Here is a 57671-nt window from a genome sequence, read left to right on the forward strand (position 1 = left end):
GTAGAGTTTCTCAATCTTTATTCTAGTCTCAAATCAATCTCATTCTTGATCCCGATCTTGGTCTAAAACTTGATCTCGATGCTGGACTACGTAATCGTCATTTGGTCAATATGATTGTCGCCCAACAGGCGGAATTTCAGGTAAGTGAATCTCTGGGTGTTTCGGAGACTCACATTCATCTGAAAAAAGATTCTGCATCGGTGGATCGGCAAGCGAAGGAACTTCTCGCGTTTGCGAAATCATCATTGCAGTAAATGCCCCTGCTTCAATGATTTCATTGCCTCGCTTGATCTCATAGTTTAATGCGTTCAATCCTGGAATCATTGCAAAATAGCGGGAACTATGAACAGTGCCCTGTTTGACGATCAAGGATTCTGAGCGATCGCTTTGACGATATTCTCGATCAGTATATGGACTAGGATTTTGGTCGATTCCTGGAGTCACATTGCGAATGATCACGCGCAGACCCGCAGCAGGAGGAACCGTTTTCGAGAGGAATCGCGCTCTAGATCCTTCCGGGGTCTTTTCGACAGTGGTGGTCGTAGCGTAAGTTGGGGGAATGTAGAGCGTCCCGACACACCGCCCAAGTTGAGTCATTGTCCGAATAGTCTTGGTCTGCTCTTGCGTTACTAGACTTCCTTCGTTGAAATTGTGTGAATCTTCAAATTGAAATCCCGCTCGACTACCATTTAGTGCCGATTGTAAGCGGATCAAACTAGGGGCAATTACTGAATCTCCTGTGAATTTTTGAAATTGTTTTTGCGATCGCATCAACGCTTCGACTTCTCTCAGTCTGTCTCGAACAATAGTATCTCTTGGATCAAGCGATTGAGCTTTCCGATAGGCTTGAACTGCTTGCTCTAACTTTCCTTGCTGCTGTAGGGCTTGCCCCAGTCCTCGATACGCATATGAAAACTGTGGATTGATCGAAATCGATTGACGATAGGTTTGGATCGCCTCGTCTAGTTTTCCCTGGAGTCGGAGTGCATCAGCAATGTAGGCATAAGCGAGAATGTCTTTACTGTTGAGCGCGATTGCTTTGCGATAGGTGGCGATTGCAAGATCATATTGACCTCGATCGCTTAAGAAACTGCCTCCCATGCGGTAAGAATAGCTACTGCCACGAGAGCTATAGCTATCTGCACGAATGACTTCAGCAGCTTTTCGATAAGAGTTCACCGCTTGGTCTGATTTTCCTTGCTTTCGCAAAACATCACCCAGGGCAAAGTAAGCATTTGGATCTGCTGGAAGAAGTTGCACGAGCTTCTGGTAGGTCTCTGTTGCTTCATCAAGGCGGTTAAGTTGCTCGAACGTGCCTGCTAATTTGTGGTGGTAAATCCTCACGTTTGGACCTTTGGGATTTCGTTGAATTGCTTGCTGGTAGAGCGGAATCATTTCTGTCAAACGATTTTGCTCCGCAAGCAACCCACTGTAGAGGTCGTAGGCATACCAATCATCGAGGTTCATTGCACTCTGATAAGCAGCCATTGCATTCGTAAATTCACCTTGGGATCGAAGCACGATTCCCAATCCAACATAAGCTTTACTCAGCTTCGGATCAATTTCGATCGCTTTTCGGAAAATGGCGATCGCTTCATCTCTTTTGCTTGAACTGGTTGACCTAACGATATAGTAAACCTGGTCAATCGGTGCAGCGACTTGAACTGGAGCGAGAGTAGCACCGAGCATATAGTAAACTTGGGCGTTCGGTGCAGCAACTTGAATGGCTCGACGGTAAAGCGCAATCGCGGCTTCAGGATTATTTTGATTGTTTCTAAACAATTCAGCGAGTCCCAAGTAAGCTTCAACCTGCTCTGGAGCAAGGGAAATCGCTTTTCGGTAAGCCTCGATCGCTTGCTGATTCCTGGTACGAAGACGCAGGAGATCACCTAGATTAACGTATGCCATAACATTTTTGGGATCTCTCCTCAGTACCGTCTTCCAAATCGCTTCTGCTTGTTCAAGCTGATTCCTGTTTAGAGCAGCATCGGCTTGTTGCGCTAATTGCTCGATCGATTGAGCAGCGACAATTTCTGGGACGGTTGGAATCGATACCATCAAAACAAGAGCGCAGAAATAAGCAAGTTTCATATTAAGCACCAAAAAGCTGTTTGAATTCAATTGAGCGTTATCGTACAACAAGTAAGAATCGTCCTTGCTGCTTGCCTTGGGCAGAGGTGACGATCGCAGTGTACTTGCCAGATCGAGGCAACCGAACTGATGAGACAGCCATATCTGCGGAGTTTTGCTGAGCTTTTATCGGAACGGGAATGTTCTTCGGATCGAGTAAGTACAAGCGCGGCTCAAAATCCTGGCTCGATGCGACGATCGTGATTTGTTGATTAGGCTGTCCTTGAAATTCGTAGGCTTGAAACCGATTATTGTTAGCAAATGTGGGATCTCCAGGTTGTAGATTACCCTCACGAAACAGGAGTAGAGGCATGACAGTCAGCACATAGGCTCCTTGCTGCCCGCGTTGTTGTGCATTCGCAACTACGCGGTAAGTTCCACGCTTGGGCAATCGCAGGATTAGAACTGAACGAGTTTCATTTTGGGGATTGTTATTCTCTGCAATCAATTTTCCATCTGAATCGAGCAGAGCTACGACTGGAGGAAAGCTCTGACTCTGCATCCGCACCAAAACAGCCTGCCCAGCCTCTGCTTGAAAGTCATAAGCATCATAGTAACTTCCGTTCCGACAGTAGGCAGAACTCTGCACAGTTAACCGTCCTGAGACTAACGTTTCAGGATATCTGATCGCGATCGGGGTCGCATCGGGTTGGTCAGCCCCAACTGCCGTCATCTGCAATTTTCCTGAGCGGTAATCTTGAAGAAAGGCACGAACTTGAGAAACCGCGATCGCAAAAGAAATCCCACGAGCATCGGAGCGAATGCTAGTATTCACTCCCACGATCGCCCCATCTGCATTCAACAAAGGTCCACCTGAGTTGCCAGGATTTAATGGGACACTGGTTTGGATCTTGTCCTCGGCAATCCGACTAACGACCCCTTCACTAAAAGAGCCACTATAACCGAAGGGATTCCCGATCGCATAAACGGGCTGCCCTAGATGCAGAGATTGATTTTCTGCTAGAGCTAGAGAGGGCAAATTCGGCGCGTTTCTAATTTGGATCAGTGCTAGATCAACACAGTTCTGCCCCAAAGCCACAACATCCGCGACGAACTGCGTTCCATTCTGTAGGACGATCGTGACCGTACGATCGCGCCCAACTACATGAGCATTAGTTAACACAAGTCCATTAGATTGCAGGATGATTCCACTGCCTTCACTGCTCTGCGTCCGAATGGAAACCGTTGCTGAACTTGCCTTTTCAGCGACTCGTTCACTGGCTGATTTTGAAGCAGCGACAGCGATTAATCGTGAATGCGTTGGGATGAATTCGGAACCTGCTAGCATTGCAAAAGTCGTTGCGATCGGAATGAGAACTGAAGCAATGTGTTTTCTTGATTGCATGAGTGCCCTCCTTAGAGCAGAAATAAAATTAGGAACACCGAAGTACCTGTGAGTGTGAATAGTTCTTTTGCAAGTTCGTTTGTCGTTCGAGGCTGAAGCTGCCGTAAGTTTGCAGCATTTGTAAATCTTCAGGGCGCAGCACGGTTTGCACTTCTTCTGATACATCGTTAAACAAGATCACGTTCTCGATGCGACGTGATTTGTGCTGATGCTGTTGGTAGAGTTCAGCATAGCGTTGGATGACTTGTTGCCACTGAGACGCAGGGCAATAACTCCGATCGATCAAGATCGTAATAGCTGGCGCTCCAGCGTAGCGACTAATCAGCCAGCCTGCAACGACAAATGTAAGTGTACTAAGCCCCAAGGTACGAAAAAGAGGGATGTTGAGCATGGTCATAGATTAGTTTGCAGTAAGTCTTTGAGTAAGCTTTGTACTGTTTCAGGTGTGCCGCTAAAGACTTTGCCTTCTCGAATCGCGGCGATTTCCTGTAATTCCTGCTGATTTACCTCACCATAGGCGAGGGGATAAATCTTGACCCCGCTGTGCTGAATCACCGATTTAATCTGATCCAGTTGCAATCCATCTGTCCGTTCTCCATCCGTTAGCAGCAGCAGATAAAAACGTCCATCCGGATCGCTCTTCTGTTTCTCCATCAGATCCAGCAGTCCAACTGCTAAAGCATCATACAAAGCGGTATTGCCATCAGGTCGAAGCTGATCGATCGCAGCAATGAGCCGCTTCTGTTCTAACTCATTGAACGGGGCTAAATTGCTCCATCGAGTCGTTTGATTACTAAAAGTCAGGAGTCCAACCTGATTGCCTCGATTAATTTCTCGACTTGCTAATCGGAGGGCTTGCTGGACTGATTTTAGGCGACGATCTGTTTCCATCGAGCCACTGGTATCGACAACCAACTGCATATAAACGGTACGTCCTCCATCTTTGCGCTGTTTCCAGACGGATTGAGCAGCTTTGATCACATCTCCGCTCGGTGTGGGTAAAAACTCAAACGACTTGAGCAAATCAGTCGGCATTGTTCCTTGTTGATCGCTCAAAGATTGCTGAGGTGCTGAAGTCGCAAATTCAGCAAATTGAGCTAATGCTTCTCGTTGAGCAGGCGTGTTCCAATCAAAACCTAATAAAGGATTGTTGTGGGGAACACCATAAGGAACAAAGCCAATCTTCTCGTAGCCTTTGACTTGTTTCAGTTGGGTATATCCTCGACACCCAGAAGCAAACACTTGAAGCTGGCTCGAATCTTGCAAGAAAGCATCACTGAGATCTCGCGATGTGACTCCCGTGATCACAACTTGTTTCTGAAACGCATCAAATACGGATGTGACTTGAGGCAGTTGAACATCATTGACGGTAAGAAGTTTGCGATCCTTCGGAGCTTCGCGAAGCGAATCGCGATCGTGTCCAGCCGCGTGCCAGAAAATGCTGTAGAGCAAATTCAACGATGAGGAACTGCTATAGGGATTGGCATATCCCAGCTTTAACTGTCCAGTCAGAATCGCATCAAGTAAACGAGTAAAGCTGACTTTTCCACCCGATGCAAGTTGCTGATAGGCTTGGGGCGCAATTACAAATCCACCACAATCTGGCATCAAATCAGCTTTAATCACGATTGGCGTAATGCCTTCCTGTTTGAGCAATTCTGACCATAGTAGACTAGACGGGCTATATCCCGCAGGCTGTGCAGCTTTTGCTGCGATCAGTTTTGCACCGATTCCAGATGGGATACTACGAATGCCGACTTGAATTAGCTCTCCAGTATTAGTTCGAGCTTGCTGACGATTGAAGGCTTCTGCAACCTCAACTAGCCAGCGTTCATTCTCGCGATCGGCGTTACCTTTTTCAGTAGAACTCAAGATTTCAAGATAGACTGTTTTAGCATTTTTGTCAGGTTTAGCACCATAGAGTGGAAAGCTATCTAGGCTTGGCAAGGCATCGTTTAGGGGTGGAACGCTCATCTGCCGAGCAATGCTATCTGGAATCAGAGCAGAACGAACTTGAATCCCAGAGACTAATGTTTTGAGATGCTGGTAGGCTTCTTCAGGCGAGTTGACAGACGAATTAGGACTGCACGCCCAAAGTAAAGTGAAGCTGAGTGCAAGCGCGAACCAGCGTCTGAAGCGTTGTTTTTTCATAATTCTGTGAGAAAGGTTTGGTTTGTGGCAATCAGGATCTGCAACTGAGCTAGAGCGACAGAGAACTGAGATGCGTCTTTCAGCGCAAGCTGATCGTGAATCTCTTGCAGCGAGAGATAAGATTCTTGCAGCCGAGTCGCGCAATTTTGAATAGTTTGTGTAGTCTGTTGTTGAGCGAGGTTGGTTTTAATCTGTTGCGAAGCTTGCAGGGTTTGAGTCGTTTTTTCGAGTAGGGCAACAATGGTGTGGAGGGTTTCGAGCAGATCTGGAACTAAAGTTATATCATGCTGTGCGATTTGAGTTGTGAGGTGCTGGATCTTAAGCGCTCCTTGACGGAATGGTTTCCATTGCACCTTGGCTGCGGGGGGAATTTGTTGGTCAAATGCATTGACATAATTCAGAAACACAGAGGTTTGGAGCAAATCAGTTGCAGAATTCATCAGCATTTGACGAATCTGCCAGTACCAAGCGAGTAAAGTCATGAGGCAAATTCCTGCACCAACTAGGAATACGATCGGTCGAATGCCGACGTTGAGTACAAAGATCAAATAGGCAGTGCTAATGCCTAGCAGCAGATAACGGGTTTCGGGCAGTCGAATCATTCTTTGATGCAGAGCATTCATGGTTTAGCGCACTCCATTTGGGACAGAGTGCTGGACGACTGAAAGTGCTGGATCAGGGGGAGGTGCGAGATCATCTGATTTTGCGGGAGCAATCAGACCGCCCCAGATAAATCCCAGTGTGAGCAAACTTAAAGCAGGGCTGCTCATTTGAGCGATCGCGAAAATTGTCTTGCGTTGAATTGCGGAGAGAAATAAGGCTTGCATAGCAGGATTCACTGAACTCAACACCTTTGATTAAACGCTGTGGGTATCCGAGTTCAGATCGCAGATCCAATCGAGTTTGAACGAGTTTGAAACGAGTTTGATTAACGGCAGAAGTAACGACGATACAACTCGCAGCGAGGTCGCAGATCATCAATGCCTTTAATCAGTCCGAGGCTATGCAGTTCATACCTCGATCTCAGCGGCACTTGGGACAAGTCTGCATTAGAGGTTGCGATCGTTCGCATTGTCTTATCAAGATCCAAATGGGCAATGGTGCGTTCTAATCGCTCCAGGTATTCTCGATACACTGTGATCGCAGCAAATTCGTTCTGTAATACTTGAGCAAGAGACTGCTTTTGAGTCGCAAGATGATACAGCATCAATCGGACTAAAAACGGCATTCCACCCACGAATTGCCTCAGTTGTTCAACTTCAGTCTTTTGCCAATTCAGATCGTGGCGATGGGCTAACTCTTGAATCTGCTCAGATGTGAACTCGGTAAGTTCTATCGGTAAACCCACATTAAAAGGAGACTGATTCACATCCATCGGCACCATTCCCTCGATCGCATGAATCGCATGAACGAGGACAAGTCGAAAATTTTGCCAGATCCCCCCTAGCTTACTTTTCTCATTCATGACCCGCAGCAGCGCAAAGAAATCTGCACTCACAGATGAAGCTTCTAATATGCGATCGAGTTCATCTAAGCCCAATGTCAACGGCTCCGATAGATTTGGAAAGATGTACTTTTCAAAACACAAAATACAAGCTCGCTTGCTCCCTAGTGATTGAGCAAATTTTTCGTAAGCATTGATGTGTTCAAACAACTCTAGTTCTGAAGCGATCGCGCCATAAAACCAAGCCAGAAAGGTTGCTGAATCAGTCAAATGGGCAGAATCAACCTCTTGAAGACTGAGATAAACCATGCGATGTCCAGCTTGCTTTGCTTGATCGAGAACGCGCACGAGTAAGGAAGTCTTGCCAAACTGACGCGGTGCTTTAATCCGAATCAAAGCACCCACTTGCTCGATCTCGTCGTAGCACTGCTTCTCTTGGGAAGAGCGGGCGATGTAAAACGGAGAATCTAACCTGACTAATCCCGTTGGAAACTCCAGAATGACTTTACCAGGGGATGGGAGATCAGGCTCTAGCGGAGGCTCGGTTTCTTGATCCTCAATTTCGGGTGGAGGATCAGTTGGCGGAGGCTCGGCAATTTCATTCACATCTAGATCCAGTCGATGGCACAACTCAATCAATGTTCTGATATCCACTGGTTTCCCATTCAGGAAGTTACAAACCGTTGCCTGGGCAAATCCTGCATCCTCTGCCAACATCCTCTGATTCCAATATCCATGTTGGGGCAGCGATCGCTTCACTTGAGGAAGATATTCTGATTTGACCTGTAACGCCCTGCCCATCGCCAGTTCTCATAATCACTGCTCTTAGTTTAGAGGATAAGTCGATGAGAAGTCGATTCAAACTCGATTCAAACTCCACCCATAAGGCGAGAAAATAGGGATCAGACGTTTCTGGCTCACTCCATGACTCGATACAAAGTTGGCGGCAGCTTACCGCAAGATGCAGATAGCTATGTTCTCCGTCAAGCGGATGCAGATTTATCCGCAGCCTTAAAAGCGGGTGAGTTTTGCTATGTCTTCAATGCTCGGCAAATGGGGAAGTCTAGCCTGCGCTTACAGGTGATGCAACAGTTGTATGAGGTCGGGATTGCCTCCGCCACGATCGATATGACTGAAATCGGCTCCCAAGAGGTGACTGTCGAGCAGTGGTACGCCGGAATCGCCATGACCTTAGTGACTGAGTTTGATTTAGCTGATCCGATCGAGTTCCTTGACCAATGGTGGCAACCGCGATCGCATCTGTCACCGATTAAGCGAGTTGCACAGTTTCTAGAGACGGTTTTGCTCCAGCGTTTTCATCAGCCAGTCGTAATCTTTATTGACGAAATCGACAGTTTGCTGAGTTTGAGCTTCCCGACAGACGATTTCTTCGCACTGTTACGAAGTTGCTATGAGAAGCGATCGCAACAGTCCGACTATCAGCGATTATCATTTGTACTACTTGGCGTTGCAACCCCCTCAGATCTAATTCAAGATCGGCGACGGACTCCCCTCAATATTGGTCACGTCATTCAGCTTACTGGCTTTCAACTTAGCGAGGTTGAGCCTTTAATTGTAGGATTAGTCCCGGTTGCCCCTGATCCCAACACCTTAATGAAAACGATTTTGGATTGGACGGGCGGACAACCCTTTCTTACCCAGAAGGTCTGCCAGCTTGTGGTTCAGTCTGAAAATCGTAGCTCTGTTGAGGATCTGATCCGCGATCGCATTGTGCAGAATTGGGAATCACAAGATGAACCTCGGCATTTGAGAACAATTCGCGATCGTATTTTGATCAACGAGCAAACGGCAACTCGATTGCTCGAACTATACCAACAGATTCTCCAATCTCCACAAGGCATCCCTGGCAATCAAAGTTGGGAACATCAGCAATTGCGACTCTCAGGCTTAGCCGTTGAGCAGCAGGGGCAGCTACGAGTCTACAATCGCATCTATGCCACCGTCTTTGATCTCGACTGGATCGAGCGCGAACAGGCGAACTTGTGCCCCTATCAGCTTGAACTCAAAGCCTGGTTAGAGACAAGCGACAGTTCGCGTCTTCTGCGCGGTAAGACGTTGCAGGATGCACTGCAATGGTCACAGGATCGAAGGCTAAGTATTCAAGAAACTCAGTTTCTCCAGGCAAGTCAGCAGGAAGAATCTGCCGCCCTTAGTCGAGCAAACGACATTTTAAGAAAAGCAAGAAAAAAGGCACAGCGATCGATTCAAATGGGAATTGCTTTCTTAATTGCAACGATTGTGATTGCGATCGCACTCTTCTATAGCTGGCAACTCACTCATCAGGTCGCTCAGTTCGAGACGGTTAGCGTTCATGCCCTCAGACAATCTGAATTTGCTCCTCTAAGTACCCTAAAGCTAGCAATTGACAATGCTAGAAAGTTTCAGACCTTTCTCCATGCACCCTGGTCGCCCTATCAATGGACAACACAATTCAGCGACTACCCAACGACTAGCCCCGTACTAGCACTCCAAACGAGCATTGATAGCATCCAAGAACTAAATGAAATTGTGACCGATCAGCAAAGTATTAATACCGTTGTGTTTCTGGAGCGACGAAACCTCATCGCAACGGCTGGAGCGAATGGAACAGTAAAGCTATGGGATCGAAATCTCAGTGGGAATTTAGTAAAAGAATATGACATTCCAACCCAAGGCAACCAGAGCCGGAGCGTCAACAGTCTGCGCTTTAGCTCCGATGAGAATCAGTTTTTAACAGGCAGTGGAGACGGCTATGTGCGGTTATTTCAGTTAGAACACTCGTCAGGATCATCCCACCTGCTTTTCGAGACCCTTGCTCATGCAGGGGGAGTGTATAACGTTCGCTTTAGTCCAGATCAGACATTCGTTGCAACAACAGGCGAAAAAGATGGCAAGTTAAAACTTTGGACGTTGCGGAATAACCAACTTAGTTTAGCTTGGGAAGCGATCGCTCATGAAGGCGGAGTGATGAGTCTCCGTTTTAGTCCCCGTGGCGATCGCATGGGTACGGCAGGAAAAGATGGAACTGCGAAACTTTGGACTTTAGCAGGTGATTCGATCACACTTGCCTACCCTGACCAAAAAGGGGCAATGAACACTATTGCCTTCTGCGATGATCAGCACGGGGGCAAGTGTGATAGCTCGATCGCGACCGCAGGCGATGATGGAATTGTGCGGCTTTGGGATCAAAATGGTCAACCGCTCAAACGGCTTGCAGCACATGTCGGCTCAGTGCGAACCATTCAATTTAGTCCAGATGGTCGGCTTTTAGCAACTGCCGCTAGCCAAGACCCAACCTCTGCAACTGGAAGTTCAGTCAGAATTTGGCGGCTTCATGACGATCGCATGATTGCTGAATTCAAAGGACATCAAGGCGCGGTCGAAAGTATGCGCTTCGGGAAAGGCAAGCAACCTGAACAGCTACAGCTTACTACTTCTGGACGGGACGATAGTACATTGAGGCTGTGGCAAATCCCTGATTCCTTGATCGTTCAACGCCATCAGGGAACCATGAATAGTGTTCGCTTTAGTTCAGATGGTCAATCGCTGATTACGGCTGGAGACGACGGAACAGTGCGATTATGGGAGCGCAGCGGTACTCGCGTTGATCCGTTGCAAATCTTTGATGTCTACAAAAACAAAGTAAAGTTCATCACGAACCGCTTGTATCCTGACCCAACCCGTAATCTGATTGCGGTTGCAGGTGACGATGGATGGATTCGTTTTTTAGAACAGTCAGCAGATGCTAGCTTAAAGGAAGTTTCACAATTCAATGCAGGACAAGGGCGAATTGAAAGCATAGATTTTAACTACCGGAGTGAAATGAATGCGCCAAATCAATCCCTACTAGCAACCGTGGGCAATGATAAAACGATTAAGCTATGGCAAATTGATGTTCAGCAGAAACGAATGCTGCGGCTCGTTAAATCGTACAGTCGCCCTGTTCAAAGTTGGTCAGTGCGCTTCAGTGGGGATGGGAAAAAGTTAGCTGTGGGGGGCGATCGCGGTCAAGTGGCGCTAATTGATCTCGATACCAAAGAATTAAAGTTGATAACAGTAGATGAACAGACCTTGAGGCGAGTTCTAGTTGCGTTTAGCCCCGATCATCAAACACTAGCTACAGTCAGTTCGGATGGCATCATTCGCCGATGGTCGCGATCTGGAGATCCAATTGGCGAACTATTAAGAACAGATCAAGCGGGAACCAATAATATTAGCTTTACGAGAGATGGAGCCTCGATCGTCACGGTTGGTGCAGGAGGAGCAGTCCGTCTGTGGGATCTTAAAGGTCGCCAACTTGCAGATCTGCGGGTTCCCTGGGGACTCGTGAGAAGCGTGAACTTTAGCCAAGATGGACAATGGCTCGCAAGTTCAAGCGATGATGGCATTCCAAGGATTTGGTCGCTGTCCCAAAGGCTGGATCAACTGCTCGATCGTGGTTGTGATTGGTTAAAGCGAGAATATCTAAAGTCTCATACCTCGGATACGGAAGCACTCTGTCGCTAAAGTGCCAAACCCACTTCTTCTAGATAGTCCTAAATGAAGTTCTTCAAGCTAAATTGATCGCATTGGGGAGAAAAGCAAAAATAGAAAAAACCGATTAATGAATATAAAGAAAGCAACAGTCTAGCGACAAAGAGCGAGATTTCATAGTAGGAGTTTCCTCAATGTCGTATTATTGCAATCCTAAAGATCTAGCTCGAAAGCTTGCACTTGATCCAACTTACGGCGCTTCGGTCAGAGCAGTGAGTCAAGTCAATGCGCTTTATGATGAGTATCGATCGCTGTGCTACGGATTCCGCACCCTGATCTGGCGCTACACTCGCCGCCGTGTATTCTGGCAGCTTCTTCGGAATGGTGATCTTGCCGATTATGAAATTCCAGGAACACGGGGACGAAAAGATCCGTATACTGGAAAGTTCCTTTACCCCGACTATGATCAGCAACGTTTGTGGGAAGAAATCTTTGCACCTGCTTGGGAAGGGTTTGCAGAGGTGTTCGAGGAACAGTATCTCACCCAACTCGAAACCCGCGAAAGCCTCTTAGAGGAACAAGCGAGTAATGCTCCGAAGACTTTGAGAAAGCGAATTCAGAAGCTTCTTAAAGACGCGATCGCACGTCACGACAAAGAAGTATCGCTCGGTGCTGCTTGTGTAATCGATCGCGCCAAAACGAGCTATCGAGTTGGCTCAGGACAGCCCCCGACTACGCACAAGCTCACCGACACTGAACGATGCAATCTAATGCGAACCTACCTGTTGGCGATCAATCAAGAGCAACTTGAGCAGTACCAAGAACGCGCTGCCAATCAAGTGCCTCTCGATCACGCAGACACGCTGAATGGACGTGGACAGCTTTCAAACGTACCCGACTACCGACCGAAAGTAAAGTCCACGTTTGATCCAGAAGTAGTGCGGCAGAAGTTGCAAGCTCAAATGAATCAACAAGCGGATCAACTATTGATGGCGAATGGTTCTCCAGAGCTAGTGACTGCTGCGATCGAGTAGTTATCACTCGCAAAGTTCTCAATCTCTTCAGACTGGCTTCGGTCAGTCTTTTTCTTTTTTGTTCCTTAGTTCTACCAATCATGACAGACCTATTTACCTGGATTCAGACGCACGATGTTAGCAGTACAACTCAGCGATCGCTGCAATTTGCTACTCGCATTCCATACGATCGCTTACTGAGCCAGCTTTCACTCACTCGCTCTCAGCGCCAAAAAGTCAAAGATAGTCTCAAAGCCATTCGATTACTCAAGCAATTGCAAGCAGCGAATCGAATTCCTACAATCAATGAGCAAAGTCAGCTATGTCTTCATTTGGGGTCTGGATTGAGTGCCGATCTCTTCGTTGATCCACCGAAATCAGAATGGGCAAAGCTGGCGGCTGAACTGAAAGCGCTATTGACTCCTGAAGAGTTTGCTCAAATGCGGGGGACAATGACTACGGCTTACTACACGCCGCCTGCGATCGTTCAGTGCATCTATGAAGGTCTAGCTCGACTCGGTTGCAACGGTGGGGAATGGCTAGAGCCAACCGTTGGCACAGGATTATTTATCGGACTCACACCCGCTGATTGGTCATGCCATTGGACTGGCGTGGAGATTGATTCGATCAGTGGCAGCATTTGTCAGATGCTCTATCCAGAAGCAACCGTATATCTTCATGCCTTGGAACGGACTCGATTAGCTGTTAATCATTTTGATGGATGTATTGGAAATGTGCCTTATTCAGAAGTCACGCCCTATGATCCACAGTTCGTAAATTGGTCACTGGACGGACTGCATAACTATTGTTTGGCGCGATCGATTCAAGCCGTTCGTCCGGGTGGAATCATCGCGATCCTAACCTCGGTTGGAACATTGCAATCAAAGCGTAGTCAGGCGTTTCGCGAACGAATCAGCAACTTAGTTCGACTGCTAGGAGCTTTCAAACTCCCGATGACTGCTTTTCGGAGTTTCAGTCATACCGATGCACCCGCAGATTTGCTGTTTTTCCAAACGCTTGCGTCGGGAGAAACTGGCAATGCCGAAGAATGGGTTGATTTAGTCGAAAATCCTATTCTGAATCCAGAAACGCAGGAGCCGCTATTGCTCAATCGCTACTTTCAAACTCATCCGCATCACCTATTAGGTGAACTAGCGATCGACAGACTCTATGCCAGTCCTCGACTCTCACTCCAGCCGATTCATTCTAATTTGCCGGAGGTACTCAGTCACGCTCTGCTCGATCTGCCAGAGAATGTTTATCGATCGCGTCCTGTTCAAGTTTCGGTTAGCTCAGACGCACGAGATTGCTTACCCATTCCGCCAGATCTGCAATCGTCAGTCAAACCGTTCGCTTATATTTGGTATCGAGATCAGCCTTATCAATGTCGAGATGGGCAGCTTCATCGAATTGAAGCAAAAGGAATGAAGCGGCGACGGTTGTGGTGGCTGATTCAAATCCGGGATGCGGTGCGCCGCGTGCTGGACATTCAATGGGAGTCAGATGACGATCTTGAACTAAAGCAAGCTCAACTGATTCTCAATCAACGGTATGACGAATTCATTACGCAATACGGCTGGCTTCATTCTCAGGGCAATGAGCTTGCTTTTGGAAATGATCCAGAATATCCATTGCTATTGGCGCTAGAAGTTTGGAACCCAGATCGTCCAGAAGAAACCGAGAAAGCAGATTTATTCTTTAAGCGCACCTTAGTTCGAGTGCCTACGATCGATGAAGTAAAAACAGCAACAGAAGCTCTGGTTCATTCGCTTGCAGATCGCGGAACTATCGATTTAGCATACATGAGCGAGTTGTATTGCAAATCAGAGGCAGATATCGTTGCAGAACTTCAGAGATCGGGAACGACACCATTAATTTTCCGTGATCCGCATGTCGATCAATGGGTTACAGCAGAAGAGTACCTGAGTGGCAATGTTCGACTGAAATTGGAGCAGGCTGATAGTGCAGCACAGCAATCTCCCGCTTACTTGGTCAATGTTGAAGCTCTGAAGCAGGTGCAGCCAAAGCCTCTAAAAGCAGGGCAAATTTATGCTCGTCTTGGCTCTCCGTGGATTCCAGCCGATGCGATCGAAGACTTCATTCGCGAAACCCTTGGCATTCAAGGATCAAAATTACTGCGCGTCACACATTCGATTCACAGTGCACATTGGAAAGTCGAATATCGCGGCGCTGACAGTACCTTAATTTCTTCACAATATGGAACGAGCCGTGTTTCTGCCATTCGACTGATTGAGCTTGCTTTGAATCAGAAATTGCCTGCGGTGTATGACACGATCGACAAAGACACACGAGTCAAAAATCGGGACGAAACTCGTCGGGCATTGCTCAAACAAGAACGACTGAAAGAACTATTCAAGCGTTGGATTTGGCAAGACTGGAAGCGAGCCACACGACTCGTTGAAATCTATAATCGCGACTTCAATTGTCTGCGTCGTCGGCAGTATGATGGCACTCATCTCAAGGGTAAATTGCAGGGTGTTTCGGCAACTTGGCTTGATCGACTTTACAACCCGAAACGAGCTTACCAACTGAATGCAATTTGGCGAATTATTAGTAGCGGCAATACCCTGATCCAGTATCCAACGGGGTCTGGGAAAACAGCGATCGCAATCGTGGCTGCTCAAGAAATGCGCCATCATCACCAATGCACGAAACCTGCTCTTGTCGTCAAAGATCACCTCGTTCTCCAACAAGCAGCAGAAGCCGCACAAATCTATCCAGGATTGCGAATTCTAACGATTTCGACTCGTGATCTCGATTCGGCTAAGAAACGGCAGGAACTCGTTTCTCGTGCGGCAACTGGGGAATGGGATTTCATTGTGATGTCGCAAACGGCATTTAAGATGCTGAGGCTGCGCTCCGAAACGATTGATTCAATTATTGCGAATGAAACCGACCGTGTTCGCAGTGAAGATTACAAACGCAAGCGTAGCGGAAAACGGGCAGCGAAACAGCTAGAGAAAAAGATCGATCGCACTGAAGAGAGAATTCGAGAACACATTGATTCAGTTCAACGCGACAACACAGTTTACTGGGAAGATTTGGGCATTGATTTACTACTGGTTGATGAAAGCCAAGATTATTTGGGATTAGCAACTGAAACCCAAATGCAAGGAGTATTAGGAATTTCGCCTTCTAACTCCGATCGCGCTTTAGATCTCTACTACAAGACCCAGTATTTAGCTCAACTACACGGACGCGATAAAGGTCTAGTTCTTCTAACCGCAACCCCGATCCAGAACACACTGGGACAAAGTTGGGTGAACTTGGTTTATCTCTGCCCGCAAGTTCTTCAAGCAAGAGGGATTCGCCACTTTGACTCATTTATCTCCACGTTTGCTGAACCAAAAGTTTCTGCTGAAATCACGGCAGCAACAACACTTGAGATCAAGACGCGCTTATCCAGTTGGTCAAACCTGCCAGAGTTTCGAGAACTTTGGCTATTAGTCGCAGACATTGTGGTTGAATCTCAACTCGATATTGAAAAGCCGAAGCCGAATTACCAAACGGCTGAAATTCCAGCAACTGCATCTCAATTAAAGTTTTTCGATTACATTGCAGCACGAGCAAAAAAACTTCAGGGGCGGCGCTCCAAAACAGATAACTATCCATTGATCACGACTCACGTCAAACAAGGTGTCATTGATCTGCGGTGTTTACCAAGCTCGGTGTTACGCCAATTTCTAGATGATACTGAAATTGCAGCCTTGGCAAACGAACACAGCAAGTTGGAGCAATTCATTGAAGATACCTATCAAACCTGGGTCGAAACACAGACAGAGCGATGTACTCAATTGCTGTTTGTCGATATTGGTCACGGGTTTATTCATCCGTATCTCAAGCGTCGTTTAATTGATCGTGGAATTCCAGAACATGAACTTGCCTTTGCTCAAGACGCAAACAGCGACGAGCAGAAAGCTCAACTCTTCCGTCGAGTCCGTCAAGGTGATGTGAGAATTCTCTGCGGCAGCACTCCAACGATTGGAGCCGGAACACAAATTCCTGATCGTCTCAAAGTTCTGCGGCATCTAGATTGCCCACTTCGCCCCACTGATCGCTGGCAGCGAGACGGGCGCATTCTCCGACCTGGAAATATGCATACAGAGGTCGAAATCATCTCCTATGTCACGACAGGCAAACCTTACCAGAACGAAGAGAACAAGCAGATCCAAGGACTCTCACCTGATTCGTATCTGTACGAAGTCAATGTTCGCAAAGCTCGGTTCATTGAGGAGGGACTATATCAGACGGATGACTCTATCAGGACGATCGAGGATATCGATGAAACAACTCTCGACTTTAGCTTGCTTATGGCAACTGCAACCGGAGATCGACGATTGTTAGAAAAAGTAGAGTTGGACAATCAAATTCAAAAATTATTGATTGAAGAGCAAGATTGGCAAGGAACACAAATTGCGATCGCTCAACAACTCGATCAACTGCCTTACCAAATCGAGAGCGTCCAACAGGCTCTTAATGCCTATGAGCGCGATGCACAAACTCTGATTCCAACGCAAGGAGATGCCTTTCAACTGATGCTCAACCATTCCCAAATTCCCTACAGCAAGCGGCTCGAAGCTGCTCAAGCCTTACAAGACATTGCAGCCGATTTAATTCGGAGTAGACGTGCTACTAAACAAGCGATCGGCACTTTTGCTGGATTTGGACTGTGGATCGAGCATGAACCCGCTTTTCAGACTACTATCTTACGCTTACAAGGAGAACGAAGCTATGAAACCGAAGTTCGAGAAACCGCCAAAGGAACTCTGAGCGCATTAGAACATTGTCCTGATCAAATTGCAAAATCCATTCAGAACTGCCGTCAGAGCTTAGAAATACTCACCGCAGAACTTGAGCAAATTCGTCCTCTCTTTGGGCAACCGTTTGAGAAAGCTGATGTTCTCAAAGCCTCACTCGAACGGCAGGAGCAACTCAATGAAGCTTTGGGATTGATGACCGAAGCACAAATGGATGCAGTTGCTCTGGCAGCATAGTTCAACATTACCTCCATGTCCTATTTTGGCGATCGCTATAGTCCTAACCCTGGCATCAATGACACGATTGTATGGCTTCTCGATCACGGTTATCCACCGCTCCCGATCGCGCCCTACCAAGATCCATACCAATATCCAAAGCTACCCATCATTCCAAACACTGAACCATTACCTCGGTTCACTGGAAAAAATCCTTCATACCTCAATTTCAATGGACATCCATGCCTCATCAAACATCAGGACTTTCAGCATCGCCTACCAAGTTTCAGAAAAGTCAAGCAGTGGTTTTGCGATCCGAGAACTGGAATTGCAACAATGGGAGGATGGAATAACACAGTTTGGCTTGATTTTGATGTGCATCGATTCCAGTCGATCGATGACTGTTGGACAATTTTGCAAGCTTATCTAGAGTTTGCACCTTGTCTCAAATCGACCTTCATCGAAATCAGCCAAAGTCAGGGTTGGCATCTTGGAGTACGCTGCGATCCATTGCCCAATTTTTCTAACTTTGCTTTTCAACCAAAAAGCTTCCAAGTAGGTGAGCTAATTGGTGAAGGGAAAATCATTGTATTAGCACCAACTCAAGGAAAAACTGGGCAATACCAATCAATTCAGTGTGTCATGCCGATCGAAATCGAATCACTCGATAGCATTAGCATCTTTGCTCGAACTCAAGCAACTCAACCTACGATCGCACTGCCAAATGTCTCTATATCAACGACTGATCAGCCAATCGCGATCGAACACCTAATTTGTCGGCGAGTGAGATTTCTACTCCAACAATTGAACGAAATTCCAGTAGGACAAAGAAGCGATGTTCTCTGCACGATCTCACGGGAAGCGTTCGGCTGGGAGAACTGGTTGCAAAACTATCCTTATCGTTTAGCTCAATCGGCTGACACTTTCTGTCAAAGCATTGGGCAGCAATTAGGGCTAGATACAGCGCGGATTCAACGCATTTTGAATAGCCAGTCTCACAGTGTTTCAATTCGGTATTCAATGCCTGCCATTTATCGCTATCTCGGTAAGGCAGGTTGCGATCGACAGGTTCAACAAGCGGTTCGTCTTTCACACTACTTCAAGGAAAACTCTCATGACTCAAACCACAAAGCGCAAATCAACTAAATCAACGACGGCTAAAACTAAGCCAGCCGAAGTAGAAACGCCCGTTGTTGAAACTCAACCAGCGCCCCTTGAAGGGCGACTAGCAACGGTGCAACAAGCAACGCTTTCAGAACTTACTCAATTGGTTGTTAAAGCTGTCCCTTCCCAAGGGACCAATCCAGAACTCAAATATCTGGTCATCGAAGCTTGTGTAGACACTCAGCAGCTTTTCCTACAAGGATTTGATCTGAAGATTGGAATGCGCGTTTGTCTGCCTGCAAATGTTTCACAATCTGGTAAATTGCTAGTTCCGCCGTTACAGTTTTCTAACTTGATTGAGAAAATGCCGAAAACTGCGATCACACTGGAAGCTGCACCTGGAACTACTCAGCTTCGATTACTCAGCGCGATCGCGCAAAGCGAAATTCCTGCAAAACCTGCGACTCATTATCCAAAACTGCCTGAGCCTGATGGAACTATCGAGCTTTACGAACTGAATGCGAGAGAATTCCAACGAGCGATTCGAGCGATCGCAATGTGTGCTTCAAAAGATGAAAGTCAAGCTCCGCATCATGGGGTTCAAATTCAACTCTGGAAGCAATCTGAGCAAACTTGCTTCAGCTTGTGTGCGGCAGATGGTCACGTTTTAGGACTGTATCAAACGACAACACCAGAGCAAGAAGTACCAGACTTTGATTGCATTGTTCGAGCCGATGCATTAACAAAGCTCTCAGAACTCTTAGATCTCAATGTCAGCGATACGGTCGCGATCGAACTGGAAAAATCTGAGCAAGCCACAAATTCAATCATTCGCTTTCGATATGGCGAAAATAGCGCCTATCACTGCATGACCGTTCGAGTGCTAGAAGGAAATTTTTCAAACTATCGCAATATTTTGAGCAATCTGAGACAGCAGGTGCAAACCACAGTCACGATTGATCAAAGCCAACTCATTAGCTGTTTAGACCGTCATTTAGTCATGGTCACAAGCATCAATACACGAGTTGTTAAATTTACGGCAACCTCAACCGGACTCGATACAGAAAGCAAATCTGCCAACGGTGGTCACTGCGAATCGATCTCTGGACAAATCAATGGCAGTTCTTTGACCACGCACCTGAATGCAGCGAACCTCCAACGAACGATTCAAAAACTCAATCACACTGAAGCCAAACTTCAAATCATTGGTGAAAAGTCGCCCCTTCTGATCTCTGCTCCTGAGAGTACTGCTGACCAACTCAGTCTGACTTTCCTACTGATGCCCGTCGAAATCTAGCAACTTTCCTATGACTCCTAACTTCGGCTCGATTCAAGACTACTTGAATCAAATGAGTCAACATCCTTTACTGACACGAAGCGAAGAGCAAGTATACGGCACGCAAATTCAACAGATGATGGCAATCCTGACTCGAAAGCAAGCTCTAGCTCAATCGCTCGATCGAGAACCAACGCTAGAAGAATTGTCCCAAGGACTAGAAATCTCTGCTGCTGAAATTCAAGCAATCCTGCGAAAGGGCGATCGCGCTAAATCAAAAATGATTCAGCACAACTTACGCCTGGTCGTATCCGTCATCAAAAAGCAGCGAATTTGCTACACCACAGAAGATTTTCTAGACTTGATGCAAGCAGGGCGCATTGGACTCGATCGCGCGGCTGAGAAGTTTAATCCAAATCTGGGCTACAAATTCTCAACCTATGCAGTCTGGTGGGTGCGGCAATTTATTGCGCGTGAGGTGATGGATCATGGGCGTTCAGTTCGCATTCCGGTTCATCTACATGAAAGGTGGCATCGGATGCACAAAGTTCATCGACAGCTAACAATTCGTCTTAGTCGTAGTCCAACGCGAGAAGAACTCGCTACTGAACTCGAAATGACGATCGAGCAATTAGCCAAGCTCCATGAAACATTTCAATCAATTGATTCTCTCGATCGTCCAATCAATTCCGACTCAGATGATCCCTTGATCAATTTCATTGATGAGCAAATCGATACATCAGCCTATGAAACACCAACAGAATCCGTCGATCGAACACTTCTGCGCGACGCAATTGAACAAGCGATCGCAGGTTTGTCCCAAAATCAGCAAACTGTAATACGGCTGCGACTTGGGTTGGACGGCGATCCGATGACGCTTGAACAGATTGGGCAAATTCTCAATTTAACCCGCGAACGCATTCGTCAAATTGAGGCAAAAGCCAAGAAAATTCTTCAACGTAATCCAAATCTTCAACAGTACCTTCCTCATCAATAGCTCTTTCGATGCTTATGACTTCTTCAACCGATTCTGTCTTACCAACTGAGCAAGATGCTAATGATTCAGATTCGAGTGAATCAACTACTTCAGTCGAGTCTGAAAATACACCCTCTTCGCCATCACTGCTATTTCTCACGCTTACACTTCTACCTGATGATCAAGATCCCAATGGACGACCCATTCTGATCGGAATTCACAGTCCTGATGAAGTTGCTCACTTGCTTCCAATGTTTCGGGAAAATCAGTTGGATCAACTGCGATCGCATCTGCCAAATTGGATTTCTGAGTACGAGCAAGTTCTGATTCAACGTCAAGTTGATCAAGCAAAAGCCGAAGCTGCCAAACCCAAACTATCCTCAAGCTCGAAACCTAAATCTGCTCCAATCAATCAACGTCCTGCCCACATCGAAACAAGCTCAAAGCCAACCGCAACAAAAGAAGTGAGAGGCACACAGCGCAGCCTATTTGACCTATCCTGAACTTTACTTGATTAAAACCATGTCAACTGAATCCACAGATACAACATATATTGCGGTTTCCTACGATGGCGATCGACCACCAATCCAAGTTCCGATTGCGATCGCGAACAACGACGACGCGCTCAAAAGTACACTCAGCGCCTATGGGATTGCCAGCGCCCGAACTGCTAAAGTTCAACGCAACGACGATGGTACGATTACTTTGATCAAGCAAGCCGGACAAAATGGAGCTTCACCTGCTTCAATCCGGCAAATTTTAGAAGAGGCTCCTGCTCATCAAAATCCAGCGATCGCACTTTACCTCCAACTGCGCTACCAGGACTGGCAAAACGCTCTAACACCTGAGTCTTTGATCATGATGCAAGAGCCAATTCGCCAAGCAATCCACGAAGGGGAGATCGAGCAGCGAAGCATTCAAAAGGCTCTAGCTCAATTGAACCGAAGAACACCGCTACCGATTTCTAGACCTTTTTCCTGTTTTTGAGCAATGGCTTATCCACCTACCACAGTGCAAACTGTTCTACCTGTGCTGCCGATTCCTGAATTCTGTGGGCGAGGACTAGATTGGCTAAGGGCAATGTTTGTTGATCCAAGCGTTGCTCTTAGTTATCTAGAAACCATCGAATTACATCTAAAACTGCGATCGCTCTACCAGCATTTCTTCCCGTTTGAATTTCGGCTGAGTACTGCAAGCCGCCATTGGGAGCCAGATCAGCACAGCGAGGAAGAACTGGAATTCTTCGACTTGATTCACGAGCGGCTTTTTTATCTCCCGATCGATGGGGATGAAAACTTATGTACTGGCATTCCGATTTACTCAATCGCGCCTGACTTCTGGTACGAAGAGTATGAGTGGGAAGAGCTTGATGTTTTGGAGCAGCTTTTATTAGGGCTGTCTGGGCAAGAAGAGTGGGGAATTCTAGAGCAAACCTTTCTCACTGTTCCGCTTCTCAATCCGGTTCCATCTAGCCGAATTGATTGGAATAAATTTAAGCTGAATTGTGAAGCGATGCCTGCTCCGTTAAATTACTTCCACCTTGCGATTCAAATGTTCGATCGCGAAACAGGTAATCCATTTATCGATAACCACAACTATGAATACATTGATCTTTGGGCTTGGACTGTAGAAGCGATCGAGGAATTGACTCATCACTACCACAAAGCAATTCTACTTCAGCAAAAGGCGCAAATCTTAGTCGATTGGCTCACCGATCATCCTCATCGACTGATTCAACTCATCGATCTATGGAATCGTTCAGCAAAAACCACTCCAGCAAGACCTAGTATCAAAATCATTCAATCATCCCAGCTAGGTCAAAACTGGGCAGTGCGTCGCAACTAAAGCTCAATATTTCACACTCATCATCATGACTGTTTCAGCAGATTTAATTCCCGAATTACTAGCTGATCCTCCTCGTCCGCTAATTAAGGCACAAGCAGAAATCATCTTTGCTGAGGATCAACTGCTCTATCATTATCGAGGTCAAAGAGGCGAACATCAATACAAAGTCATCAGTCCAGCAGCGATTAAGCTGGCATTTGATCATCAAGAAGATGATAGTGGTTGGCTTCCACCAACCACCGTTCGGCTTGGCAAAGTTGGCGATCAACAGTGGATCATTCAAGTTTATCCACCACAGCGATACACTCTTACTCTAATCACAGACAAGTCTTTTCGTCCAGTTGATCAAGAGCGTGTCACACTAACACTACCTCTGCCTGGATTCATTGTGCTTGCGATCGGTGCTCAAGTTTATCTTTGGGCAATCAAGCAAAAATTTGAGCCTACAATTGCACTCTTCCAGCCACCCTTACCGAATGCGTCAAGCAACGGGTTGCTCTGTTTTGGGCAGAACGAGAAGCCTCTAGCAAGTTCACAGACGATCGAGAGAATTTGGCAAACATGGTGGGAAGGACTATTCAACAGTCATCAAATAAATGGCAAATCAAAGCAATTTGACCATGATATTCGATGGCAGTTGTGGAAGGTTACAACCTCGAAAAAGCGCAGCTATCCATTAGGCGACTTGCATCCCTGTACTTGGAGGACTTGCGAAGAAGCTTGCCGCAGCATTCTGAATTCTTCTTACAATTTTTAGCTAACTATGACGCAACCTTTAATCGGCTATCACTTCATTCGACAAGATAGCCTCCCTCAGCAACAGGGCTGCATTCGAGATTATTTAATCGGAGCGAATGGAATTTTTGTTCGGGCGGAACGACCAGACTTTAGCGCGATCATTCCACTCCAGTCGCTCTCGTTTCCAGGATTAGCAGCCGTTACACCACGTCTTACATTGCGTCGTTCACGAGTTAATGCAAACTTAGTCAGTAAAATGATAGCGATCGCAAAAACTCCGCAACCTTTTGTTGAGACGCTGTTTTACTTTCAATGGAAAGAAGACTGGCAACTAATTCTACCTTCTCAATTGCAAACTCAAAGCTCAGTTCAACCCGTTCTCCCAGGAACATCAGACAATTGCTATCAAACCGCTACGATCGAGGTTCACAGTCATCCTCCAGGCGCTACTACATTCTCAGCCGAGGATACTGCGATCGCAACAGGCTTCCGAATTTTTGCCATTCTAACGAATCTAGATACCAGTCCCAGGCTCATTACTCGTGTGGGAATTGATGGCGTGTTTTGGTCAGTGCCATCTCATCTAGTTTTCGATGTTCCTTCACTGTAGAGACTGAATCATGCAAGTTATCAACACCGATTATCTAGAAGCTAAACCAATCTGGCTCGGTGAATTCGATCAAGTTTTATTTGTCTTAGTTGGTTGTGGTGGTAATGGATCATACATGTCAGAAACGATCGCTCGATTTTGCCGCTTACTGATTCAGCAAGGAAAACGCGCACAAGCTTGGTTCATTGATCCGCAAACGGTTGAGGTCAAAAATATTCCTAGACAACGGTTCAGCGATGCAGAAATTGGACTCAATAAAGCTCAAGTTCTAGCGGCTCGTTATTCGTTGCTTTGGGGTGTTGAAATTCATGCTTATCCAACTCTGTTCGATCCGGATTTACTTCCGGGCTATCACTCCTGGCTCACGTTCTTAGTTGGCTGTGTAGATGATGGTCCGGCTCGAAGTGCGATCGCTCACTGCCTCAACCAAAACTCATCCTCTCAATTGCCGAAACGCTGGTGGCTGGATTTAGGCAACCATCAAGAATCAGGACAAGTTCTACTCGGCAGCGCTCCAACACAAAATCATCTGAGTTGGGCGTTTCAAACGCCTTCCCACTGTCTTACGCTGCCATCCCCGGCTCTCGTCCATCCTGAAATCCTGCTCCCTAGACCGGATCAGTTAGCAAATGCCCCAGTGAGTTGTGCGGAGATCGCTCTGCTGAATGCTCAATCGCAAACGGTGAATGGAATGTGTGCTGCGATCGCGGCTGACTACCTCAATCGACTTCTCTTCGGGCAATTAAAGAAGTGGGCAACCTATTTTGATTTAGAAGCCGGAAGCACTCAGACGCGCTACACCTCACAACAAGCAGTGATGCAGTTTGCAGAAACATAGGTGAACCAATGCCAAGTTACTACTTTTACGGCAACGACGAGTTTGCGATCGAGCAAGCCGTTGATGCGCTCAAACAATCCCTTCAAGTTAGCGCTCTTAACTATTGTATCGTTCGCGGTGCAAAAGAAGATGAGTTAAGTCGGGCGTTGGAAGCTGCTTTGACTGCACCCTTTGAATCAGGCGATCGCTTCATTTGGCTAAAAAATTTCCCTACCATTGCCTCGAATCATTCCCTTTATTCTTTGCTGAAAACAGTTCTAGCCGCACCATTAAGAGCAACACACCTCGTCTTGAGCAATCCCGACGCTCCAACTCAGTTACTCAAACGATGCACCCAGATCCGCAAATTCGATCGCCTCCCACCCTGGAAAGTCGATGAGCTTCATCAATGGGTTCAAACCACAGCAACTCAATTCGGTCTAAGGCTTCGCTCAGATACGATTCAAGTTCTCCAGCAAGCAATCGGGAACGATCCTCACGCTTTGCATCATGCGCTCGAAAAGCTCGTTCTCTACAGCGATGGAGACAGCACCCAACTCACTCCGGCTGTCGTTGGAACCTTAATCACTTCAACGACAGCAACCGCCCTGGATCTCAGCCAAGCTCTGATTGAAGGCAACCAAGAGAAAGCCTTACGGTTAGTCACACAACTCATGAGCTTGAATGAACCTGTGCTAAAAATCATTCGCACATTAGCAAACCGCTTTCGACTTTGGCTATGTGTGCGATCGCTGATCGAAGCAGGAATCCAAGACAATGCTGAGATCGCTCGGATCGCCGAGATTCGGAATCCAAACCAAATTTACTTCCTTCGCCAATTGTTGAGGAATACAACCAGCGATCGCTTATGTCATCACCTCAATTTAATCTTGCAGACTGAGTTTGAAATCAAATCGAGTTCTAGCAATTCATCAGACTTGCTGCATTGGCTAATACTCAAAATCTACAACAATGCATAACTCCTCAAATACTATTAGAGACAAATTTAGAACTTTTTCACTAAAGCACTAACCCGCGAGTACAATAGCATTCAGCAAGTCGCTATATGAATCGCAAGGATAGTTTAATCATGGCAGTTTCAATTTTGACAGACAATACCAGAGCCAGCCTTGAGCAAGAACGATCGCGCTTGATCAGTGAGCGGGACCAAATCATTCAAGCGGCTGTTACAGAGGCAACTGCTGATCTTGATCGAACATTAGAGCAAATTAATCATCTATTGGGCAATGATGCGTCTGCTACTCCCGCAACTAACACAGAGACAACCGCCAAAGTAGCACCGAAACAAGCTGCGCGATCGACAAGTAAAGCAGATCCCAAAGTGAAGAAAGCGGCATCCAAAGTAAAGCCTACTGAACCTGAACCTAAAGTAACAAAGCCTACAACTGCTGCTCAACCTTTGTCGATGAAGAAAAGCTTCAACTCGATGACACCAACGCAGGCGGTTCAACAAATTGTGAAAGAAGCAGGTCAACCCGTCACGACAGATGAAGTAATTCAAGCGCTTTATCTGTCCGTTCAGGAAACAGATCTAACAACCGCTCGTAAAAGTGTTGGACTGATTCTAGGCAGAGGAACTTATCAAGGCATTTATGAGAAGGTGCAGGAAAATCCATCTCGTTATCAACTCAAAGCGTAGGGATTGAAGCTCTCCTACCTCATGAATGGTATACTCCATAACCTATTTCACCCGATTGGAGAGATGAAGTAGACTGGGAGGCATCCGACTCGGATGAGGGAGCAAATGATGACGTTTAAGATCAGTGACGGGAGCTTTGCTGTTGCCCACGGCACTCGCTTTCGTGAACTCTTAGAAATCGAAGAAGAAGTAAATTGTGACATCGGCGCTGGCTATGATGGCATTCACTTACGCGAATTTTTCACAGACCCTAAAGATTTCCAGCAAGTTCGTCAGTTCCAAGCGATCGTTCTAGCGGAATTCCAAGCTCTCCTAGAGGAATTGAATTTAGGGATTGGGAAAAACGCTGCTTTTGCCTGTGGGCGAAACCTAGTCATTGAACGGTTGATGAATCCGACTGCGGAGATTCAGGAAAAACTCTGGACGGTTTTGCAGGAAAAGAAAGTCGGTGCAGAAGCTTCTCAATCAGAAGAAATTAGAACGGAAATCAATGCAATTCTCAAGAACGCTCTGACTCAAGAAGACTGGACAAAAATTGCTGCTGCTGCTGCTGAATCGGTTCGCGATCAGGTGCTTGAGTATCGAGAAAGGGTGGCTAATGTTTCTTAGAAATTGTGTTTCTGAATATCTGTAGAGTAAGTTTCAACGATACGCTGAGAGCGTTAACTGGTTATGCCTCCTAGAAAACCTGCTCATCCAACGATTTATCAATTTAAAGTGACCCTTCGAGATATTAAACCTCCGATTTGGCGGCGGATTCAGGTGAGGAGTGAAACCACGTTGTGGAAATTGCATGACATTCTTCAGGTGACAATGGGTTGGTTTGATGGGCATCTTCATGTATTTGAGATCCAGGGGAGGCGGTATGGTCGTCCTAATCCTGAATTCGATTGGGATGCGGAAGATGCGTCGAAAGTAAAGTTAAGTCAAGTTGTCACTAGAGAGAAATTTAAGTTTCACTACATCTACGATATGGGTGATGGCTGGGAGCATGAAATTTTACTTGAGAAATTACTTCCTGCTGATCCAGAGACTCATTATCCTACATGCATTAAGGGGAAGCGAGCTTGTCCGCCAGAGGATTGCGGTGGGGCTTGGGGATATGCTGAACTTTTGGCGGTGATTCAAACACCGACACATCCAGAACATGAGTCGATGCTGGAATGGGTAGGCGGAGAATTTGACCCAGAAGAGTTTGATATCGATGGGATCAATGAGGCGCTAGAGCAGATTGGTTCGTAGCAAGAGTATCTACAAACTGTGCTGAAAATCACTCGGACACTGGTGAATCGTTTTCGACATTAGCTTTTGCGATCGCTCCTTTTGCCTTGCAAGGATATGAGCTTGACAAAACTCTTCTTTATTGTAGAGTATTTGTACTATAAAGAAAAATCGTCATGGCTTCACTTACAGCAGCACAGCAACGCTTAGTGAATTGGCTGGCGGGGCATTTTCGCCGTTTGGGGTATAGCCCAGTCATCCGAGACATCGCGGCAGGGTTAGGCTATACCTCTAATGCTCCAGTGCAGTCCCTGGTCAAGATTCTGGTACAGAAAGGAGTTCTGATTCAAGATGAACGCGCCGCTCGCACAATTCGGTTCACCGAAGAATGGCTACGGGAAAATGGGGAACAGTACGGGCTGATTACGCTTGGCTTCCAACTTCCAATCTTGGGAGCGATCGCGGCTCACAGCTTGGCAGAACTCTCTTCAGACGCACCCGTGGGATGGCTGGCTTTGACAGGAGATAGACCCGCAGGCAGCGAGGATTGGTTCGTACTAAGAGTTTGGGGAGATAGTATGGTGGGTGCGCTAATTGATCATAATGATCTGATTATCATGCGTCCTGCCTCCAACCCAGCCAGTATAAGAAATGGGGCGATTGTTGCAGCCAGAGTAGACACCCAAACTACCCTAAAGCATTTCTACCGCCAGGGAAGTAAAGTCATTCTGCAACCTGCCAATGCTGCTTATCCCTCCACATCTGTTGATGCTGATACTGTCGAGATTCAAGGGATCTATGTTGGACTTGTGCGAAAATTATGGGAGCAAAGTGAGCAATGAGTTTCAGCACTTGTAATGTTGATATCGATCTTCTTGACGAGGAGATGGAGAACGATCTCGAAGAGTTGGACTACTTGAACTATGACGATTGGATAAGCGAGTATTACTCTGAATGGGCTGATTTTTACCAGCAGGTGTCCGATGAAGAAGACGCACGACGGCACGATCGGATGCTGAGGAACTATGAGTTTCAGGCACGAGGCGGCTTTTTACCAGGAGATACAGTGATGGTAGAAGTCGAGCCAGGGTACTGGTCACGCAGTACTGTACTACTAGCAGGCACATCGACATTAGTTGTGAGTGTAGAGCAATCAACCACTGTTCAAGTCGTGGCTCAACTAAATGCTTGGTGGCTCGATTAGGGTCGTTGTAGCATCATTAATTTGAATAAAAACTTATCACAATTAATCGAACATCTGTACTAAATAGCGGTATACTTTATCTAGTTGATCCATGCTAGACAGCACAAAGCTTATAGAGAATAAAATTAAAGCAAAAAATTAATTCTGCATAGCAGTAGTGCGATGTGTTTCAGGATTTAGTCATGCTAATTCTCGACCAACCTTCGCGCATTCAAACTATTGCAGAGTCACAGACCGTTTCGACTTCAAGAACGCCCAAAGCACCAACTGGATTCACGATTCGTACGATCGAGCGAGATTTACGTTTGTTTTCCGAGGAGCGCATGTATTACGCGGAAATCAAAATCTGTGGCGGTGACTCGCGGGTGGCAGCGATCGATGTCGAAGATTTCGCGCCTCCCCAAGAAGTCTTGGCAGCCTGGAGAGCTTTAGGACGGAAAGTTCAGCCGCCGCAGATCAAAGTCTTTCAAGAACTAAAGCAAGCGATCGATGAACTGACCGAAGAACGCCGCAAAATCTATACCGAATGCACGATCGATCTTCTGCCATATCGGGCAATTCCGGGTTCTCGTTTTGGGCATTTTATCGATTGCTATGAGGTGCTTCAAGCCTTGAGTATCGAAAAGCTCAATCAGGTTCTATCAGCGTATCGAGCTTCAAAAGAGCGATGGTTGCGTGACGAGATTCAACCTATGATCGCAGCCGGACAGTTCTCGGATGAACTCACTCAGCGCCGACTTGAAGTATACGAACGACGTTATCCCAAAATTGAGAAAATTCAGCAGCGATTTGGCATTCAACTCAAAGGACCATTCCGCCTCGAAAGCTTTCAAGAAGCACTTCAGCGAGATGCAGAACTTCGACGATTAGAGCTTGAACGATCCCAGACACAGTTGATGCTGACACAAGCACAAGCTGAACAAGAAAAAACTGAAGCTGAAATCAGAGTGACACAAGCACAAGCTAATGCTGAGTTGAATGCATTGCAACAAGCTTATCAATACCAACAACAGCAGATTAGAACTGCGATTGACCAAAAGATCGTAGACCTGCGTGAACAAATTCTCAAACTATTAGTTCACAACCTGCGAAAGCTGTTGAACAAAGATTACTGTCCAGGAAAACTGCCTAAAGGTTTGAAACAACAGTTTCAGAGTTTGGCGGAAAGTGCTGTGGTGCTATCTCAGCATGATCAATCACTCGCGGAGGTACTCACCCATTTGAATCAGGTAAATTCGACTGCATCTAGCCAGCAATCTGAGCATGAAGTTCTGCGATCGCAAGCCTCATCTCTACTAGCTGATCTGGAAAAACAGCTTCAGATTCCTGACCTGGAGCGGCTTGAAGCTGATGACATTGATCGATCCGATTGGGTAATTTTCGAGTAACAACTGTACTGGAGGAACTATGAGTCACTTTGCAACGATTACAACACATCTCAGCGATCGAGAAGCCCTAATCGAAGGGCTGAAAAAGTTACTAGCCGAGAAGGACATCATTGCAGAGGTCGAAGTTCACGATCAGCCTGTCAAGCTCATCAGTGACTACGATCGACGCAACCAAGCCGAAGCCGAAATTATCATTCGTCGTCAACACCTTCATACTGCTCATCGTAAATCTCAGCTAGATGTTGGCTTTCGATGGGATGCAGGTCGAAACTGCTTTGTATTGATTGCAGATGCGTGGGATTTTAACCAGAATGCACTCGGTTTGGCTTTTCCTCGAACTCAGCAGCAGAGCCGAACGCTTCAGCCCGTTGAACATTTCAATCAGGAAGTGCAGTTCTATCACGATGAAGCAGTGATTCAACGCGACTATCCGGTACATCTCTGGAACCGTGAAGATGTAGTTCTCGATGATGGCTCGATCGAGACAACCCTCACACAGATTGTCTCAATCTCAAATGAAACTGTCAGTGCAGCTTGGTAAGCAATGGAGGTAACAATGTCTCAGATCAAAATTGTTCGCAAACGGGGGCAGGTAATGAAAGTGGAAGTCGTTGGGCATCAAGGCGAAAGCTGTACTCAACTGACAAAAGCACTCACACAACTGGGTGCGACCGAAGTTGAACTGAAGCCCGAATATCACGAACAGCCTGTTCAAATTCAAACTGATATCTCTCTCGGAGGTCTGTAATTTATGGCATTCGATGTCGCGCAACTGAAGCTCTATTTCAACGCCAAAATGTCTACGATCGCGATCGATACCCGAACTGCATCGGAACCAGATTTGATTCTGCGATCGCTGGTTACGGAATACGCAGCCCCAAAGAGCTTACAAGTTCTCCATTGGGATGCTTCACTGGGTGTAACTGGCTTAGAAATGCTGATCCCGCAGTACAAGGGCAAGCAGCTAACCGGAGTTTCAGCTACATCCAGCGTGAAAATCGCGACGAATCTGCACATGGTAGAATCCGTGTTGCGCTACATCGAATCTGCTTGCCAAACTCAGGGGAAGGATGAAACTGCTCAACAAGCTCGTCCAACTTTATTCATTTTGCGAGACATCTATCGCTATGTTGCTGCTAAAGATTCTAATCCAGCGTTTGTGAGACTAGCGGTGCGCGTGTTCAATTTGCTGAAGCGATCGCAGAACTCGTTGATTATTCTGCATGACGGTCTACGCACACCGCCAATCTTCCAGGATTTAGTTGTCGATATGCAAAACCCTCTGCCGACTGCAACCGAAGCGGAAGCAATCTTTGAGCATCGGTTGAAAGCTCTCCAGAGAAGTGCCAAGGCACAGGATTACACCTTTGAGGTCGCGTTATCCGTTGACGATCGCAAGCGACTGATCCGCGCTCTACTGGGGATGACACCCGAAGGTATGGATGACGCAATTCAACTGGTTGCGATCAAGCGCAGACGATTAGATGTGCAATCAATCGACGACATTCTCGAAATCAAAAAGCAGCAGTTCGCAGCACGAGGCATTCAGTACGCTAAGGCTCCGGATGTCCCAGTCAAAGGAATGCCAATGCTGCAAAGTTGGGCAACCACACAAGCTGCATTGCTAGAACCAGAGGCACAGGAAGCTTGGAACTTGCCATTTCCGAGAGGTGTTCTACTCGTTGGGTATGGCGGAACCGGAAAAACATTGGGGATTAAGTGCCTTGCGAAAGAATGGGGACTGCCGATTCTGAGTCTTGATACCAGCAAGTTAGTTCAGAAGGAACTAGGTGCATCTGAGGAAAACCTACGACAGACGATCGCAGCAGCCGAGGCAATGGCTCCATCGATTCTGTTCATTGACGAGATGGACAAGATGTTTGATGGCGGTAGCGGCAGCGAGTCGGACGGTGGCACAACGAAGCGGATGTTTGGTTATTTCCTGCAATGGTTTCAAGAACACACCTCTGCCGTTTTCGTTGCGGCAACGGCGAATCGTCCTTGGTGTTTCAAACCTGAACTGCTGCGACGATTTTCTGAGGTTTATCATGTGCCGCTTCCGAACCTAGCAGCCCGACGGGAAATTTTTCAAGCACAGATGGAACGCTACAAACTCCTTAATCCAGGAGCCAATCTCGACGATCCGGCTGTCCAAGCATTGATCGAACCGTTAGCCCGACATACCGAACGATACACAGGTAGCGAAATTCATGACATCGTGTTTGCCTGCGCCGCTCAAGCTTACGCCCAACGCCGACCGGGACAAGTCACTCTCGAAGATTTACACATACAAATCGAGCGCAAGCCGCCGCGATCGCAAGGTGACGCGGAAGAAATTGGGGCACTTGATCGTTGGGCGAAAAATGGACAAGCGTTATGCGTCGCGCCAGAAATCGATGAACAAGTTGAAAGCGATCGAGCGATCGTGTGGGAAGAAAACTAGGAGGTTACCGTGTGTATTTGTGTGAATTGTCAATTTGTCGATCGCTGCACCACCTATCACCAAGTCGAAGCAAATCACCGAGAGTTACACCGAACTCAGACCCCTGATTTTCAGCCACGCCGACCTCAAATTAAAGTCTATCGGCAAACGCAACAGATGGGATTCGACGTCGTGAACTGCGGCAGCTTTCAAGAAAAAATTTCAAACGTTTGAGGAAATTCGTCATGGCTTCCGATCAATCTCCAGATCTCTCTAGTGCGATCGCTTCCGTTCACCTGATCTGCGTGGACGGTCGCGGCAATCACAACAAATTTTGGCAGGGCTACGTCCTCCCGGATGGAACACTGTACGCCAAATACGGACGAGTCAATTATCGAGGGCAAACCCACGCTTACTCGTGCGGGAGTGTGGCAAAGGCACAAACTAAGCTACAGCAGCTATTACGAGAAAAACGGGCGAAGGGATATACGGAGGTAGAACTCGATTGCGCCACAAATCAAACGCTGAATTTTGCCGTATTAGGCGATCAAGCATCGGAAATTGAAGCGCAAATTCGTCAAATTGAAGCCGATGCTGCGATCGTTCATAAACATACCAGCATTCGTTTCGATCCCAAAAAGGGACAGTACCGCACCGAACTGGGCATCATCACACTTCAAACACTCGACTGCGCCCAAACCGCGCTGAACCAAGTTATAAACGCTCAAGGGTCACGAGATCGAAGTTTGTTAATTCCAGCGATCGAAGCTTACCTGCGGTTGATTCCATTGCCCATCGGTATGTCGTTGAACCCAGAGGCGTTATTGGGAAATTACGCACAAATCCAACATCAGCGAATGGCTCTCCAAACTTTGAAACGGGGAATCGATCGCATTGCTCAAATCCGCACTCAAATTCAACAAGTCATTCAAAGCGATCAGTACATGGTTCAAGCTGAACGATCGTTCTGGATCACCTGGGGCGAAGAGATTTCTCAAGTGCAAACAGAACTCGATGACACACGCTCAGATTGCGTCTCTTGGGAATGAGTCAAAACCCTAAGCAATTCTAGGAATTGTGGTTGGTAGGTCACTAAAAGGAACTTTAACCGCTTCTGCAAATGCCTGCCACTGATGGATCGACAGCGATGGAGTGACCTGATCTTTCTCCCATTTACGAACCGTAGACGATGAAATCCCAATCATGACTGCCAACTGTTCCTGTGACAATCCAGCGTCTTCTCTCATCTGTCTGATCCAGTGTCCGGTTGTTATCATGACCCACTCAAATCTGTAAAACTCCACCAAGATTGCTCATGCTGGGTTCTGAGACCATCTCATGATTATCCATCGTTTTCTCATTTTCTGCCAAATACTCTCTTAGAGAAAATTCTTGAAGATGGGATTTGGCACTTCTTCACAAATCTACAGGCGCTTCCGGCATGATCCACCTTGGGCTGATCAGATCTACTGTCACAATGTAGCGATGGATCAGAACGGGTTGTTTGACCTGTATTTAGGCACGATATACTGACCCGCGATAACCACACATTAGACTAACACGCTGAAATCTTCCGTTGAGATGAAGTCTTATTAAAGTCCCAAATGAGACTAATTAGAGATCGATCAAGGGGGAATTGATGGAAATTGTAGAGCGTTACATCACATCCAAAACAGGACAGAGCGAGAATTGCGAGGATGCCATTTACAGTAATGATCATTTTGCGTGTGTTGTGGATGGTGCAACTAGCAAATCGAGTTGGAGCTTTCCTTTAGGAAGAACTGCGGGTTGGTGGGCAGCCTCAATCTTAATTTCTGTCGTTGAAAATTTAGCCGTAGAAACAACACTTGAGCAATTTATCGAGGTTGCAACTCAGGAAATTGCTGAGTTCTACAAGCAGCATCAACTAACTGAACGAGTTTCCCAATTTCCCAAAGATCGCTTAACGGCTTCGATCGCAATCTTTAGCCGATTTCATTATCAAGTCTGGATGATTGGCGATTGTCAATGTTTAGTAGCTAACGAAAAACATACAAATCCTAAGCGTATCGATCGACTGCTTTCAGAAGTGCGAGCTTTCTATCTGTTCTCTGAATTGCTATCAGGAAAAACGATCGGTGATTTGACTGAGCAAGATACTGGGAGAAGCTTTATCTTGCCTCTACTAGAAAGGCAAGCATTGTTTCAAAATGCTGATATTCCATACGGTTACAGTGTTTTAGATGGGTTTCCTGTTGCGCTAAAAGGCGTTAAACAAATCCAAGTTAGTAAGGATGTGACGCATCTAGTTCTAGCTTCGGATGGCTATCCTGATCTAGCTTCGTCGCTTCAAGAATCTGAAGAGAGATTACAAGAAGCAATCGCAAGAGATCCGCTTTGCATGACTTTGAATAAATCTACAAAGGGAGTTGGTTGCAGTAATCCGTTTTTTGACGATAGAGCCTATCTGAAAATCAGGTTGTGATCCCTTGAGTAAGGGGAACTGTTACTTCTTGGTCGATCGCTGATCTATATTTTTCAACTTTAGCGATCCGACTTCGGCTGCAATGGCAAAATTTGATTTGCTTCCAGAATGACCACCTTTCCGTCTTTCCAAACCGCGATCGATTCTCCTAACCGACGATGCCGCTCAATTGCTTGCGCGATCGCAGCCCTCACCCCTTCCAGAATTTTCTCCTGGTTCGTATTGAAATCGTTTTCAGTCATCTGTCACTCCGTTGATTTGACTCCATGTATTCTGATCGTAGATGATGAGAGGCTCATTGAGCGGTTTCCTTGCAATCAGTCGAGACTCTTGGGCAGAGTTATCTAGAATGAGGCAGCCATCACATAGAGGCAAATACAACTCGATTAAATTTCGCCGCCCTCGCTCATATCGCCTCCGAATCACCTCTTCTGGAATTGAATGCCCTCCACTCGCAACTCGTCTGGCAACTCGCGCCACTGCTAATTCCACACTCGGAAGCCAGAAATATAGCAGCGCGATCGTATAGTCTCTGGCTTTGCATGACCTCAAAAATGGGGCAAACGTTCGAGCCGCTAGCGTTGTTTCAAAAGCAAAATCAGAACCCGCTTCAGCTAGCTCATTTAATCGCTCTAGCATTAAGCGCCCTGCTTGAATTGCCATCGAGTCAGGATTCAGTGGTGATAAGCCTGATGCAATTGCGTCTGCATTCACAAACTCAATCACTCCTAAAGTCGGCAAGATGCTAAGTGCTGAGGTCGTTTTCCCAGAACCATTTGCTCCACCGATGACATACACCACGGGCATAGATTAGCACTCCCAACGATTAACTCTCAGCTTACTCTTGAAGCAGGCTGCTAAGTCTACTTCAGATCCATGTCTTGATCTAACTCTTCAACCTCCGCAGCAACGGTTTCAAGTTGGTACTGCAAGTCCTCGATCGAAGGCAACTTCTCTTTGAATTCTTCAGGCAGTGTCGCGGTGGTGCGATAAGTCGAAACGCTGATCGGCTGAGACATTCCTTTCAGTGAATACTCAACGATCGACTTCTTCTTCGATCGACAGAGAATGATCCCGATCGTTGGATTGTCGTGAGGTCGGCGCAACTTGTCATCAATGACGTTGACATAGAAGTTAATTTGTCCTGAATATTCTGGCTTGAAATCGGTTGTTTTCAATTCAATCACGACAAAACAACTCAACCCCAAATGGTAAAAGAGCATGTCTACAAAAAACTCATCCCCATCTACCTCAAGACGATATTGGCTACCGACAAAGGCAAACCCAACACCAAGCTCAAGCAGGAATTTTTGCATCCGTTCGAGTAGGGCACGCTCTAAGTCCCGTTCCAAGGCTTTTTCATGCAGTTCAAGAAAATCGAGGTTATATTCTGACTTCAGCAGACTTTGAGCGAGATCAGATTGTGGAGCAGGCAATACTTCCTGAAAGTTGGTAATCGCGCTTCCTTGGCGGCTGTAGAGATCGGTACTAATTTGGTGAATCAGAACATTGCGGCTCCAACTATTCTCGATCGTTTTTTGAATGTACCAGCTCCGCTGTTCTGGGTCTTTCACCTTGTCCAGAATGACGCAGTTATGCTTCCACGGAATTTGTCCACCAAGCTGGTGGACAATCTGCTCATCCGGGTAAGCCTCAGCAAATGCCCTCATATAGGTCAGATTAGTTCGTGAAAACCCGCTCATGTTAGGAAACTCTAGACGCAGATCCTGCGCCAATCGTTCGATCACTTTTGTTCCCCACCCTTCTTGCTGCTGCCGTTGCAGGATCTCTCGTCCGATCTGCCAGTAAAGCAATACTAATTCTTGGTTAACTGCCAGCGCCGCTTTCACCTGAGTCGCCCGAATTCGCTCCTTCAGATTGCGGAAAAATTCATCGTAATTATCAGGGAAAAGCGAAGTTTGCTTGGACATATCGACTGTTTTGTGCTGCTGGATTAAATCAAGCGAAACGGCTTAACTCGCGGAGTTTCCGAAGCATATCAGAACCCACGCTCTAACCGTCTACAATTTTGCCTCCACCGCAAATGGCAAGGCAAGCTGCTGAAATACACCGTTGTCTTTGGATTCGCCTAAATTTGAAATCGAAATTCCTAACAGTCTTACCTTGCGATCGTGCAGTTCTGCGATCGGGAGTAGCGCCTGCGCCAATTCCAAAATCCTCTCTGTTGCTGTGATCGGCATTAGTTCGGTGCGACTGCGTGTGATCTGCTCATAGCTCGCAAACTTCACCTTGAGCGTTACGGTCCGTCCACTGGTCCGTTTGCTCCTCAATCGATTTCCCACAGTCTGAGCGATCAATTCAAGCGCCTGCCTCATAGCCTCAATTTCGTCCAAATCTTTCTCAAAGGTGGTTTCTGCACCGACCGATTTAAGCACACGATTGGGCTGCACAGGTCGATCATCCTCGGCTCTCGCAATCCGAAAATAAAAACGTCCTATCTTGCCGAACTGTTGCACCAAGTCCGTTTCCGACCATTGCTTCAGTTCTGCGCCTGTTTTGATCCCAAGTTGGTGCATTTTGGCAGCCGTGACCTGCCCGATGCCGTGAAATTTTTCAATTGGGAGCTGTTCAACAAAGGCGATCGCGTCATTCGGCGCAATTAAGTACGACCCATTTGGCTTGTTCATTCCCGATGCCATTTTCGCCAAAAACTTGTTGATTGAAATCCCTGCGGAAGCCGTTAACCCAATCTCCTGGTAAATCTGCTGCCGAATCTCATTGGCGATCCAAGTCGCAGAGGGAATGCCTAGCTTATTCTCGGTCACGTCTAGATAGGCTTCATCTAGCGCCAACGGCTCAACGAGGTCTGTGTAGCGATGAAAGATGGCTCGAATCTGCTGAGAAACCTGCCGATACACGTCGAATCGCGGTGACACAAAAACGACGTGGGGGCAGCGGTGGAGTGCAGTTCGAGCGGGCATTGCGGAATGAATGCCAAACTTTCTGGCTTCGTAGCTGGCAGCCGCGACAGCACCGCGTTTATCGGGAGAGCCGCCCACAACGATCGGCTTGCCTCGGTAAGCTGGGTTATCCCGTTGCTCAACCGCCGCAAAAAACGCATCCATGTCTACATGAATAATTTTCCGCAGTTCACCCATGACTAGAATAGTACGAAATAACTATTAACTTATCATCTCCGGTTGAATTTAATTCAGCTTTTTCGCGTACACTCCGTGGAGCAAAGCTGTCGCGTCTCAAGGGGCGAGACAGTTAAGTGTTCTGAGACATTTGATTTTCAAACACCTGAATTCCAGGTTGTTCCAGGACAAATCCTACATCCGTCAATTCGCCCATCCGTCCCGTTATGACTGCTGTCCAGTTGTGATACTGTGCGGTCGCTTCGACGAAATTCTTCCAAATCCGGGGACGCACCGTGACAGTCACGGACACGCTTCGCGTGAGCCAAAGGCAACGATGCGCCCACATCGATCGCGAATTCCTGCCAACCGTTCTCTACTTCAACCGGAACGGGCAATTCTGTAATTTTGAGCGTAATCGGATCAAGTGTGCCGCGAGTCAGAACCATGAGTGAATGCCATACGATTCGCCGTTCATTCTAATCTTGAGTTGTGCGAGCGGCGTAGGCAGCTAATCGATCAACTAACCCTGGTGCGATGAGCTTTGCCCAAGGAATGGCTTTGCCTTTTACGGTCATGATGTGATCTCGCTTGCGGTGTTCCATTGCGCTCACAATTTGTCGCACACAGTCCTCGATCGACATCGTGCCCTGATCCTCATTTCGCGGACTTTGCCCTAAAGCTTGTCCGTTTCCGCCTAAAGCTCGATCGCGAATATCAGTCGCGACAAACCCTGGAGAAACCACCAGAACATCGACCCCACTCCCCTGTAATTCAATCCGTAGTGTGTCAAAGAAGCCTTGGATTGCGTGTTTACTCGCGACATACCCAGTGCGGGTCGGAACCGCTGTTTTGCCACACAGCGAGGAGATAGCAACCAAAAGCCCTCGGCGGCGTTTGAGATAAGGTAGTGCGTAATGAGTGCAGTAAACAGCACCGAGATAATTCACCTGCATCACTTGTTCAAACACAGAGAGATCGGTTACTTGGTCAAATCGGCTCAACATTGTGATGCCAGCATTATTAACCAGGCAATCGATCTGCCCGAAGGTTGCGATCGCAAGCGCGATCGCATTCTCGATTAACTGCTTACAAGCTTCAGGCTGCGTCACATCGGTAGGAACAGCGTTGCCTTCGGCTCACGCGAAGCGTGTCCGCTCTTCCACTTTGCTTTGCACACAACGCCGCCGTTTCTTCCAGAGCAGCTTGACTCCGGGCTGCTAGGACTAGATTTGCGCCTTGTTGAGCCAGGGCAATTGCGAGTCTTTTGCCAATCCCCGCCGATGCACCCGTCAGAATGATTGTCTTGTTCTCAAACGTCATGGTTTGCGTCCTAGAATCGTGCGATGGCGAGGATCACTCGCAACGGTTACGAGTTGTTCAAAGCCAACCGACTGCATCGCGGCTTCAACATCAAAGGTGTAGTAATCATCCGACCAAGGCTCTGTGCTTTTCATCAGAGTGAATAGTACGGGTGGAAGATTCTGAATGACTGGGGACTGGGGATTGTTATCAACGATCGCCAGATGACCACCCGGACGGAGTAGCCGGAACGCTTCTTGGAAGATGGCGATCGCAGCTTGACGCGGCAATTCATGAATCACAAACTGAAGCGTGACCAGATCAAAGGAGCGATCCGGTAGCCCTGTCGCTTCGGCGTTGGCATGAGTCCATTGACTAATTTCGCCGTTCGTATCTCGGTGACAGGCGACTGTCAACATATAGGGCGACAGATCTAGCCCAATGGTACGAACCGGACGATTATGCTGGCTTTGGTAGAACCGATGTAATGCCAACGTGGAGATCCCGATCGAGCAACCAACATCGAGAATGTCTTGCACAGGCTGATGGATGTGTTCGGCAAGCACCTGGTGAAAACTCCCGCGCAGTCGCTCTTGTGCCGCCTGCCAAGTTAAGGGTTCATCTTTCCAGACTCGCAGTGCCATCGCATGAGTCGCTGATTCTGCTTCAAAGGCAGCTTCCCAGCATAAATTTCCGCGATCGTAGGCATGGAAGGGCACTTGGTAATAATCGGGATAGCGAATCGATTCGTTTGTCACCTGAGATGCCTGCTGCTCAATGCCAGCGGCAACGAATTCCTCAACTCGTTTGCGCCAAGGGATGCCATTCTTCTCCGCCGTTTTGATTAAAACTTGTCGCGCTTGTTGTTTCATCACCGCGTAAATGGGTGGTGTGTGAATCAGAACATTGACACAACGGGAAAGAAAATCATCGCCTGCCCAAGCGGGTTTGCTCTGGAGAGTCATCGCAGTACCACCGTAATATCCATTCTTATTTAACCGCAAATGTTTGCGCCGCAATGACTTCCTGTTGCACTCAGTTTCACCGCTTTTCAGCATCTTGCATCAACCATCGCTCTCGTTAAACTAAAGACAGTGTTTTATCTGCCTCCCGTGACTTTATCGAATGGTTGTTGATACTCCTCGATCGCTCAATGGTCCCCCTAAAACTTCAGTTTGGCAGCGTCGTCTATGGGGACTGCGATTTTTGTTTCGTCCGCTCGAAACGGTTGAAGCGCGTCGTCAAGCTTACGGCGATGATTATCGTGTCTCTCAGCCTGGTGCTACCCCGGCAATGGTCTACTTCAGCAGCCCCGAAGCACTTGAAGGGGTTTTCACAGCAAAACCAGAGCAATTGAGTGCTGGACGTGGCAATCAACTGCTTCAACTGCTACTAGGAGAGCATGGCATTGTCCTGCTTGAAGGCGGAGCGCATCAGCGCCAGCGTCAACTGCTGATGCCTCCGTTTCATGGCGAACGCGAAGCGCGCTGCAAGCAACGAATGCGCTCCTACGGTGATGTAATTCGAGCCGTTACCCGCCAAGTTACGAATGATTGGGAAATTGGTACTACGTTCCGAGTGCGTCAGATCGTGCAATCGATTTCCCTCCAGGTCATTTTGAAAGCGGTGTTTGGACTGGAGGATGGGTCGCGGTATGAGGAGATGCGGCAGCGACTGACTCAAATGCTCGATCGCTTTGGTTCTCCGATCGGGGCGATGCTGTTGTTTTATCCATTCTTACGGCAAGATTGGGGAGCTTGGAGTCCTTGGGGACGATTTATCCGCCTACGGCAGCAAGTGGATGATTTGCTCTACGCAGAAATAGCGGCTCGTCGCGATCACCCTGATCCCAATCGAACCGACATCTTGGCGCTTTTGCTGGCGGCACGAGATAGCGACGGGCAATCGTTGAGCGACATCGAACTGCGAGACGAATTGATTACGCTCCTGTTTGCTGGGCACGAAACGACTGCCTCCGCCTTGACTTGGGCATTGTATTGGATTGCTGCACTACCACAGGTGCGAACTAAACTTCTAGCAGAATTTGCCACCCTCGATCGCAATCCAGATCCGACTACGATCGCACGACTACCCTACATCACAGCGGTTTGTCAGGAAACGCTCAGACTCTATCCGATCGCGATGAGTGCATTTCCACGGATTGTCAAACAATCGATCGAGATTGCGGGTTACGCGCTCGAACCTGGCACAGTGATCATGCCTTCTATCTATCTCGCGCATCATCGCGAAGCAGTCTATCCGAACCCGAAGCAATTCCACCCGGATCGGTTTCTGGAGCGGCAGTTTTCACCGTATGAGTATTTGCCATTTGGTGGGGGAGATCGCCGATGTATTGGAGCTGCCTTCGCTTTGTTTGAGATGAAGCTGGCGCTGTTTGAGTTGTTGTCTAACTGGGAGTTGACGCTTGTGAATGCCAGACCGATTCAGCCTGTTCGTCGAGGTGTAACGATCGCACCTTCTGAATCCTTCAAATTGCAAGTTACGGGAAAACGATGACCAGCCCGAATGTGACGGACGGAATGCCAAACAATGATCACGAATGCAGAATGCTTCAAATGCAAGATGGAGAGAAAATCCAACCCATATGAACTGACCCCTTATTTGATTAGCGGACTAGGTTTATCGACCCAGCAGAGATAAACTAGATCGCGTGCGCGAGTGATGCTGACGTACAATAAATGCTGTTCTTGCTCCAGTACTTCCTTTCGGGCTTGTGGGTCAACAGCGTTTTTTAGACTTTGAGGAAGAGGGATGACGTTTTCGGAGACATGAACCACGAAAACAACCTTAAACTCAAGTCCTTTTGCTCGATGCATACTGCCAGTACTAATAGCTGTGGGCAGATCTTCTTGATCATCAAGACGAAAGGCTGCGATATTTTCTTGTTGCAAGCATTTCTCGATCGGTTTGAGTAGATTCTTAGTTCGGCTGAAAATCGCAATCTCGTTAGGTTTTACTCCACTTTGAAGCAGTGTTTTAATTTCAGATACGACAAAGCTGCTTTGCTGTTGTTCGTCAAGGCAAGCTTTGAGAGTTGGTTCAGGTCCATTGAGAAGGCTCACTGTCCCTCGTCTAGATTGAGTATTGCCGTCGAGATCGTCGCTTTCTGCATGGGTCATGCGGTCTGCAAAGCGACGAATCTGCTCAGTGGTGCGATAATTGATTTTCAAAATGTGCGATCGCCCCTGCACGTTAATTCCAAGTGATTTTAGCGTGAAGCGTCCTTGGTAGATGCGCTGTCCACCATCGCCGACTAGCATTAAACCGTTGGGTCGATCGCCAGCTAGGGCGGCAAGAAACATTAGCTCTTGCGGTTTAAGATCTTGAACTTCATCGACGATGACAGCATCGACAGGTCTTTCTACTTGACCAGATACGATCAGTTCTCTAGCTTGTCGGTAAAAGGTCGCCCAGTCTAGTTTTTGCTGAATCCGCAGTTGGTTTTGCACGGCTTCAAAAACTTGCCAAACTTGCTTGCGTCCTTTGAGCGTTAGTGCTTGTCCTCTCCCAATTCGATTGGCAGTGCGATACTCGTCCCACGACGCAATCCCTTGAAACTGAATCACTGTCTTCCACTCCAGCCACAATAGGGCTGGCTCCATTGGGCAGGTGGAATCCCAGTTTTGATCAATTAAAGCTTGAATTTCTTCATCTGATGCGATCGTGCTATACCGTTTCGCCTGTTTTAGAATCTGTCCGGCTTGACTAGCAACGGTGGTTACTGTGATTTGCTCAAGCTCGTCTGATTCACAGAACAGTTTGAGATTGCGCTCCAAGTTGTCGCAGAGTGTTTTCACAAAGCTGGTCAGTAGCACTCGATGCCCCTGCTGTGCTAGGTAGCGGGCGCGGTGCATGGCAACAACTGATTTGCCAGTGCCTGCTGTTCCTGTGACCTTTACTGGACCTTTGAATGAGCCTGTTGCTAGCTTTCGTTGAGAAGGGTGCAAGAAGCCAATCCAGCTTGCCATTGGCGCTTCGAGCAGCTTGGCAAGCTCACTGCCGCTTTTTACGGTGATGAATCGGCGCTGAGTATCCTCATTTTCGCTGATTGGTTGATTGGGTGAAACACTGGGAGGAGTCACCAGTTCACCTGTTGCAAGCCGAAAGAGACGCTCTCCGACTTCTTCAGGCAGTTTATCGAGAATCGTGAGTAGATCATTGTCTTTGACTAATTTACGCATGACAGGCAACCAGTTCGGGGGCAAGCCTAGACTCAACAAGTAATCATCATTGTGGGAATCGAATAGTCCACACTGTTCTTGCGGCTTTTCGGGTAGAAGGGCTTCCACGGATTCTGTAAACTCGACAATCTGTAGAGCGCCTGTACGAGCATTAAGCTCAACTTTGTGAGTGCCTGCCCAAGCATAGGCATCGTCATGCTGTCCTGCATACATCAGTGCCCAAGTGTCGCCCTCTTTGTAAATAATGGCGCGGAGTCCAACTGTGATACGGGCTGACCATAGATTCCTGTCCTTAATGCGTGTCACTCGTTCTAAGCTAATGCCTGGATTAGCAGGATTGGCATGAAACTTCGCCATGAAGTCGGTGACGCGCTTGGTGTCAGAGGCGTTAAGGCTCTCTAGAGACTTGAAGAACGATTTACAGAGCATTACGGTCATGGCATCATGTCCCCAAGTGCTTGCAGAATGTTGGAGAGTGCATTCGGATGAGTTGGATTGATTGAGAGCGATCGCACATTGTCTTGATCAAGTACTTGCTGGACAGTACTACAGTTTGCATCGTTTTCATTCAGTAGAATGACCTTTGCTTGACCTTGTTTTACTTCTGCAATTGAAAGACCAACAACAGCACCATTGTGCGAAACGTCTCCCCCAGCATCAACCTCTATGTTCTCTGTTGTCGCTAAAGTTTGAATCAGCGATCGCCATTCCGGTTCAAACAAATCTAAGAGTTCGCTTAAATTCTTGGTAGGAGCGACGAACCAAACCGGATCATCTCTTAAAGCAGTAGCACGAGTTTTTCCAAGCAGAAATCGACCTAGACGGTAGAAGTGCTGAATCATAGCGGCTCGATCGTCGAGGTTGCCTACGGGGATTTCAATCACTTCATAGCCTTGGTTGCGGAGCGTTTCCCGGATGGCGCGATCGCGCTTTTGCGTCTCTGGATTTCCGTGCAGATGACCGCTCATACCATCTAAATAGATGCAGATTCCTTCTGTAACTTCATTCGGATCATCAAAGTAAAAGTCAGGGGTGGTGGTGTTTAGAGGTTTGCCCAGATCAATCGATTCTTGAGCAATAGGATCGGGGAATCCTGCTCGTTTTAGTAAATCCGATAGACGAGATTCCTGTCCGTTAACAGGTTGAGAACTTGCGATCGCTTCGACGTTCGGTAGCTTGGGCGCAATATCGTGACTAAACTTTAAGTCAAAGCCCCACGTTTGGAGCTTCAGTGCTGCAACTTGTCGATTCAAATGGCGATGATAATGAGCATTGCGAAACGTTAGGAGACAATCAACGCAAGCTGTTTGGCACTTGGAAGGGCATTGTATTGCAACGCCTAGAGCCGCAGAAACAACATCGCTCCAGCGTTCACAAATTTGATCTAGTAACCCTGACCCTCCAGGCATTGGGTCATACAGAAACACGTCAACGGTGTTTTGAGCCGGACGAGCGATCGTGAGGATTTGCAAATCCTCTGGTTCCATATCGATAACGGTCGCAGCACCTCGACGTATCGTTTCTGCAATGCTGTAGGCTTCCTCGCGACTGTGGCAATCTTGAATCGACAAAGCATCTGCGATCACATCGCTGAAAAACCCAACGGGTCTAACTTGTTTGCCGCAGCGGTGAAGATGATCTTCACTAAATTGATCGCGATCGCGCACAGATGCAAATGGAGAACGGCTTTGCCCGCAGACTAAGCAAACGGTATAGCCCGTCTCTCCTGATTTGACTAAACTGGCAGCCCCGACATTGACGAGGCGAAAATGAACGCCTCGCCGGAGCTGCACAGTTTGAGAACCCCAAGTATAGGCAAGTCCTCCACCGTGCCGATTTTGCTCATAGCCAAAGGTTGAAACTGGAAGCTGGAATCGGAAGTCTTCTTCATCAGAGATGTTGGACTGGTTGGGCAGATCGACATCGCAAATGGGAACTGCGGGAAGTGTCATTGCACCGAGTCCAACACTATTAGTAGCAGTACCAATCTCATGAACCGCTTCGTTTGCAATGTCTACCTGGAAAAGCGTGGGTTCAACGGGTTCTAGATGAAAGACTCGCGGGATGAAACGTTGTCCGTTCGCGTAGATTAAGTTGCCGGGGACATATTCGCGTAAAGCAACACCCGCAGGACGGGGGAGATCGAAGTCGGGTCGCCAGCTATTACTTTGTGACATTCGGGCTGTACCAACCACTGCGCCTGTTTCGAGTCCATATCCCGGTAAGAATCCCTCAGCCGCTAATACGCCATAGGTGTTGGTGTCGTCGAAGCCTTCTGTTTCTCGGCGGCGACGGGATTGGATGCCTTTGTACTTTTTGACTAAGCGATCGCATCTCTGCCACAGGGCATCTTCTTCTGCGTCAAGCGTTCCTTTACTCACACGGAGGGTGTTGAGCCGTTGAATTTGACCGATCGCCCACTGCAACCGCTTCCAGATGCGATCGATGACTTCTGTGAGGGCTGCTCCAGTTTGAGCAATATATTTCTCTAGCAGCGCATCATTGAGATCTGACCAGTCTGCAAATACAGTTTCAAGATGCACGAGAATAGCAGGCTGGTGCTTTTCGATTAGTTCACTGAGTGCATTGACTTCAAGCGGCTTCGTGCGGATCATAGCACTTACAAACAGATAATCTTTAATCTGAGTGGGAAAGCACTGTTGCAGCACATCTTGGATTTCTTGGCGATCGCCCTGAGTTAGCTTTGAGGTTGTTCTAGAGAGTTGATAAAGGACAGTTAGAACAGCAGCATGGACGTGCTTCTCGATCATCAGTAAGTTGTTGAGATTGAAGCGAGGCGGATGGATTGTGCCTTGTAGTAAGCGCAATGGATCGCTGAAGTAAGCGCGATCGTGACTGGCAGAACGGGCATACGATACATTCACTGCCATACGATGCCGTCTTCCGGCTCGTCCTGCCCGTTGCCAGTAGTTCGCTGGCAGTGGGGGAATATTTCGCATCAGGACGGCATCGAGAGAGCCAATATCGACACCCATCTCTAGGGTTGGAGTGCAAACGAGGGTATTGAGAAAGTCGCTCTTTTCGGACTTGAAGCCGCGCTCTAGTCGTTCTCGCTCGTCACCGGGAACTTGTGCTGAATGCTCGTGTGGGCGCAGCATGTCAAATTGCTCGTCCAGTACCTTGAGGTCGTAGTCGTCGGGATTTTCTTCTTCAAAGGCGATCGTTCCACTGCATCGCCACGCCATACAGACATTGTTGGGGGTTGAGCGAAGATGGACTCGACGACAAACATTGCACCGATAGATACCGCTGTGTCGATCAAGTTTGAGTTTGTCCGCATCGATTTGATAAACTCCGCTAGCTCCAGCGATCGCTTTTTGCCCTTTGCTCATCAAGATAACAGGAGCAAGAATTTTCAATTCTTCGGTGAGAAGCTGCCAAAGTTGATCGAAGAATTCTTCGATCAGTTCGAGCGGGACTCCCCAACGGCGGGCAGCTTGTCGAGCAACGGTATCGCCCTGAAGACTCAGCCATTGCTGAACTCGTGCAGGTTTATCGTCTCCAGTCCGTGTGAGTTTTAAGCCTTTTGGAATGCCTGAAAGCAGTGGTAGATAACCGCGTTGAACTTCAAAATCGCCATCTTGCCAGAAGCGAGAAAAGATTCTGCCTTCGCGATCGAGCAAAATGCTATTTCTTCTTGTGATGTCTAGTAGTGCTGCAATTCCACTAATTAAGTTTTTGGCATTGACATTGAGAATCGATGACCAACGGCTAATGAACTCTAAATCTTCTGAAAGTCCAGCGTATTGAATTTGCATTCGTCCCCAGGGTTCTAAGCCAATCTGCTGTTTAACCCCGGTTGTAATTTCGCGAAGTACCTGAATGCGGAGGAATCGTTTGCGCTCATCATTGTGCTTCACGCCTTCTGCTTCTTTGCGGTGAACGCGCCACACTTCCGGAACGAGGGCGCGGCTGAGGTCGTCATCGCGATCGAGCAGATCATCTAAGTGAGCGGTCAAATCTCCGATTGAGACTGCACCCTGCTGCAAGCGATCATACATCAGCGATCGCAGCCGATAGCGGCGAGCATGGTCTTGCATCCAGCCTGCTTGAAAGGCAGCATCCTGGCGATTGTCAGCAAACACTAAAAGCCGTTTTCGTTCAGCGTAGTGCAGCATGTTCTGAGCGAGAACATGCACATCGGAAACCGCGATCGCACGAATAGGGCGGGCAGGTTCTCGATAGCCACCAGGTCGATTGCGTCCCAATGATTGGCAAGAAATACAAGCGGTGATCAGTCCCTTTGATTCTGGCTTCTGCTTGATGGCGAGGAGGGTGACTAGCTCTCCAGAGCGTCCGCACCCATCACAATGATTTTGCTCAGTTGAGTGTAAAGTTCCGCAGTAGCGACAGAAGTAAAGTTGAGCCGTGTTGCGAGGCTGATCATCATCGTCATCGCCAGTGATTGTGCGATCGCATAGTAAGACGCGATCTCCTCCAAGTTCTTTACTTAAGGGTCGCCAAATTGTGTTTTTGCCCTTGGCTTCTCCTTTAGCAGGTTTCTTTGCTGTGAATTCAAAGTCTTGAACGCTATGTTCAAAGTAATGCTGACCACAAGTTGTACAAGTGAGAACGCGCAAAGGGTATAGCTCACTCGCGGCGGTTTCAGCAGCGTCTTCTGCGGATAGCCATAGTTTGGGGCGAGTTTGCCCGATGGGGAATGTAACGACTGCTCCATCTACACCCCGGACGAAGGTATGAATGACGGGGCGGAGTAACGGGCGACCTTGCTTCCGGGAAGCGGCTCCTAGCGCTAACCAGATGAGTAATTCTTCTTCAGAAATGGCGCGTTTCGTTTGTTGTTTGAGATAGGAAAGTAGGTCGCTCAGATGACGTGGGGCGTGAAGTGCGATCGCCATCTGAAAAACGAGTTCATTGGCGGCTAGCTGATTGTAGAGGTCTTCTTGCCAGTGATTGAGATCTAGCGTTTGCCCAGTAATGGTTTGATAGATTCCAGCAATTGCTCCTGCATTGTTGAGATCTTCCACGGCTCGAAGGACATAGCCTAAGTGCGTTGCCGGATCGCCGTGCAAGGGTTTTGGGAGCTTGCGTTTCGTTGCCCAAACATCCGCTTCGTATTTCTCACCGACTAATTCAACGGTGTCACGATCGATGCCAAAGAACTTAGAAGCAAAATCTCGTCCAGCTTCTTTTCCTTTTTCGGGATCTGCGATCGTTGCGGAGGTGGCGATGCAAACGGTTTCGGAAGCGTTTTTATGGCAGAAGGCACGGAGCCGACGAATTAAGCAAGCGGTTTCGGCTCCGATCGCGCCTGTGAAGGTGTGGGCTTCATCGAAGACGAGGAAATCGAGTCGGGCATTGTCGAAGAGTTCGATGTCCTGCTGACGGGTGAGCAGGAGTTCTAGTTGTTTGATGTTGGTGAGGAGGATACGGGGAGGGCGCGATCGCATTTCCTCGCGGGAGGCGCGTTCTTCGGGGGGATAGACGGCTTGATTCTGCTTCTTGCGTTCGAGATCTTTGAGTTTGGCTTCGTAGTCTGCTTTGGAGGCTCCTGCTTTGAGTCGAATTCCACTGACATCGGCAGCTTTTTCGGGGGTTTTTCCCACATACATCCCGAAAGAAATGCCTGATCCGGCTAACAGTTCTCGTAAGCGTCCAAGTTGGTCTTCGGCAAGGGCATTCATCGGGTAGACGATTACGGCAGTTACGCCTTCGGGTGCGCCCTGGCTGCGAAGATTGAGGCAATGACTGATAATCGGGTATAGAAAGCATTCGGTTTTACCGGAGCCTGTGCCCGTTGAGACTAGCGTGGCTTGTCCTTGGTGAATCGATCGGATGGCTTGCTCTTGGTGTCCGTAAACTGTTGGATGGGGGACTAGATTTTGCATGTGAGGGTGGAAAATGCCCTCTTTGATTAAATCTGTGACGGTTGCGCCCTGCTGGAAGATGCGGCTAAGGCTGATGTAGGGTCCTTTCAGAAGCGGAGTGGAGCGGGTTTTCTCTAGATTGAGAAGCGTCCGCATCTGATCGTAAAAATTTGTATCAGCAAAGGGGTAAGTCGTGAGTTGGTAGCGGAGGAAGTCGCTAACGACTTTTTCGGTGTAGACGATCGGATTCAGCATGGGGGCGATGTTGGGCAGACATGCCTAAGCAATGAGTGGGCGCGGGGCTATGAGAAAAATTCTCACTCATCATGTTAACTCTGATACTTCAATCTGCGGAGAGACTTTTGTAACGGAGATTGATATAGTTATTTTGTTCTACTGCTGGTGATGGTCGTGCGGCGAGATGCAATTTTCTATCAGCTATTTGTGCGATACCCACAATTGATTTTTGAATTGGTGGATTTGCCGATCGCGGAACGTCAGGGCTATCGGTTTGATTCGGTCGAGGTGAAGGAGCCGACGTTTCGGATTGATGGGGTGTTTCTGCCACCGGAGTCGTCGCGAGTGGTCGTATTTGCTGAAGTTCAGTTTCAGAAAGATCAATCGCTGTATCATCGGCTGTTTTCGGAGGCGCATCTGTACCTTCATCGGAATCGGAAACGGTATGACGATTGGTATGCGGTCGTGATCCTGGCTTCTCGTAGCGTGGAGCCAGACGGGTTAGCTATTCATCGATCGCTGCTGAATCATGATCAGGTGTACCGGATTTATTTGGATGAGTTGGGCGATTCGACTCAGCAATCGGTCGGGATTAGTTTGATGCTGTTGACGATCGCTTCAGAAGATGAGGCGGCAGAGCAGGCACGACGCTTAATTGATCGTGCGAATCAAGAGCCGATTGAGAATTTGCCAGCCAGCGCCATAATAGAGTTGGTTACGACGATCGCGGTTTATAAGTTCTCTCAATTGAGTCGAGATGAGGTAGAAGCTATGTTGGGATTGAGATTAGAAGAAACCAGAATTTACCGAGAAGCGAAGGCAGAGGGAAAATTGGAAATGATACTGAAGCTTTTGGAATTTGGAGACAGCATAGAAAAAGTGGCTGAGGTTTCAGGGTTACCGCCTGAAGAAATTCAGAAAATTGCACAGCAACGCTCTAAATGATAAGCCATTTTTATGATTCTGCTGAGTGAGAAGCGGTGAAAGCGATGTTAGCAGCGAGATTGCAGGATACGAGAATTTATCAGGAGGCGTTTCAAGAAGGATATCGAGAAGGGTACCAGATTGGTAAGCGCGAGGCTCAAGAAGAGATTGCATTGAGACTTTTAGAGCGGAGGGACAGTTTAGAGGAAACGGCTGCGATCGTCGATCTCCCAATCGAAGAAATTCAACAAATCGCGCAGCAGTTCTCTGATTCGCCTCAAGTTTGAAGAACTACGATCGATAACTTCTGAGCGCGATCGCATATTTTTCCCTAACCTAGAATAGTTTGTAAAATTTGCTGCAAGATTTGCTGGTCTGATTGGCTCAACTGCCCTAACGTTCTAAGGACTAATTTGGGTTCGATCGTGGTGAGGATTGGTTTGATGACTGAAGGTTTGAGTAAGCCTGCACTCTGCCAATCAGCGATCGCGGCTTCTCCAATTTTGTTAGTTGGCTTGGTCTGGCTGGTGATTGCCATCAGAATTAAATCGGGATGCTGCTGATGATAAAGGGCAGAGCTAACAATCACAGCGGGACGTTTTTTCGTTGTGGTTTGGTCAGTGAACGGAAAAGGAACTAGCACAACTGTTCCAAAATCATAGGTTGTCATAGACAGCATCTTCTGGGTTGTCCCATACCGCTTGGAAGCTAGGTTGGGCGAGTTGGGTGGCGGCTTGGGTGAGTTGTTGATCGCTGAGATCTGACGACGAATTCTGGTCTTTCTGGTAAAGGAATTCGACAAAATCGAAGACTTCTGCGATGCGTTCTGGGGAGAGCGATCGCAGTCGTTCGAGAATGGCTTGTTGTTGGGTTAGGCTGTCCATTGGCGTTACTTTCGTTTGCGCTTTTTAGGTTCTTCCACGATGTTACCAAACAGGTCGGTTTGGAGTGGATTGCCAAATAAATCGGTGGGTTGCTGAAAGTTTGGAGCGGTGGGGGGAATGGCGGTATGAGTTGATGCGATCGCGCTTTCGGGTGTGCCTAAGAGTCGTTTGAGCAATGCCGCGTGTTTTTCGCATTCTGCCCAAGAGTCTTCGATCGTGCCTTCGAGTTGCCAGGGGAGGAAGCGATCGCCCAAAACTTCAGCGACGGGTTGGGGCATTCGAGCGCGATCGTCTGTGCCTAAGCCGTAGTCGGAGAGGCGCAGGGTTTCGGGAAGCATCCAGCCTTCGCCGTTGTTGAGAGATAGGAAAGCTTCGAGTCCCATTGTTTGAAGGTCGTGAAAGGCGATTTGAGTTAAAACAGTGTGCCGCAGTTCAGGCGATTTATCTTTATCGACGCGCCAGAAACCTTTGAGATTTAATTTACGTGATTCATTCTTGTCCGTGACTGTTGAGGCTGGTAGATCACAGTCCCTTAAGATCCAGCGAAGTTCGTCTTTAGTTAGACCATAGAGGTGAGTCACAACAGCATCAAGGATACAACGCAGGCGAAGACGCTCGTAAGAAGTAACTGCCCAAAGCCGCTTCCAAGCCTGATTGAATTGCGGGCTAATATTTGATGCTTCTGTTCTTAGCTTTAACCAACTATCTGAAAATAGTGGTGATACTCCATTTAGTTGAAGAACTTTCAAAGCAAGAAACTCAAGGACTCTGGAACAAACGCCTTTTGGAATGGGCATTTCAGCCGCAATATGATAGTCAAGCTGAGTCCCTGCAACTCGAATTCTAGTAAGCCAATCGAAAACATAACTGTTGACATAGCTTGGCAGTACTAGGGCTGATATGAACCTCTCAGGAGAAAACACAGATGCTTTATCTCCACAGGGCATATTCATAACTAAAGACGAAATAGCTGTCCGAGTGTCAGAATTCCTGGCGATGCGACGAATTGTAGGCTTGATTCCATGAATGAATTTTTCACTATCATATGCAATCTTGAATGACATCAAAAATTGTGGTTCGATGATTTTGGAATCCCATGAAATTTCCTCCCAAACGGCTCTTACTCCAGTTCCGCTAATCCAGCGTTTCGGTGCAAAATCAAATTGCTGAATCATTACACCCTGATATAAGGGCAAGGCAACATCGTCCACGGCACTAACATCGACACAATGATTGCCATCTTTAGAAATAACTAAGTTGTGAGGGCGCTGAAGAATCGAACGGTCACCCTCGTAGGCTTTCCACTCACCTTTAAGCCAGTGCCCATACTCATCTGGTTGATACCCTCTTGCTTCCCAGGTCGATCGTGGCGGAAATAGCTTTGAGTCTCCGGTCATGTGAAACTCCGTTGCATACCGGATTCCCCAACCTTCAGCGGAGTCATCCCCTAGCAAAATGCTATTTGCATACATCTTCTCCAGAATCATCAAATCGTCGTCTGAACAAATTTCTAGAAAAGCTTTTGACTTCGGACTAAATTTCTCAATGCGTTCTTTCGGGTAAGGCAGAGCCTGAATTTCTGCCTCATTCTCCCAAGATTCGGGCGACCTCTGCATAAAAGCAACTAAGATCGCTTCAGTTTCGCGACCTTTCTGCACAATCAAGGAGCAAAACTTGAAGGAGCGGTGGATCTTGAAGATGCCTTTCTGATTCTCAAATCCGTAAAGCCAAATCCATTTGCAGTTAAAAATTAGCTTGCTGCGGAGAATGGCTGTTCCCTTATCACTGTAGATGCCTGAAGGTGTGATGATACCAATTCTTCCACTCTCGCGGAGAATCATGTGACCAACCTCCAAAAACATTTTGTATGTGTTTATGTCGGCTGAACCTTGATACTGGTAGGGATAATCATTATCTGTGTTTCTATTTTCCCTTGTCTCTCCTATACGTCCCTGGCGATCTTGTTGCCATAGCTCATGTAGGTACTGATTCTCTTTAGTCGATCGTGAAATTGTGAACTTGCTGCTACCTTTCCCACTGTCAAAACAGCCAAAAGGCGAAGCAGCAAATCGGCTCCAGTTAGAGAGTGCTTTAAATCTTGCACAGTAAGACAACCAATCTCTTTCAATCTCTGGATACTGCTCAAATAGTTCTTGTTGAACTTTGAGGGCTTCTTGCTTGCCATAAGTTCTGTATAGTGGGTCAATGTTAGAGAAAAACTCTTGAGATTTTGGGTTTTGAATTTCCCAAGGTGGATTACCGACAACAGCATCAAATCCGCCATTAGCAAAAACTTCATTAAACTCAATTTCCCAATGGAAAAATTTGTACTCTTCAGCTAATTTCTCAATTATTGAAATACTATCTGGAGATGGATCGAAGAAGCTGAGAGGTGTAGGTGCAAGATTCACTAACTCTCCAGACCAAAACCAGATGGCACACCAAGTATCAAACGCAAGCTTGAGCCGAACTTGCTCTGGATCTTCTTGAATATTGCGATCGTAACGACGTTGCTGCTCCTCTGGAAGAAATGTTAGTTGTTGAAGCTCTTTTCGCTCCTTTAATGCTTTTGAGTAAAGCCGATGAGCAGTTTTAGGCGCTGTTACTCCTACAAAAGGAATTGGTAGTTGTTGATCTGGTTTCAAGCCCTCAAGAAAAGTTTTAAGCTCTGGCTTAAGGATTTCAGCCTTAAAGTCTTTTATTGCTTGCGTCCACTTATCGCCTGACTGTAAACGCTGCCCTTTTTGCTTCCCTTTTGCAGCAATATATTCGCGGAAATGATGCACAAAGTTGTTATATCCCGCATCTCCTCCATCTCTCTCCCACGCCATTACTGGATAATCTGCAAATTGATCAACCCAACATCCAACTAACGCATTACCACATTTCAATTTATGGTCAAGAAACGTTAATGATAATGTTCGATCCATCGTTTCAATCCACAGTGAAATCTTAGCAAGTTCAACAGCAAGAGCATCAATATCTACACCATAGATGCAAGCACTAACAATATGAAGTTTAAGATGTGCTTTCAATCGCTCCTCAAAGTCAGGATGATCTAATGGAACAGGTAAAGTAATGTCGGACATTAAGTTAGTTCCAACACCATCTGCTAAGCGACAGAGAGTATGATCACTATGAGATTCAAGGCAGCCATGAAAATGTAGGCTTTCATACAACTTCTCTGTGATGTATCGCAATGCAGAAATTAGAAAAGAGCCTGATCCCATCGCAGGGTCGCAGACTCGCAATTCAAGAATTTGCTGAGGCTTAATAATGTTCTTATGTTCATCCTCACAGAGCGGTTCGAGGGTTCGTCGAACGGTAGGACGACTAATACTTTTAGGGGTATAGAACGTGCCCAGTCCTTTACGAGTACCGCCCCAACGCACTAAAAACCATTCTCCAGGCAGAATAATCCGCGCTAACAATGCTTGTGCAGCCGCATTGACTGATTTTTCATACTGTATTGTTGCATCAGCCTTTTTACTCCGAGGCTTTGCAACTAACTTTCCAGCAACTACCGCACGAATCGCCCATTGTAAAGCGCGATCGCGAACCTGCTGAATGCGATCGTCACTCTCAATTTCCGTCTCTTGAATTGTTTCCTCTTCCGTTTCTTCTTCTATTTCCTCTTCTGATTCTTCTGATGTTCCATCATCACTATCACTTGCTTTCTGTTTTAGCTTTTCGACTAGCGATGCCATAGCAGAATCCGACATATTTTCCAATCGCTCTAACGGCAATGCAGGCTGATCACCCAAATTGAGAAACACGATTGGATTGTCGATCGCCTGCCGCAGTTCAAAATCGAGCAATCCTTCGTACAAAATTCCAATGTACTCGCTGGAAAGATCTGAGAAGTCCACCGGAGCTTCTACCCAAGTCGTACTCCGTCCTTGCCGCACCTTTACCCGCGATCGACACAATAGCTCCAAAATTCGATAAACCGTCGCGTCCGAAACCGTATGCGTCGATTGCTCAAACGCAGACAGCGATCGCAGCACCGGATCTTTCGCGTCGATCGCTCCAGGCGCAAACAACCCGCCGCCGTATTTCGGAACCGGAAGCGCCTCATGCGCCGACCCCTGATACACCAACCGAAACAACGCCAGCAACCGTGACCAAGCACTAAACCCATTCCGCAACCGATCCATTGCCCGTCCACCCGAAGCGCGATCGAGTTGTTCCCGTAACCCCTGAATCCCATAGGAGTTGTGATAAATCGGATTATTTCGAGGCAACAAGTCCCGCGCTTCCGCAAACAAAATCACCACACAGCGCATAATCATCCGTGTCGCTGCAATATAAATATGGCGATTCGTCACCGCTTGCGTTCCTGTCTTGGGCAACTCCGAGATCGCATCCGACGACTCTCGAATCAATAGCTCGATCGCTTGGCGAACCCGCTCCCCCAAAAATTCCGACAATTCCGCCTGACTCTGCCGCGATGCCTGAATTGCCGCCACCAAAGGCGCATTCTGCTCGATCGTCGGTTGCGCGATCGATTGCCGTCCCAACAGCGATCGCAGCGCCAAAACTTGCGAACTCAATTCCCCTTCTTCAAACCAGAGCGCAATTTCCCACTCGCACCAGGCATCATAATCCGTCCCCGCATGAATCAGCCGCCACTGATGCCCATTCGTCAAAAGCGCCACGGACTTCTTCGACTTCCGCAACCATTCGATTACTCGTGCGACAGATCGTTTACCGCGCCCAATTCCTAATTTCTGTACCGCATCAACAAAGACGGGCAACTCTCCGCCATTTGGCTCTAGCCAAACTCGGCGCGGTTTTAACGTCTCTCCGGTTAGTGATCGCTGCGTCCACTTGCCATTTAAGGAAGCACCTTTATGCCAAAACTCCGGCTCCAATCCCAAGACTTGTTCTAGCACTGTATCCAGCAGAGAGCCGATTTGCGCCTCGTCCCCTGCTTGCATCCGGGTGACATCTCGACGTAAGCGATCGACAACGTAAAACGGCAGGTCTAGAATTCCGTGAACCTGAAAAAACTCTGAGAGTTTAGAAGGTGCAATTAGTAACCCTCCGTGCTTGAGCGATGCCCACCATCCATCAAGATCAACTGTTTGACGCGAGATTGTTGAAATTGCAATGTTCATTTAAGCACCTCAGCAAGCCGATCAATATTATGCCTGCTAGGGTGTAGTGTGTATTGATTGCTGCCTTAACTTACGTATTTATACTACTCGCATTACGCTTTCCTGCTTAACTGGTGAATTGCAGTTGATCGCAATCGTTTTCACTAGCCAAAGTAGTGAAGATCTTTCGCTGCGAGATTCAAAAGTAGCCTTAAGCCTTGGGTAAGCGAAACTCGATCGTCACCGGGAAGACCTGTGCGATCCCTCTAAGTTGATATCGCTGTGGCAAAATCCGCTCTAACACTCGTGATTGCTCTTGTCTCAGTTGATCGAACAATCCTTGATAATGATTGCGCCGCCGTCTCAACTCATCCTCCAAGTCTCGTAGTTTCTCTTCTTGTTGCCGAACATATTCCGGAAATAATGCGCCCTGTTGCATTTCGCTCAACAAGGTATCCCGCTCTTTTTCCAGCTTTTGCAACGTCGTCTCCTTCATGGCACGATCGACTTCCAGCAATCGAGTCCGAAATCGCTCTTGCTCGTCTCGCTGCGCCACTTGTCCTGCTTTTTTCAGTTGTGCCTTCAGTTCCGCCGTGAGGTCTTTGGTCAGCGTCTTCAACTGTTCTCGCACATCAAGTTCTAGATTCTCCCAAAGGGTTTTCGCTCTCTCTACCGTTTCGGTCGCAACCAGCGCCGAATTTGCAGGATTTTGTTTGGCTGGAACGTGGGGCAGCATTTCGCCCAACTCGCCATTCACGATCGCATAGCGCACCGTTCTCACCCAGTGATGAAACGATTCTC

Annotated in this window: 50 protein-coding genes (1 of these 50 running past the window's edge); 28 read left to right on the forward strand and 22 right to left on the reverse strand. The window is 47.4% G+C overall.

Annotation, left to right across the window (positions count from 1 at the left end):
* Positions 1-105: 105 nt before the first annotated feature.
* The 7 genes from ACQ4M5_RS13130 to ACQ4M5_RS13160 all read right to left on the reverse strand — a co-directional run bounded on the left by ACQ4M5_RS13130 (position 106) and on the right by ACQ4M5_RS13160 (position 7871).
* Complete coding sequence (locus ACQ4M5_RS13130) at positions 106-2091, reverse strand: tetratricopeptide repeat protein (protein ID WP_430676073.1); 1986 nt, start codon at positions 2089-2091, stop codon at positions 106-108.
* A gap of 37 nt (positions 2092-2128) precedes the next feature.
* Entirely contained in the window at positions 2129-3475 is a 1347-nt protein-coding gene (locus ACQ4M5_RS13135; protein ID WP_430676074.1) for a S1C family serine protease, read from the reverse strand.
* Between the two features lie 28 nt (positions 3476-3503).
* Complete coding sequence (locus ACQ4M5_RS13140; RefSeq protein WP_430676075.1) at positions 3504-3872, reverse strand: hypothetical protein; 369 nt, start codon at positions 3870-3872, stop codon at positions 3504-3506.
* Complete coding sequence (locus tag ACQ4M5_RS13145) at positions 3869-5626, reverse strand: vWA domain-containing protein (protein WP_430676076.1); 1758 nt, start codon at positions 5624-5626, stop codon at positions 3869-3871. Before ACQ4M5_RS13145 ends, ACQ4M5_RS13140 begins: the two co-directional genes overlap by 4 nt.
* The gene (locus ACQ4M5_RS13150; protein WP_430676077.1) at positions 5623-6249 is read right to left on the reverse strand and encodes a hypothetical protein; all 627 of its coding nucleotides are present in this window, start codon (positions 6247-6249) and stop codon (positions 5623-5625) included. The genes ACQ4M5_RS13145 and ACQ4M5_RS13150 overlap by 4 nt, the downstream gene beginning before the upstream one ends.
* 3 nt (positions 6250-6252) lie before the next feature.
* Positions 6253-6453, reverse strand: a complete 201-nt coding sequence (locus ACQ4M5_RS13155; RefSeq protein WP_430676078.1) for a hypothetical protein — start codon at positions 6451-6453, stop codon at positions 6253-6255.
* Positions 6454-6554: 101 nt separating this feature from the next.
* Positions 6555-7871 (reverse strand): AAA-like domain-containing protein, encoded by a 1317-nt coding sequence (locus ACQ4M5_RS13160; RefSeq protein WP_430676079.1) that lies wholly within the window; start codon positions 7869-7871, stop codon positions 6555-6557.
* A 123-nt stretch (positions 7872-7994) separates the two neighbouring features.
* On the opposite strand from ACQ4M5_RS13160, the gene ACQ4M5_RS13165 reads away from it, so the two are divergent.
* The 24 genes from ACQ4M5_RS13165 (at position 7995) to ACQ4M5_RS13280 (ending at position 33860) form a co-directional block, all read left to right on the forward strand.
* Positions 7995-11576, forward strand: a complete 3582-nt coding sequence (locus ACQ4M5_RS13165; RefSeq protein WP_430676080.1) for an AAA-like domain-containing protein — start codon at positions 7995-7997, stop codon at positions 11574-11576.
* Positions 11577-11737: 161 nt separating this feature from the next.
* On the forward strand, positions 11738-12577 hold the full coding sequence (locus ACQ4M5_RS13170) for a hypothetical protein (RefSeq protein ID WP_430676081.1): 840 nt from the start codon (positions 11738-11740) through the stop codon (positions 12575-12577).
* A gap of 80 nt (positions 12578-12657) precedes the next feature.
* A complete protein-coding gene (locus tag ACQ4M5_RS13175; protein ID WP_430676082.1) occupies positions 12658-17571 on the forward strand; it encodes a DEAD/DEAH box helicase in 4914 nt (1637 codons plus the stop codon).
* Between the two features lie 15 nt (positions 17572-17586).
* Positions 17587-18696 (forward strand): hypothetical protein, encoded by a 1110-nt coding sequence (locus tag ACQ4M5_RS13180; RefSeq protein WP_430676083.1) that lies wholly within the window; start codon positions 17587-17589, stop codon positions 18694-18696.
* Positions 18665-19951 (forward strand): DNA polymerase III subunit beta, encoded by a 1287-nt coding sequence (locus tag ACQ4M5_RS13185; RefSeq protein ID WP_430676084.1) that lies wholly within the window; start codon positions 18665-18667, stop codon positions 19949-19951. Before ACQ4M5_RS13180 ends, ACQ4M5_RS13185 begins: the two co-directional genes overlap by 32 nt.
* A gap of 10 nt (positions 19952-19961) precedes the next feature.
* Positions 19962-20927, forward strand: coding sequence for a sigma-70 family RNA polymerase sigma factor (locus ACQ4M5_RS13190; RefSeq protein WP_430676085.1), 966 nt, complete (start codon positions 19962-19964; stop codon positions 20925-20927).
* Between the two features lie 14 nt (positions 20928-20941).
* On the forward strand, positions 20942-21409 hold the full coding sequence (locus ACQ4M5_RS13195; protein WP_430676086.1) for a hypothetical protein: 468 nt from the start codon (positions 20942-20944) through the stop codon (positions 21407-21409).
* A gap of 19 nt (positions 21410-21428) precedes the next feature.
* Entirely contained in the window at positions 21429-21893 is a 465-nt protein-coding gene (locus tag ACQ4M5_RS13200) for a hypothetical protein (RefSeq protein ID WP_430676087.1), read from the forward strand.
* Positions 21894-21896: 3 nt separating this feature from the next.
* The gene (locus ACQ4M5_RS13205) at positions 21897-22751 is read left to right on the forward strand and encodes a hypothetical protein (protein WP_430676088.1); all 855 of its coding nucleotides are present in this window, start codon (positions 21897-21899) and stop codon (positions 22749-22751) included.
* Between the two features lie 25 nt (positions 22752-22776).
* Positions 22777-23508, forward strand: coding sequence for a hypothetical protein (locus ACQ4M5_RS13210; RefSeq protein ID WP_430676089.1), 732 nt, complete (start codon positions 22777-22779; stop codon positions 23506-23508).
* Between the two features lie 6 nt (positions 23509-23514).
* Positions 23515-24099, forward strand: coding sequence for a hypothetical protein (locus tag ACQ4M5_RS13215; protein WP_430676090.1), 585 nt, complete (start codon positions 23515-23517; stop codon positions 24097-24099).
* 10 nt (positions 24100-24109) lie between these two features.
* Positions 24110-24937, forward strand: coding sequence for a ThiF family adenylyltransferase (locus ACQ4M5_RS13220; protein WP_430676091.1), 828 nt, complete (start codon positions 24110-24112; stop codon positions 24935-24937).
* Positions 24938-24945: 8 nt separating this feature from the next.
* Positions 24946-25896, forward strand: coding sequence for a DNA polymerase III subunit delta (gene holA / locus ACQ4M5_RS13225; RefSeq protein WP_430676092.1), 951 nt, complete (start codon positions 24946-24948; stop codon positions 25894-25896).
* A gap of 110 nt (positions 25897-26006) precedes the next feature.
* A complete protein-coding gene (locus ACQ4M5_RS13230) occupies positions 26007-26576 on the forward strand; it encodes a hypothetical protein (RefSeq protein ID WP_430676093.1) in 570 nt (189 codons plus the stop codon).
* A 105-nt stretch (positions 26577-26681) separates the two neighbouring features.
* Positions 26682-27185 (forward strand): hypothetical protein, encoded by a 504-nt coding sequence (locus ACQ4M5_RS13235; RefSeq protein ID WP_430676094.1) that lies wholly within the window; start codon positions 26682-26684, stop codon positions 27183-27185.
* A gap of 63 nt (positions 27186-27248) precedes the next feature.
* On the forward strand, positions 27249-27818 hold the full coding sequence (locus ACQ4M5_RS13240; RefSeq protein ID WP_430676095.1) for a plasmid pRiA4b ORF-3 family protein: 570 nt from the start codon (positions 27249-27251) through the stop codon (positions 27816-27818).
* 155 nt (positions 27819-27973) lie between these two features.
* The gene (lexA, locus tag ACQ4M5_RS13245; protein WP_430676096.1) at positions 27974-28639 is read left to right on the forward strand and encodes a transcriptional repressor LexA; all 666 of its coding nucleotides are present in this window, start codon (positions 27974-27976) and stop codon (positions 28637-28639) included.
* Positions 28636-29001, forward strand: a complete 366-nt coding sequence (locus ACQ4M5_RS13250; protein ID WP_430676097.1) for a hypothetical protein — start codon at positions 28636-28638, stop codon at positions 28999-29001. The genes lexA and ACQ4M5_RS13250 overlap by 4 nt, the downstream gene beginning before the upstream one ends.
* Before the next feature lie 182 nt (positions 29002-29183).
* Positions 29184-30389, forward strand: coding sequence for a hypothetical protein (locus ACQ4M5_RS13255; protein WP_430676098.1), 1206 nt, complete (start codon positions 29184-29186; stop codon positions 30387-30389).
* A 19-nt stretch (positions 30390-30408) separates the two neighbouring features.
* The gene (locus ACQ4M5_RS13260) at positions 30409-30930 is read left to right on the forward strand and encodes a hypothetical protein (RefSeq protein WP_430676099.1); all 522 of its coding nucleotides are present in this window, start codon (positions 30409-30411) and stop codon (positions 30928-30930) included.
* Between the two features lie 15 nt (positions 30931-30945).
* Positions 30946-31137 (forward strand): DUF2997 domain-containing protein, encoded by a 192-nt coding sequence (locus ACQ4M5_RS13265; protein WP_430676100.1) that lies wholly within the window; start codon positions 30946-30948, stop codon positions 31135-31137.
* Between the two features lie 3 nt (positions 31138-31140).
* Positions 31141-32832 carry an AAA family ATPase gene (locus ACQ4M5_RS13270; RefSeq protein WP_430676101.1) on the forward strand — a complete coding sequence of 564 codons (1692 nt, stop codon included), beginning with the start codon at positions 31141-31143 and terminating at the stop codon, positions 32830-32832.
* A 21-nt stretch (positions 32833-32853) separates the two neighbouring features.
* On the forward strand, positions 32854-33045 hold the full coding sequence (locus ACQ4M5_RS13275) for a Ycf34 family protein (protein WP_430676102.1): 192 nt from the start codon (positions 32854-32856) through the stop codon (positions 33043-33045).
* A gap of 11 nt (positions 33046-33056) precedes the next feature.
* Positions 33057-33860, forward strand: coding sequence for a WGR domain-containing protein (locus ACQ4M5_RS13280; RefSeq protein WP_430676103.1), 804 nt, complete (start codon positions 33057-33059; stop codon positions 33858-33860).
* 9 nt (positions 33861-33869) lie between these two features.
* Here ACQ4M5_RS13280 and ACQ4M5_RS13285 read toward each other — a convergent pair whose 3' ends face one another.
* Positions 33870-34058 (reverse strand): helix-turn-helix domain-containing protein, encoded by a 189-nt coding sequence (locus tag ACQ4M5_RS13285; protein WP_430676104.1) that lies wholly within the window; start codon positions 34056-34058, stop codon positions 33870-33872.
* A 392-nt stretch (positions 34059-34450) separates the two neighbouring features.
* Here ACQ4M5_RS13285 and ACQ4M5_RS13290 point away from each other — a divergent pair, with 392 nt between their 5' ends.
* On the forward strand, positions 34451-35275 hold the full coding sequence (locus tag ACQ4M5_RS13290; RefSeq protein ID WP_430676105.1) for a protein phosphatase 2C domain-containing protein: 825 nt from the start codon (positions 34451-34453) through the stop codon (positions 35273-35275).
* A gap of 59 nt (positions 35276-35334) precedes the next feature.
* Here the strand turns inward: ACQ4M5_RS13290 and ACQ4M5_RS13295 are convergent, their stop codons facing one another.
* From ACQ4M5_RS13295 to ACQ4M5_RS13330, 8 genes are all read right to left on the reverse strand, one after another.
* Positions 35335-35517 (reverse strand): hypothetical protein, encoded by a 183-nt coding sequence (locus tag ACQ4M5_RS13295; RefSeq protein ID WP_430676106.1) that lies wholly within the window; start codon positions 35515-35517, stop codon positions 35335-35337.
* Positions 35510-36082 (reverse strand): AAA family ATPase, encoded by a 573-nt coding sequence (locus ACQ4M5_RS13300; RefSeq protein ID WP_430676107.1) that lies wholly within the window; start codon positions 36080-36082, stop codon positions 35510-35512. The genes ACQ4M5_RS13295 and ACQ4M5_RS13300 overlap by 8 nt, the downstream gene beginning before the upstream one ends.
* 56 nt (positions 36083-36138) lie before the next feature.
* A complete protein-coding gene (locus ACQ4M5_RS13305) occupies positions 36139-37206 on the reverse strand; it encodes a PDDEXK nuclease domain-containing protein (protein ID WP_430676108.1) in 1068 nt (355 codons plus the stop codon).
* 90 nt (positions 37207-37296) lie between these two features.
* The gene (gene dinB / locus ACQ4M5_RS13310) at positions 37297-38394 is read right to left on the reverse strand and encodes a DNA polymerase IV (protein WP_430676109.1); all 1098 of its coding nucleotides are present in this window, start codon (positions 38392-38394) and stop codon (positions 37297-37299) included.
* A gap of 137 nt (positions 38395-38531) precedes the next feature.
* Positions 38532-38822: a hypothetical protein gene (locus ACQ4M5_RS13315; protein WP_430676110.1), complete on the reverse strand. Its 291-nt coding sequence runs from the start codon at positions 38820-38822 to the stop codon at positions 38532-38534.
* Positions 38823-38852: 30 nt separating this feature from the next.
* Positions 38853-39485 carry an SDR family oxidoreductase gene (locus ACQ4M5_RS13320; RefSeq protein WP_430676111.1) on the reverse strand — a complete coding sequence of 211 codons (633 nt, stop codon included), beginning with the start codon at positions 39483-39485 and terminating at the stop codon, positions 38853-38855.
* A complete protein-coding gene (locus tag ACQ4M5_RS13325; RefSeq protein WP_430676112.1) occupies positions 39472-39696 on the reverse strand; it encodes an SDR family NAD(P)-dependent oxidoreductase in 225 nt (74 codons plus the stop codon). Before ACQ4M5_RS13325 ends, ACQ4M5_RS13320 begins: the two co-directional genes overlap by 14 nt.
* Positions 39693-40640 carry a class I SAM-dependent methyltransferase gene (locus ACQ4M5_RS13330; RefSeq protein WP_430676113.1) on the reverse strand — a complete coding sequence of 316 codons (948 nt, stop codon included), beginning with the start codon at positions 40638-40640 and terminating at the stop codon, positions 39693-39695. The genes ACQ4M5_RS13325 and ACQ4M5_RS13330 overlap by 4 nt, the downstream gene beginning before the upstream one ends.
* A 160-nt stretch (positions 40641-40800) precedes the next feature.
* On the opposite strand from ACQ4M5_RS13330, the gene ACQ4M5_RS13335 reads away from it, so the two are divergent.
* Positions 40801-42192: a cytochrome P450 gene (locus ACQ4M5_RS13335; RefSeq protein ID WP_430676114.1), complete on the forward strand. Its 1392-nt coding sequence runs from the start codon at positions 40801-40803 to the stop codon at positions 42190-42192.
* A 101-nt stretch (positions 42193-42293) separates the two neighbouring features.
* Here ACQ4M5_RS13335 and ACQ4M5_RS13340 read toward each other — a convergent pair whose 3' ends face one another.
* Positions 42294-44315, reverse strand: a complete 2022-nt coding sequence (locus ACQ4M5_RS13340; protein WP_430676115.1) for a 3'-5' exonuclease — start codon at positions 44313-44315, stop codon at positions 42294-42296.
* Positions 44312-49981: a DEAD/DEAH box helicase gene (locus tag ACQ4M5_RS13345; RefSeq protein WP_430676116.1), complete on the reverse strand. Its 5670-nt coding sequence runs from the start codon at positions 49979-49981 to the stop codon at positions 44312-44314. The genes ACQ4M5_RS13340 and ACQ4M5_RS13345 overlap by 4 nt, the downstream gene beginning before the upstream one ends.
* A 150-nt stretch (positions 49982-50131) precedes the next feature.
* On the opposite strand from ACQ4M5_RS13345, the gene ACQ4M5_RS13350 reads away from it, so the two are divergent.
* A complete protein-coding gene (locus tag ACQ4M5_RS13350) occupies positions 50132-50908 on the forward strand; it encodes an Rpn family recombination-promoting nuclease/putative transposase (protein ID WP_430676117.1) in 777 nt (258 codons plus the stop codon).
* Positions 50909-50943: 35 nt separating this feature from the next.
* Positions 50944-51174, forward strand: coding sequence for a hypothetical protein (locus tag ACQ4M5_RS13355; RefSeq protein ID WP_430676118.1), 231 nt, complete (start codon positions 50944-50946; stop codon positions 51172-51174).
* Positions 51175-51218: 44 nt separating this feature from the next.
* Here ACQ4M5_RS13355 and ACQ4M5_RS13360 read toward each other — a convergent pair whose 3' ends face one another.
* The 4 genes from ACQ4M5_RS13360 to drmD all read right to left on the reverse strand — a co-directional run.
* Positions 51219-51557 carry a type II toxin-antitoxin system PemK/MazF family toxin gene (locus tag ACQ4M5_RS13360; RefSeq protein WP_430676119.1) on the reverse strand — a complete coding sequence of 113 codons (339 nt, stop codon included), beginning with the start codon at positions 51555-51557 and terminating at the stop codon, positions 51219-51221.
* Positions 51544-51771, reverse strand: a complete 228-nt coding sequence (locus ACQ4M5_RS13365; protein ID WP_430676120.1) for a toxin-antitoxin system, antitoxin component, Xre family protein — start codon at positions 51769-51771, stop codon at positions 51544-51546. The genes ACQ4M5_RS13360 and ACQ4M5_RS13365 overlap by 14 nt, the downstream gene beginning before the upstream one ends.
* 5 nt (positions 51772-51776) lie before the next feature.
* Positions 51777-56891 (reverse strand): Eco57I restriction-modification methylase domain-containing protein, encoded by a 5115-nt coding sequence (locus ACQ4M5_RS13370; RefSeq protein ID WP_430676121.1) that lies wholly within the window; start codon positions 56889-56891, stop codon positions 51777-51779.
* Positions 56892-57081: 190 nt separating this feature from the next.
* Positions 57082-57671 carry the final stretch of a DISARM system SNF2-like helicase DrmD gene (drmD, locus tag ACQ4M5_RS13375; protein WP_430676122.1) on the reverse strand. 2671 nt of this gene lie beyond the right edge of the window, so only the last 590 of its 3261 coding nucleotides appear in the window; the start codon falls outside the window, past its right edge; its stop codon occupies positions 57082-57084.

The sequence above is a fragment of the Leptolyngbya sp. AN10 genome (genome assembly GCF_050565645.1).
Lineage (GTDB): Bacteria > Cyanobacteriota > Cyanobacteriia > Leptolyngbyales > Leptolyngbyaceae > Leptolyngbya.

Excerpts from the sequence above, each read along its gene's own strand:
- ACQ4M5_RS13175 (WP_430676082.1), top strand. The coding sequence starts at position 12,658 with ATGACAGACCTATTTACCTGGATTCAGACGCACGATGTTAGCAGTACA.
- ACQ4M5_RS13200 (WP_430676087.1), top strand. The coding sequence starts at position 21,429 with ATGTCAACTGAATCCACAGATACAACATATATTGCGGTTTCCTACGAT.
- ACQ4M5_RS13315 (WP_430676110.1), bottom strand. The coding sequence starts at position 38,822 with ATGGTTCTGACTCGCGGCACACTTGATCCGATTACGCTCAAAATTACA.
- holA (WP_430676092.1), top strand. The coding sequence starts at position 24,946 with ATGCCAAGTTACTACTTTTACGGCAACGACGAGTTTGCGATCGAGCAA.
- ACQ4M5_RS13150 (WP_430676077.1), bottom strand. The coding sequence starts at position 6,249 with ATGAATGCTCTGCATCAAAGAATGATTCGACTGCCCGAAACCCGTTAT.
- ACQ4M5_RS13195 (WP_430676086.1), top strand. The coding sequence starts at position 20,942 with ATGACTTCTTCAACCGATTCTGTCTTACCAACTGAGCAAGATGCTAAT.
- ACQ4M5_RS13205 (WP_430676088.1), top strand. The coding sequence starts at position 21,897 with ATGGCTTATCCACCTACCACAGTGCAAACTGTTCTACCTGTGCTGCCG.
- ACQ4M5_RS13235 (WP_430676094.1), top strand. The coding sequence starts at position 26,682 with ATGATGACGTTTAAGATCAGTGACGGGAGCTTTGCTGTTGCCCACGGC.
- ACQ4M5_RS13300 (WP_430676107.1), bottom strand. The coding sequence starts at position 36,082 with ATGCCCGTGGTGTATGTCATCGGTGGAGCAAATGGTTCTGGGAAAACG.
- ACQ4M5_RS13335 (WP_430676114.1), top strand. The coding sequence starts at position 40,801 with ATGGTTGTTGATACTCCTCGATCGCTCAATGGTCCCCCTAAAACTTCA.
- ACQ4M5_RS13295 (WP_430676106.1), bottom strand. The coding sequence starts at position 35,517 with ATGACTGAAAACGATTTCAATACGAACCAGGAGAAAATTCTGGAAGGG.
- ACQ4M5_RS13155 (WP_430676078.1), bottom strand. The coding sequence starts at position 6,453 with ATGCAAGCCTTATTTCTCTCCGCAATTCAACGCAAGACAATTTTCGCG.
- ACQ4M5_RS13255 (WP_430676098.1), top strand. The coding sequence starts at position 29,184 with ATGCTAATTCTCGACCAACCTTCGCGCATTCAAACTATTGCAGAGTCA.
- ACQ4M5_RS13185 (WP_430676084.1), top strand. The coding sequence starts at position 18,665 with ATGACTCAAACCACAAAGCGCAAATCAACTAAATCAACGACGGCTAAA.
- ACQ4M5_RS13215 (WP_430676090.1), top strand. The coding sequence starts at position 23,515 with ATGACGCAACCTTTAATCGGCTATCACTTCATTCGACAAGATAGCCTC.
- ACQ4M5_RS13220 (WP_430676091.1), top strand. The coding sequence starts at position 24,110 with ATGCAAGTTATCAACACCGATTATCTAGAAGCTAAACCAATCTGGCTC.
- ACQ4M5_RS13330 (WP_430676113.1), bottom strand. The coding sequence starts at position 40,640 with ATGACTCTCCAGAGCAAACCCGCTTGGGCAGGCGATGATTTTCTTTCC.
- ACQ4M5_RS13160 (WP_430676079.1), bottom strand. The coding sequence starts at position 7,871 with ATGGGCAGGGCGTTACAGGTCAAATCAGAATATCTTCCTCAAGTGAAG.
- ACQ4M5_RS13350 (WP_430676117.1), top strand. The coding sequence starts at position 50,132 with ATGGTCGTGCGGCGAGATGCAATTTTCTATCAGCTATTTGTGCGATAC.
- dinB (WP_430676109.1), bottom strand. The coding sequence starts at position 38,394 with ATGGGTGAACTGCGGAAAATTATTCATGTAGACATGGATGCGTTTTTT.
- ACQ4M5_RS13290 (WP_430676105.1), top strand. The coding sequence starts at position 34,451 with ATGGAAATTGTAGAGCGTTACATCACATCCAAAACAGGACAGAGCGAG.
- ACQ4M5_RS13145 (WP_430676076.1), bottom strand. The coding sequence starts at position 5,626 with ATGAAAAAACAACGCTTCAGACGCTGGTTCGCGCTTGCACTCAGCTTC.
- ACQ4M5_RS13270 (WP_430676101.1), top strand. The coding sequence starts at position 31,141 with ATGGCATTCGATGTCGCGCAACTGAAGCTCTATTTCAACGCCAAAATG.
- ACQ4M5_RS13240 (WP_430676095.1), top strand. The coding sequence starts at position 27,249 with ATGCCTCCTAGAAAACCTGCTCATCCAACGATTTATCAATTTAAAGTG.
- ACQ4M5_RS13165 (WP_430676080.1), top strand. The coding sequence starts at position 7,995 with ATGACTCGATACAAAGTTGGCGGCAGCTTACCGCAAGATGCAGATAGC.
- ACQ4M5_RS13140 (WP_430676075.1), bottom strand. The coding sequence starts at position 3,872 with ATGACCATGCTCAACATCCCTCTTTTTCGTACCTTGGGGCTTAGTACA.
- ACQ4M5_RS13260 (WP_430676099.1), top strand. The coding sequence starts at position 30,409 with ATGAGTCACTTTGCAACGATTACAACACATCTCAGCGATCGAGAAGCC.
- ACQ4M5_RS13135 (WP_430676074.1), bottom strand. The coding sequence starts at position 3,475 with ATGCAATCAAGAAAACACATTGCTTCAGTTCTCATTCCGATCGCAACG.
- ACQ4M5_RS13305 (WP_430676108.1), bottom strand. The coding sequence starts at position 37,206 with ATGTCCAAGCAAACTTCGCTTTTCCCTGATAATTACGATGAATTTTTC.
- ACQ4M5_RS13340 (WP_430676115.1), bottom strand. The coding sequence starts at position 44,315 with ATGACCGTAATGCTCTGTAAATCGTTCTTCAAGTCTCTAGAGAGCCTT.
- ACQ4M5_RS13280 (WP_430676103.1), top strand. The coding sequence starts at position 33,057 with ATGGCTTCCGATCAATCTCCAGATCTCTCTAGTGCGATCGCTTCCGTT.
- ACQ4M5_RS13285 (WP_430676104.1), bottom strand. The coding sequence starts at position 34,058 with ATGAGAGAAGACGCTGGATTGTCACAGGAACAGTTGGCAGTCATGATT.
- ACQ4M5_RS13190 (WP_430676085.1), top strand. The coding sequence starts at position 19,962 with ATGACTCCTAACTTCGGCTCGATTCAAGACTACTTGAATCAAATGAGT.
- lexA (WP_430676096.1), top strand. The coding sequence starts at position 27,974 with ATGGCTTCACTTACAGCAGCACAGCAACGCTTAGTGAATTGGCTGGCG.
- ACQ4M5_RS13170 (WP_430676081.1), top strand. The coding sequence starts at position 11,738 with ATGTCGTATTATTGCAATCCTAAAGATCTAGCTCGAAAGCTTGCACTT.
- ACQ4M5_RS13365 (WP_430676120.1), bottom strand. The coding sequence starts at position 51,771 with ATGGACAGCCTAACCCAACAACAAGCCATTCTCGAACGACTGCGATCG.
- ACQ4M5_RS13265 (WP_430676100.1), top strand. The coding sequence starts at position 30,946 with ATGTCTCAGATCAAAATTGTTCGCAAACGGGGGCAGGTAATGAAAGTG.
- ACQ4M5_RS13345 (WP_430676116.1), bottom strand. The coding sequence starts at position 49,981 with ATGCTGAATCCGATCGTCTACACCGAAAAAGTCGTTAGCGACTTCCTC.
- ACQ4M5_RS13230 (WP_430676093.1), top strand. The coding sequence starts at position 26,007 with ATGGCAGTTTCAATTTTGACAGACAATACCAGAGCCAGCCTTGAGCAA.
- ACQ4M5_RS13370 (WP_430676121.1), bottom strand. The coding sequence starts at position 56,891 with ATGAACATTGCAATTTCAACAATCTCGCGTCAAACAGTTGATCTTGAT.
- ACQ4M5_RS13360 (WP_430676119.1), bottom strand. The coding sequence starts at position 51,557 with ATGACAACCTATGATTTTGGAACAGTTGTGCTAGTTCCTTTTCCGTTC.
- ACQ4M5_RS13250 (WP_430676097.1), top strand. The coding sequence starts at position 28,636 with ATGAGTTTCAGCACTTGTAATGTTGATATCGATCTTCTTGACGAGGAG.
- ACQ4M5_RS13210 (WP_430676089.1), top strand. The coding sequence starts at position 22,777 with ATGACTGTTTCAGCAGATTTAATTCCCGAATTACTAGCTGATCCTCCT.
- ACQ4M5_RS13325 (WP_430676112.1), bottom strand. The coding sequence starts at position 39,696 with ATGACGTTTGAGAACAAGACAATCATTCTGACGGGTGCATCGGCGGGG.
- ACQ4M5_RS13130 (WP_430676073.1), bottom strand. The coding sequence starts at position 2,091 with ATGAAACTTGCTTATTTCTGCGCTCTTGTTTTGATGGTATCGATTCCA.
- ACQ4M5_RS13180 (WP_430676083.1), top strand. The coding sequence starts at position 17,587 with ATGTCCTATTTTGGCGATCGCTATAGTCCTAACCCTGGCATCAATGAC.